39 protein-coding genes and 1 tRNA gene (2 of these 40 running past the window's edge) are annotated in these 57,671 nt (G+C 38.9%); 17 read left to right on the top strand and 23 right to left on the bottom strand.

Going from position 1 to position 57,671, the window contains the following annotated elements:
- On the bottom strand, positions 1-219 hold the start of the coding sequence (locus HDE68_RS16325) for a hypothetical protein (protein WP_183883295.1). 405 nt of this gene lie to the left of the window's left edge; only the first 219 of its 624 coding nucleotides appear in the window; it begins with the start codon at positions 217-219; its stop codon lies beyond the left edge, outside the window.
- Between the two features lie 95 nt (positions 220-314).
- Here HDE68_RS16325 and HDE68_RS16320 point away from each other — a divergent pair, with 95 nt between their 5' ends.
- The 6 genes from HDE68_RS16320 to HDE68_RS16295 are packed head-to-tail and all read left to right on the top strand — an operon-like array spanning position 315 to position 5,590.
- Positions 315-2,000 carry a DNA polymerase/3'-5' exonuclease PolX gene (locus HDE68_RS16320; RefSeq protein WP_183883293.1) on the top strand — a complete coding sequence of 562 codons (1,686 nt, stop codon included), beginning with the start codon at positions 315-317 and terminating at the stop codon, positions 1,998-2,000.
- Positions 2,001-2,040: 40 nt separating this feature from the next.
- On the top strand, positions 2,041-3,024 hold the full coding sequence (gene rfaE1 / locus HDE68_RS16315) for a D-glycero-beta-D-manno-heptose-7-phosphate kinase (protein ID WP_183883292.1): 984 nt from the start codon (positions 2,041-2,043) through the stop codon (positions 3,022-3,024).
- Positions 3,024-3,578: a D-sedoheptulose 7-phosphate isomerase gene (gmhA, locus tag HDE68_RS16310; RefSeq protein ID WP_183883291.1), complete on the top strand. Its 555-nt coding sequence runs from the start codon at positions 3,024-3,026 to the stop codon at positions 3,576-3,578. Before rfaE1 ends, gmhA begins: the two co-directional genes overlap by 1 nt.
- A gap of 10 nt (positions 3,579-3,588) precedes the next feature.
- Positions 3,589-4,074: a D-glycero-beta-D-manno-heptose 1-phosphate adenylyltransferase gene (rfaE2, locus tag HDE68_RS16305; protein ID WP_183883290.1), complete on the top strand. Its 486-nt coding sequence runs from the start codon at positions 3,589-3,591 to the stop codon at positions 4,072-4,074.
- 23 nt (positions 4,075-4,097) lie between these two features.
- On the top strand, positions 4,098-5,078 hold the full coding sequence (locus HDE68_RS16300) for a glycosyltransferase family 9 protein (protein WP_260171791.1): 981 nt from the start codon (positions 4,098-4,100) through the stop codon (positions 5,076-5,078).
- Positions 5,079-5,086: 8 nt separating this feature from the next.
- Positions 5,087-5,590: a SixA phosphatase family protein gene (locus HDE68_RS16295; RefSeq protein ID WP_183883289.1), complete on the top strand. Its 504-nt coding sequence runs from the start codon at positions 5,087-5,089 to the stop codon at positions 5,588-5,590.
- 18 nt (positions 5,591-5,608) lie between these two features.
- On the opposite strand, the gene HDE68_RS16290 is transcribed toward HDE68_RS16295, so the two are convergent.
- From HDE68_RS16290 to HDE68_RS16235, 12 genes are all read right to left on the bottom strand, one after another.
- A complete protein-coding gene (locus HDE68_RS16290; RefSeq protein WP_183883288.1) occupies positions 5,609-6,472 on the bottom strand; it encodes an AMP nucleosidase in 864 nt (287 codons plus the stop codon).
- A gap of 126 nt (positions 6,473-6,598) precedes the next feature.
- Positions 6,599-7,840 (bottom strand): ATP-dependent Clp protease ATP-binding subunit ClpX, encoded by a 1,242-nt coding sequence (gene clpX / locus HDE68_RS16285; protein WP_183883287.1) that lies wholly within the window; start codon positions 7,838-7,840, stop codon positions 6,599-6,601.
- A gap of 3 nt (positions 7,841-7,843) precedes the next feature.
- Entirely contained in the window at positions 7,844-8,533 is a 690-nt protein-coding gene (clpP, locus tag HDE68_RS16280; protein WP_183883286.1) for an ATP-dependent Clp endopeptidase proteolytic subunit ClpP, read from the bottom strand.
- Between the two features lie 226 nt (positions 8,534-8,759).
- Positions 8,760-10,115 carry a trigger factor gene (tig, locus tag HDE68_RS16275; protein WP_183883285.1) on the bottom strand — a complete coding sequence of 452 codons (1,356 nt, stop codon included), beginning with the start codon at positions 10,113-10,115 and terminating at the stop codon, positions 8,760-8,762.
- A 774-nt stretch (positions 10,116-10,889) separates the two neighbouring features.
- Positions 10,890-10,971: transfer RNA gene (locus HDE68_RS16270), tRNA-Leu, on the bottom strand.
- A gap of 112 nt (positions 10,972-11,083) precedes the next feature.
- The gene (locus HDE68_RS16265) at positions 11,084-11,881 is read right to left on the bottom strand and encodes an ABC transporter substrate-binding protein (protein ID WP_183883284.1); all 798 of its coding nucleotides are present in this window, start codon (positions 11,879-11,881) and stop codon (positions 11,084-11,086) included.
- Positions 11,882-11,899: 18 nt separating this feature from the next.
- Entirely contained in the window at positions 11,900-12,583 is a 684-nt protein-coding gene (locus HDE68_RS16260) for an ABC transporter ATP-binding protein (RefSeq protein WP_183883283.1), read from the bottom strand.
- Positions 12,584-12,623: 40 nt separating this feature from the next.
- On the bottom strand, positions 12,624-15,020 hold the full coding sequence (locus tag HDE68_RS16255) for an ABC transporter permease (protein WP_183883282.1): 2,397 nt from the start codon (positions 15,018-15,020) through the stop codon (positions 12,624-12,626).
- Between the two features lie 14 nt (positions 15,021-15,034).
- Positions 15,035-17,428 carry an ABC transporter permease gene (locus HDE68_RS16250; RefSeq protein WP_183883281.1) on the bottom strand — a complete coding sequence of 798 codons (2,394 nt, stop codon included), beginning with the start codon at positions 17,426-17,428 and terminating at the stop codon, positions 15,035-15,037.
- A gap of 11 nt (positions 17,429-17,439) precedes the next feature.
- Complete coding sequence (locus HDE68_RS16245; protein ID WP_183883280.1) at positions 17,440-19,812, bottom strand: ABC transporter permease; 2,373 nt, start codon at positions 19,810-19,812, stop codon at positions 17,440-17,442.
- A gap of 38 nt (positions 19,813-19,850) precedes the next feature.
- On the bottom strand, positions 19,851-20,549 hold the full coding sequence (locus HDE68_RS16240; protein ID WP_183883279.1) for an ABC transporter ATP-binding protein: 699 nt from the start codon (positions 20,547-20,549) through the stop codon (positions 19,851-19,853).
- 74 nt (positions 20,550-20,623) lie between these two features.
- On the bottom strand, positions 20,624-21,868 hold the full coding sequence (locus tag HDE68_RS16235) for an efflux RND transporter periplasmic adaptor subunit (RefSeq protein WP_183883278.1): 1,245 nt from the start codon (positions 21,866-21,868) through the stop codon (positions 20,624-20,626).
- 223 nt (positions 21,869-22,091) lie between these two features.
- Here HDE68_RS16235 and HDE68_RS16230 point away from each other — a divergent pair, with 223 nt between their 5' ends.
- From HDE68_RS16230 to HDE68_RS16220, 3 genes are read left to right on the top strand one after another with little or no spacing between them, the layout of a single operon-like run.
- Positions 22,092-23,462 (top strand): sigma-54-dependent transcriptional regulator, encoded by a 1,371-nt coding sequence (locus HDE68_RS16230; protein ID WP_183883277.1) that lies wholly within the window; start codon positions 22,092-22,094, stop codon positions 23,460-23,462.
- 45 nt (positions 23,463-23,507) lie between these two features.
- A complete protein-coding gene (locus HDE68_RS16225) occupies positions 23,508-24,821 on the top strand; it encodes a sensor histidine kinase (protein WP_260171790.1) in 1,314 nt (437 codons plus the stop codon).
- Positions 24,822-24,859: 38 nt separating this feature from the next.
- On the top strand, positions 24,860-25,912 hold the full coding sequence (locus HDE68_RS16220) for a ferredoxin--NADP reductase (RefSeq protein ID WP_183883275.1): 1,053 nt from the start codon (positions 24,860-24,862) through the stop codon (positions 25,910-25,912).
- Positions 25,913-26,277: 365 nt separating this feature from the next.
- On the opposite strand, the gene HDE68_RS16215 is transcribed toward HDE68_RS16220, so the two are convergent.
- Positions 26,278-27,552 carry a glucose-1-phosphate adenylyltransferase gene (locus HDE68_RS16215; protein ID WP_183883274.1) on the bottom strand — a complete coding sequence of 425 codons (1,275 nt, stop codon included), beginning with the start codon at positions 27,550-27,552 and terminating at the stop codon, positions 26,278-26,280.
- A 9-nt stretch (positions 27,553-27,561) separates the two neighbouring features.
- Positions 27,562-28,968 carry a glycogen synthase gene (locus HDE68_RS16210; protein WP_183883273.1) on the bottom strand — a complete coding sequence of 469 codons (1,407 nt, stop codon included), beginning with the start codon at positions 28,966-28,968 and terminating at the stop codon, positions 27,562-27,564.
- Between the two features lie 347 nt (positions 28,969-29,315).
- On the opposite strand from HDE68_RS16210, the gene HDE68_RS16205 reads away from it, so the two are divergent.
- Entirely contained in the window at positions 29,316-30,101 is a 786-nt protein-coding gene (locus HDE68_RS16205) for a hypothetical protein (RefSeq protein ID WP_183883272.1), read from the top strand.
- 94 nt (positions 30,102-30,195) lie between these two features.
- Here HDE68_RS16205 and HDE68_RS16200 read toward each other — a convergent pair whose 3' ends face one another.
- The 6 genes from HDE68_RS16200 to HDE68_RS16175 are packed head-to-tail and all read right to left on the bottom strand — an operon-like array spanning position 30,196 to position 40,076.
- Positions 30,196-32,799: a BamA/TamA family outer membrane protein gene (locus tag HDE68_RS16200; RefSeq protein WP_183883271.1), complete on the bottom strand. Its 2,604-nt coding sequence runs from the start codon at positions 32,797-32,799 to the stop codon at positions 30,196-30,198.
- 25 nt (positions 32,800-32,824) lie between these two features.
- Positions 32,825-35,182, bottom strand: coding sequence for a GAF domain-containing protein (locus HDE68_RS16195; RefSeq protein ID WP_183883270.1), 2,358 nt, complete (start codon positions 35,180-35,182; stop codon positions 32,825-32,827).
- A gap of 39 nt (positions 35,183-35,221) precedes the next feature.
- Positions 35,222-36,094 carry an SdiA-regulated domain-containing protein gene (locus HDE68_RS16190; RefSeq protein WP_260171789.1) on the bottom strand — a complete coding sequence of 291 codons (873 nt, stop codon included), beginning with the start codon at positions 36,092-36,094 and terminating at the stop codon, positions 35,222-35,224.
- Complete coding sequence (gene ppk1 / locus HDE68_RS16185; RefSeq protein WP_183883269.1) at positions 36,091-38,154, bottom strand: polyphosphate kinase 1; 2,064 nt, start codon at positions 38,152-38,154, stop codon at positions 36,091-36,093. The genes HDE68_RS16190 and ppk1 overlap by 4 nt, the downstream gene beginning before the upstream one ends.
- A 7-nt stretch (positions 38,155-38,161) precedes the next feature.
- A complete protein-coding gene (locus HDE68_RS16180; RefSeq protein WP_183883268.1) occupies positions 38,162-39,436 on the bottom strand; it encodes a Pycsar system effector family protein in 1,275 nt (424 codons plus the stop codon).
- A 25-nt stretch (positions 39,437-39,461) separates the two neighbouring features.
- Entirely contained in the window at positions 39,462-40,076 is a 615-nt protein-coding gene (locus HDE68_RS16175) for a TetR/AcrR family transcriptional regulator (protein ID WP_183883267.1), read from the bottom strand.
- Positions 40,077-40,475: 399 nt separating this feature from the next.
- Between HDE68_RS16175 and HDE68_RS16170 the strand changes: the two genes are divergently transcribed.
- Genes HDE68_RS16170 through HDE68_RS16160 form a run of 3 tightly spaced genes read left to right on the top strand, consistent with a single transcriptional unit; the run spans position 40,476 to position 51,892 of the window.
- Complete coding sequence (locus tag HDE68_RS16170) at positions 40,476-41,267, top strand: FkbM family methyltransferase (RefSeq protein ID WP_183883266.1); 792 nt, start codon at positions 40,476-40,478, stop codon at positions 41,265-41,267.
- Positions 41,260-47,829 carry a polyketide synthase gene (locus HDE68_RS16165; RefSeq protein ID WP_183883265.1) on the top strand — a complete coding sequence of 2,190 codons (6,570 nt, stop codon included), beginning with the start codon at positions 41,260-41,262 and terminating at the stop codon, positions 47,827-47,829. Before HDE68_RS16170 ends, HDE68_RS16165 begins: the two co-directional genes overlap by 8 nt.
- A gap of 1 nt (position 47,830) precedes the next feature.
- The gene (locus HDE68_RS16160) at positions 47,831-51,892 is read left to right on the top strand and encodes a non-ribosomal peptide synthetase (protein ID WP_183883264.1); all 4,062 of its coding nucleotides are present in this window, start codon (positions 47,831-47,833) and stop codon (positions 51,890-51,892) included.
- A gap of 3 nt (positions 51,893-51,895) precedes the next feature.
- Here the strand turns inward: HDE68_RS16160 and HDE68_RS16155 are convergent, their stop codons facing one another.
- Both HDE68_RS16155 and HDE68_RS16150 read right to left on the bottom strand, forming a co-directional pair.
- Positions 51,896-53,065, bottom strand: a complete 1,170-nt coding sequence (locus tag HDE68_RS16155) for a glycosyltransferase family 2 protein (protein ID WP_183883263.1) — start codon at positions 53,063-53,065, stop codon at positions 51,896-51,898.
- Positions 53,066-53,071: 6 nt separating this feature from the next.
- Positions 53,072-53,983: a glycosyltransferase family 2 protein gene (locus HDE68_RS16150; RefSeq protein WP_183883262.1), complete on the bottom strand. Its 912-nt coding sequence runs from the start codon at positions 53,981-53,983 to the stop codon at positions 53,072-53,074.
- Positions 53,984-54,087: 104 nt separating this feature from the next.
- On the opposite strand from HDE68_RS16150, the gene HDE68_RS16145 reads away from it, so the two are divergent.
- The 4 genes from HDE68_RS16145 to HDE68_RS16130 all read left to right on the top strand — a co-directional run.
- On the top strand, positions 54,088-55,623 hold the full coding sequence (locus HDE68_RS16145; protein ID WP_183883261.1) for a hypothetical protein: 1,536 nt from the start codon (positions 54,088-54,090) through the stop codon (positions 55,621-55,623).
- 179 nt (positions 55,624-55,802) lie between these two features.
- On the top strand, positions 55,803-56,663 hold the full coding sequence (locus HDE68_RS16140; protein WP_183883260.1) for a beta-1,6-N-acetylglucosaminyltransferase: 861 nt from the start codon (positions 55,803-55,805) through the stop codon (positions 56,661-56,663).
- Positions 56,647-57,018 (top strand): sugar 3,4-ketoisomerase, encoded by a 372-nt coding sequence (locus tag HDE68_RS16135; RefSeq protein ID WP_183883259.1) that lies wholly within the window; start codon positions 56,647-56,649, stop codon positions 57,016-57,018. The genes HDE68_RS16140 and HDE68_RS16135 overlap by 17 nt, the downstream gene beginning before the upstream one ends.
- Positions 56,996-57,671, top strand: partial view of a DegT/DnrJ/EryC1/StrS family aminotransferase gene (locus HDE68_RS16130; protein WP_221300768.1) — the 5' portion only. The gene runs 425 nt beyond the window's last position; 676 of the gene's 1,101 nt are visible here — the first part of the coding sequence; its start codon is at positions 56,996-56,998; its stop codon lies beyond the right edge, outside the window. Before HDE68_RS16135 ends, HDE68_RS16130 begins: the two co-directional genes overlap by 23 nt.

Genomic DNA, 57,671 nt, shown 5'->3' with positions numbered 1-57,671 from the left:
AAACACATTTTCCATATCCTGGCCCAGATAGATATTTCCAGCCCGTTTACCAGCAATAAGTAAATGGGCGCTATCCGCTTTTTCTTTCGTATTGATACTTGTCCCCGCCGGAGCTGATTCTTTTGTTGCCGGAACAACTTCTTTTTCCTGCTTAGCAGAAGAATTACAGGCAGTAGCTATACCGATAAACAGCAGCCACAAATAGTTTATCTTTTTCATCTTAAGCTTATCAAATTTATCTGTCATTGTATAATAACAGTACCATAAATACATTGTTCGGGAAAAACGCTTCTTTTTATTTATTTTTGCAACCGATGGAAAACAAAACCATAGCCCGTACGCTGCGGCTCCTATCTCAATTGATGGAGCTCCACAATGAGAACCCTTTCAAAATAAAGTCAATAGCAAATGCTGCTTTCAAAGTAGATAAGCTGCCTTATGCGATCAATACTAAAACCATGGCCGAAATCGAGCAGATCGATGGTCTTGGAAAAAGTACTGCTGCAAAAGTTTGGGAATTACTCCAGACCGGGACTATGACCGAACTGCAAAACATACTGGCAGAAACACCAGAAGGAATTGTTGAAATGCTGGGCATCAAAGGTATTGGTCCAAAAAAGATTGTCGTGATCTGGAAAGACCTGGGTATTGAAAATGTAGGGGAACTTTATTATGCCTGCAATGAAAACCGCCTGATAGAAGCCAAAGGTTTCGGTTTAAAAACACAGGAAGAAATCAAAAAGGTGATAGAGTTTAAAATGGCTGCACAAGGTAAATTCCTTTACGCGCAGGCAGAAACTCTGGCCGGCAGCCTGACAACTGAACTTGAATTGTGGCTAAACACCATTGAACCAGGCTCTTTGTTCAATATAGCAGGAGAATATCGCCGTTACCTGGAAATCATTGAAGAACTTGATTTTGTAATCGGAGCAGCAGAGCCTGCTGCTGTAATCGCCAGACTTTCTTCCATTAAAGACCTTACATTTGAGCCGCAGACAGATCACTTGTTTACTGCCTTAAGCACATTCGGTTTAAAAATACAATTACATATTTATCCAAAAGCAGACTTCTATCTGAACCTTTTTAAGTTAACAGGAAATGAGGCTCATGTACAGGAGGTATTAAAACTATCCGGAAACGGACCTTTTACCAGTGAGCAGGAGATTTATGCAAAAGCAGGACTGGAATTTGTAACACCCGAACTTAGAGAAGGACTGGATGAAATAGAACTGGCAAAAGCTAATCAGCTGCCAACCCTGATCACCTATAACGACCTTAAAGGCAGTCTTCACAATCACTCTACCTGGAGTGACGGTGTCCATACCTTAGAACAAATGGCTGTGCATTGTAAAGACGCCCTTAACCTGGAGTATCTTGGCATGTGTGACCACTCTAAATCAGCATTTTATGCGAATGGTTTAAACGAGCAGCGCATTTTCGCACAGCACAAAGAAATTGATGCTTTGAATGAAAAACTGGCACCATTTAAAATATTTAAAGGAATTGAAAGCGACATCCTGAATGACGGATCACTGGATTATAGCGACGATGTATTAAAGACTTTTGATTTTGTCGTTGCCTCAGTTCACAGCAACCTGAGAATGGATGAAGAAAAAGCTACAGCAAGATTAATTAAAGCTGTAGAAAATCCTTATACAACAATTTTAGGCCACCCTACCGGCCGTCTTTTACTTAGCCGTAAAGGTTATCCGATAGATTATGCCAAAGTAATTGATGCCTGTGCAGCAAACAATGTAGTGATTGAAATAAACGCTAATCCATTACGTTTAGATCTGGATTGGAGATGGCACCGTTATGCACTGGAAAAAGGGGTATTACTTTCAGTAAACCCTGATGCTCACCGTATGGAAGGCTTTAGAGATATGCATTATGGAGTTTATATAGGCAGAAAAGGTGGTTTACAAGCCAAACAATGTCTTAATGCATTCACTTTAGCTGAGATTGAGCATTTTTTTAACTCAGTAAAAACTGGTTTATAAGTATTCCTTTATACCTATCTTTGAAACCTAAAATATTAGCATGCTTGCAGAAAAATTATATAATGCACAACATCAGCGTCAAAAGCCTAAAATCCTTGTTATAGGTGACCTGATGCTTGATCATTATATCCTTGGCAATGCGTCCAGACTTTCACCAGAAGCCCCTGTTCCCATTGTAAATGTCAAAAAAGAAAATAAAATAATCGGGGGTGCAGCGAACGTTGCCAGTAATTTAATTGATCTGGGAGCTCAGGTATCATTAGCCGGAATTATTGGCAATGACAGTTTTGGAGAAGAAATCAAAACTATCCTGCAAACAAAAAGCATTGAAACACAGCTTATTTTAACCGATGAGTCACGTCCAACTACCGTAAAAACAAGGGTAATTGCATCCAATCATCAAATTGTACGTATTGATCACGAGCAGACCCATGACATTTCATCCGAACTGGAAAAAGATTTCCTGAACGCACTTTACAGTCATATTGAAGCAAGTGATATTATTATTCTTTCGGATTATAATAAAGGACTGCTCACTAAAAAGCTGTGTCTTGATATCATTGACTACTGTAATCAATTGCAAAAAAGAATAATCGTTGACCCTAAAGGCCTGGATTACACTAAATACAAGGGTTCGTTTATCATCAAACCTAACCGTAAAGAACTTGCAGAAGCAGCAAAAACTGAGAAGATAGATACACCCGAAGAGCTTGTAAAGGCTGCAGGAGTGATATTTGAGACCACTCATGCCGCCTATCTGATCGTTACCCTTTCGGAAGGGGGAATAGCAATTATCACACCCAACGATCATCAGATACTACCAGTGATGGCAACTGAAGTTTATGACGTTACCGGTGCCGGTGATACTGTAATTGCAACTTTAGCCTATTGTTTAACTTTAGGGCTTACTATAGAAGAAGCTTGCGGTATCGCTAATTATGCAGCCTCTATTGTGATTAAACATATTGGTAGTGCGACAACAACGGTTGATGAAATCATTACCGCAATAAAAACAAATAAATAATGGTATCAGAAGAGCTTAACCACCATAAAAACACCATAGACCAGGTCATTGCCCAACTGGTCCCTGCTATAGAAAACGGATGTAAACTGGTTACCGACACGGTTCTTGCCGGAGGCAAAGTACTGGTTGCCGGCAATGGTGGCAGTGCTGCCGATGCACAGCATATCGCCGCAGAACTGACCGGCAGATATGTAAAGGACCGTAAAGCTTTACCTGCAATCGCTTTAACTGTAGACACTTCTGCTTTAACAGCCATCAGTAATGATTATGGTTTTGAGAGAGTATTTGCCAGACAACTGGAAGCTTTTGCTACGCCTAAAGATCTTTTTATAGCCATATCAACTAGCGGTAACAGTCCAAATATTATCCGCGCACTTGAAACAGCGAAAGAACTGGGCTGTAAAACCCTTGGACTATCTGGCAGAGATGGTGGTCAGATGAATAATTTATGTGACCTGAATATTATTGTACCAGATGATGTAACTGCCCGTATCCAGGAAATGCATATCCTGATAGGCCATATCTTTTGTAAATCGGTAGATAATTTATTTTAATTACAGAAACATGAATCATTCATTAAGCCCCAAAATTGTTTCTTTACCTGAGTTAACTCCGCTTGTCGATTATTGGAAAAGCGAAGGCAAGAAAATTGTATTTACCAACGGCTGCTTTGATTTATTACATGCCGGACATATCACCTATCTGACCGAAGCTGCCAGCCTGGGAGATATTCTGATTATTGGTCTTAACTCCGATGATTCTGTAAGCAGGATAAAAGGCCCTTCAAGACCAGTTAATAATGAAACTACACGATCATTGGTATTAGGTGCGATGTCCTTTATTGATGCTGTTGTATTTTTCAATGAGGACACCCCTTTAGAACTCATTAAAAAAGTACTGCCAGATGTACTGGTTAAGGGTGGTGATTATCAGATTGAAAACATTGCAGGTGCAAAAGAAACTATTGAAAACGGTGGTACTGTACAAGTACTTACCTTTTTACCAGGATATTCTTCTACTGCTATTATTGATAAAATAAAAAATTCTTAATAGAATTCAAAACCATCAGGCTATTGAAAATACCTAAAAAAATACTGGTAATCAGATTCAGTTCAATGGGTGATATTATTTATACCACTCCGGTTATCCGTTGTTTAAAATTACAAATACCCGGTTGTGAGGTTCATTTCCTCACAAAAGAACAGTTTAAATATATTTACCAGCAAAACCCCTATTTAACTAAATTACATTTTCTCAAACCAACCCTATCGGAAACGATTAAGGATATTAAGGCAGAAAAATTTGATCTGATTATTGACCTGCACAATAACCTGCGGACAACACTTATCAAACTAGCTACCCTGATCCCATCTTCTACTTATAAAAAAGATACAATCAGCAAGTGGCTGGCCCTTAAATTCAGGTGGACCAGGCTTTTTTCTAAAGAGCATCTGGTAGACCGGTATCTGGAAACAGTGAAATTTCTTGGTGTTCAGAATGATAATAAACCGATTGATTATTATGTGGCTAAAGAATATCAGCTTGCAGACCTGCTTCCACCTTCTCACCAGAATAAGTTTATAGCTTTTGTAATCGGGGCAACACACTTTACCAAAAGATTGCCAAACCATCAGATCATAGAGATCTGTAAAGGAGTAAATTTACCAGTTGTACTATTGGGAGGTAATGATGTCAAAGCTAACGCAGAAGAGATTAAACTGGCTTTAGGAGATAAAGTATATTCGACCTGCGGTATAACTAATTTAGATCAGTCTGTATTTTTAGTTTCCCAGGCGCATAAAGTAATTGGTTTTGATACCGGCCTGACCCATATTGCTGAAGCTTTTGATAAACCAATAGCTTCTATCTGGGGCGGAACGACTCCCGAATTATTAGGTGTTTACCCTTATAAGATCAAAGATTCTTTGATTGCGGGTATAGATTTATCCTGCAGGCCCTGCTCAAAATTCGGGCTGGAAAAGTGTCCGCTTGGACATTTCGACTGCATGGAAAAACTTCCTGCCGGAATAATTGTTAATTTCTCAAACCAATAACAGAAAATATGGCTAAACAACTGGTATTAGTAAGACATGGTAAATCTGACTGGGCAGCCAGCGGAATGTCTGATTTCGAAAGACCTTTAAATCACAGAGGTAACAAAAATGCCCCTGAGATGGCTGAGCGTATGAGTAAAAGGAATCTTATTCCTGATTTATTGGTCAGCAGTCCTGCTAAAAGAGCTATTACGACAGCGAAACATTTTTCTGAAACCTGGAATATTCCAAAGGAGCATATCCTTAAAGAACCTTCAATTTATGAAGCAAATACGACAGCCTTACTGGAAGTTGTTACTCAATTAGATCAGAAATATAACAGAGTGGCACTTTTCGGGCACAATCCCGGATTGACAGATTTTGTCAATTATCTTGCTGATGCACATATCTATAATATGCCAACAGCAAGTGTAGTGTACATAGATTTCCCATTTGATGACTGGTCTCTGGTTAGTCACCATACAGGAAGTCTATGGTTATTTGATTATCCTAAAAACACAGATTCAGTTTAGAATCTTTGCGGAATCCGATTAGAATTTCAGGTGTTTAACAGTTAATCCGTTATTGATCAGTTGTTTCAATGAATCAATACCAATTTTAAGATGTGAGTCTACATAATTAGTAGTTACGCTGCTATCGCTTTCTGAAGTTTTAACACCTTCGGGGATCATTGGCTGATCAGAAACTAATAATAAAGCACCGGTAGGTATTTTGTTAGCAAAACCTGTAGTGAAAATTGTTGCAGTTTCCATATCTACAGCCATTGCCCTTAAGGTTTTAAGATATTTCTTAAAATACTTATCATGTTCCCAAACCCTGCGGTTAGTTGTATAACAGGTACCTGTCCAGTAATCGCGTGAATGGTCACGGATAGTGGTAGAGATTGCTTTCTGTAAAGCAAATGATGGCAATGCAGGAACTTCGGCCGGAAGATAGTCATTTGAAGTACCTTCTCCCCTGATTGCAGCAATAGGAAGAATTAAATCACCTAATTGGTTTTTCTTTTTCAATCCACCGCATTTCCCTAAGAATAATACTGCTTTAGGCATAATTGCAGTTAACAAATCCATCATGGTTGCCGCCATCGGGCTTCCCATACCGAAATTGATAATCGTAATTCCGTTTGCAGTAACACTTTGCATAGGCTTATCCAAACCCATAATCGGTGCATTATCGTTCCATTCTGAGAACATCTGTACATATTTACTGAAATTTGTCAGTAAAATATATTCACCAAATTCTTCGAGCGGACGTCCCGTATATCTTGGTAACCAATTTTTAACTATATCTCCTTTAGATTTCAATCCAGCTTTTACTGGTGAGTTTACTTCTTTGTTCTTTTTTGATTTTTCTACAATAGCCTCGTCTTTTTTTACTTCTTTTTCTTCGTTCATATCTATAATAATTATTGGCTGCACCATAGCAGCCAGAGCGGACATTATTTTCAGGACAAACCTCCTGATGCTGGTCAAATAACAAGTTAAAAAAAAATCCCCGTTAAAACGGGGATTTTAAATTCTTTAGGCGGCTTTTAACTTCTTAAAATCTGCCTTTTCAAATTTTTCCACCGCATATTCGAGCGAGATAACCAGCTCCTTAATATTTGGATCGGACGGGATGTCAAACATCGCATCCAGCATAATTGCTTCGCAAATAGATCTTAATCCCCTCGCGCCCAGCTTATACTCCATTGCCTTATCTACAATAAAGTCTAAAACTTCATCTTCGAATACCAGGTTTACCCCTTCAAATTCAAACAATTTGACATATTGACGGAATAAAGAATTTTTAGGTTCCGTTAATATATTACGTAATGCCTGTTTATCCAGAGGATTCAGGTGAGTTAATACCGGAACACGGCCAATCAGCTCAGGAATCAGACCAAAAGATTTTAAATCCTGAGGGGTGATATACTTGTACAGATTGTTCAGGTCAAGATCAGTCTCATCCTTTTTCACTTTATAACCTACTGCCTGTGTGCGTAATCTGTTGGCAATTTTACGTTCAATACCATCAAATGCACCACCGCAGATAAACAGGATGTTGTTTGTGTTTACAGGAATCATTTTCTGATCAGGATGTTTACGTCCTCCCTGAGGCGGAACATTTACGATTGTACCTTCCAGGATCTTTAATAAAGCCTGTTGTACACCTTCTCCTGATACATCTCTGGTAATAGATGGGTTATCACTTTTACGCGCAACCTTATCTACCTCATCGATATAAACAATTCCACGTTCTGCAGAAGCAACATCATAATCCGCAGCCTGAAGCAAACGGGTAAGGATACTTTCTACATCTTCACCTACATAACCTGCTTCTGTTAATACCGTAGCATCACAGATACAGAAAGGTACGTGAAGGATTTTAGCGATTGTTTTTGCCAGTAAGGTTTTACCTGTACCAGTTTCACCAACCAGCATAATGTTAGATTTCTCAATCTCCACTTCATCCACTGCATCTATCTTCTGTCCTAACCTTTTATAGTGGTTATATACGGCTACAGAAAGTACTTTCTTAGCGTCATCCTGCCCAATAACATATTGGTCAATATGCGCTTTAATCTCCATTGGCTTTAAGAGGGGACCGGCAGCATCCAGTGATTTAGCTTGTTTATTGCCAAATTCCTGTAGCACCAGCTGGTGAGCCTGTGTCACGCATTTATCACAAATGTATGCATCAAGCCCTTCAATAAGCATTAAAGTATCCTGCTTACTTGAACCGCAAAAAGAGCAACGGGATTCTTTAGTTTGTTTAGCCATTATCTATTTTTTATTCGAACCTAACACTTCATCAATCATTCCGAAACTCTTAGCTTCATCAGCTTTCATCCAGTAATCACGATCAGATGCTTTTTCAACCCATTCGTAAGTCTGTCCTGAATGGTCAGAAATGATATCATATAATTCTTTTTTCAATTTAAGCATCTCTCTTAAATTGATTTCCATGTCTGAAGCCACGCCTTGTGAACCTCCTGAAGGCTGGTGGATCATCACACGTGAGTGTGTTAATGCAGCACGTTTACCCTTCGCACCTGCAACCAATAAAACTGCACCCATTGATGCTGCCATACCTGTACAGATCGTAGCTACATCAGGAGTGATGTACTGCATAGTATCGTATATACCTAAACCGGCGTAAACAGATCCACCTGGTGAGTTGATATAAATCTGGATATCTCTATTGTTATCAGTTGACTGTAAAAACAGTAACTGCGCCTGAATGATATTTGCATTACCGTCATGGATAGCATCACCTAAAAAGATAATTCTGTCCATCATTAAGCGGGAGAACACATCCATCTGAGCAACGTTCAACTGACGTTCTTCAATGATGTATGGAGTCATGCTTTTTGGTGAATTATTTGTATGACCAATATAACGATCAACATTTAAGCCGTTTATACGGTGATGTTTAACTGCGTATTTTCTAAATTCGTCTTTATCTATATTCATCTGTATATATTTTATCGGGTTTCTATTTTATAATTAATCAGGATTGCTGATAAAGGATTTTCCCTTTATTAAATCCAATTATTCAAACTAAGTTGACAAATTATTTGGTAATTGTAAAATTAAGAGCCAGTTTAAATTTCAAATGGCCTTTGGATAGCTTATATATAAATAAGGCGGCTTTAATAAAGCCGCCTTATGATAAGATTAAAGAAATTTGGAGAACCTGTTATACAGTTTCAACTAATTCTTGAAATTTATTATAAGCTATATCTTTTTGGTCTAAAGTTGCAACCGATTGAATATATTCAAACACTTTGATTGCTTTTACTTCTTCGAAAATACGGTTTGCATTGTCTTTTTCCTGTAAGAAGGTAGCTGTGTATTGAGACAACTGATCTTCTGGCATTGGAGCTGGACTGTACATTCTGAATTGTGCATCTAAACGTTGTTTAGCCGTTTGGAATACATCTTCGTATTTAATTTCGATACTGTTGTCTTTAATGATTTTGTTTTCAATTAAAGTCCATTTCAGATTTTTAGCGAAATCATTATAACCTTCTGCCAGTTCTGCATCAGATAATTTTTCGTTAGTAGCTTTTAACCATTTACGTAAAAATTCATCAGGCAAATCCATCTTCACGTTTTCAGTTAACTGAGTGTACATATCATTTTGCAGTTTGCGATCCGCATCCTGTTTAAACATACCTTCAATTTCTTCTGTGATTTTTGCTGTGAAACCTGCTTCGTCAGTAACGACACCTTCACCAAATATTTTATCAAAGAACTCCTGGTTCAGATCCGACTCTTCTAAACGGTTGATATTTTTAACCGTTACCTTGAATTTAGATTGTAAATCTTTAGCTTCTTCTTCACCAATGTTCAACAATTTAGCAATAACTGCGGCATTGTCTCCAAATGTTTTCTGAATATCTAATTCAAGTACTGCATCTTTTTTAAGACCGATTAAAGATTTTAAAACTGCTTTGTCTTTAACCTGATCTAAACGGATAGAACCTGTATTGGTAATGCCACCTTCAAAAACTGAACCATCAGGAGAAAGTTGTGCTAATTCGGCATAAAGTACATCATCATCTGCCGAAACTTCCGGGTTTGTCATTTTGCCATAGCTGCGACGGATGTTTTTGATACGTGAAGCTAAAGTTTCTTCGTCCGCTTTTACATTGTACTGAATGAATTTATCTTTAGCTGTGATGTTAACTTCAACAGCAGGAGCTAAACCAATTTCGTAATCAAATTCGAAAGCGTCAGTACCGTCCCATTTAAAATCTTTAGCGTTATCTACAACCGGAACTGGCTGACCAAGGATTTCAACTTTATTATCTGTTAAAAATTTATTAAGGTTTTCGCTTAATAATGCGTTTATAGTTTCAACAAGGATACTTCTGCCATACATTTTCTTGATATGAGCTGCAGGAACCATTCCTTTACGGAAACCTGGAAGGTTTGATTTTTTAGCTTGTTCTTTGATAGTTTTATCGACCTTTTCAGTATAATCTTCAGGCGAAATTTTAATCTTTACAACTGCATTTAGGTTGTCAATTTTTTCCTGTGTAATATTCATCTTTCTAAATCAATGTGTTTAAATGTCTTTTTCACGAAACCCTGCCGGAAATAATACCAGAGGATTATTTGTGTAGGTATAGTCTCTTTGATACCCCCTCTTCAATAGAGGTGCCAAAAGTATTAATTTTCTTGAATAAGACCTAGTTAATTATCAAATTGTGTCCTGAATGTTATTTTAAGCCGCATATTTCAGGCAGAATCAGGGGTTAAAAATAAGAATAAGGCCTGACAGATTTGAAAAAAGAGGTATGTTACTGTAGGAGTTGCAGTCTGCAAAACCCAGCCAAAAGCACCGTTTTGTTTTATGCTGAAATTACCTGACTTGATCAGGGGTCTATATCGGCCGGGTACTGTCCGGGTACTGTCCGGGTACTCGTTAGGGTAAGAGCAGTGCTAAAGTAAGGTAAGAGCATGGCAAGTCCAAGTAAAAACAACTAGTTGAAATGACTTAGAGTTACTATACTTAAAGGCTGTTCTCAACGTGGTGTCACCCCGATCTCTATTCAGGCACAACCAAATCATAACCGGATGAAGATTAATGAAATTATAATTTTCCCTTTGACTACCCCATGGACAAAGCGGACAATTGCGGACAGCTGCGGACAATTGCGGACATTTTTTACTCACCAGGATAATCTTTAATGCTAATAGCTTACATTAGTAGAAAAGCATTTATTTATTATGGGAAGTTTAACGGGTAAATTTTCAAAGGGAATCGACCCCAGTGTAAAATAAAAAAGGTGACAGATAATTAAATCTATCACCTTCTTTGTGCGGATGAAGGGACTCGAACCCCCACGCCGTGAAGCGCCAGATCCTAAGTCTGGTGCGGCTACCAATTACGCCACATCCGCAGTTAGGAATTGTTTTTGTTTGGACTGCAAAGATAGAGATAGTTATCAATTATCAAAAACCTTTTGCATTTATTTCGCCACTAAATAGCTAACACATTCATTTTAAGCCAATTTATTTTAATTCTTTTTGTAACTGAAATAAATATTGAACTGCTTTTACCAATCTGCTGCCATACCAGGAGAACATTTCTCCGTCTACCAGCATAATTTTGGCCTCAGGAATTACATTTTTCAGCTCTTCTATATGTTTTTCCCTGAAAGGATAGGGTTCAGAAGACAATAATACCAGTTCAGGCTTTAATGCGGCAAGCTCTTCAATCTCCATTTCAGGATAACGATCTGCCTTAATCACGTTGGTAAGCCCGTTCTTCACCAGAATATCATTGATAAAAGTATTTCTGCCGGCAAGCATATAAGGCCCTTTCCAGATCAGGTACGCCACCTTTTTATCTATTCCCTGTTCTAAAGCCAAAGTTTGCAAATCTGTAAACCCGGCATTGATCAGGTAATTCAGATAAGCTGCTTCCGGCTGCCGGTCTACCAGTTCGGCAATCTGCGTAATTGTTTTCATGGCATCCTCCAGTGTAAAGATGTCACTCATCCATACCGGAAACTCCTTTTGCAGCTGTTCTATATCTTCTTTTGTATTTTCTTCCTTATTGCCAATAATCAAATCCGGTTTCAGGCTCCTGATCAGACCGAGGTTTAATTTCTTTGTTCCCCCAACCTTAGTTTTGGATTTGAACTGCTGCGCAGGATGAATACAAAATTTAGTAAGTCCAACAACTTCATCATTCAAACCCAATTCAAACAACAATTCAGTCTGTGAGGGAACAATCGAAATAATCCGCTTTGGCGGATAGTTAATGGTAATGGTCTGATCAAGCTGATCTGTAAACTGACGTAACATGCAGCAAATATACTTTTCTTAGACCACCACCTGCAGATCCTCGCTGATTACTCCATCAAGTAAATGTAAAATACGGCTGCCATATCCTGCATTTACTTCAGAATGTGTAACCTGGATAATCGTGATATTCTCCTCTTCGTTCAGTTTTCTGAAAAGATCCATGATTTGCAGCGCCTGTGCAGACTGTAAATTCCCGGTAGGCTCATCAGCCAGGATAAGCAGGGGTTGTGCAGCCAGCGCTCTTGCAATGCCTACCAATTGCTGCTGACCACCTGATAGCTGACCAGGGAACAAATCTTTTTTAGCAACCATATTGAAACGGTCAAGCATTTCGGCTACACGGCTTTTACGTTCGGCCGCCCCTACTTTCTTATACAATAAAGGCGCTTCGATATTTTCAGCAACAGTCATTTCATCAATCAAATGATAAGCCTGAAAAACAAAACCGATATGATTTCTGTAAAGTTCTATTCTTTTGCGTTCATTCAGCGATACCACATTCTCACCCATAAATTCATAAGTACCATAAGTAGGTTCTTCCAGCATGCCTAAAATATTCAGCAGTGTAGATTTACCGGCACCGGAAGGTCCCATGATAGAAACAAATTCACCTTGTCTGATCGTTGTGCTTACATGTCTGAGGATATAACTTTTCATCCCCTTATTTGCATAGTATTTTTCTATATTCTGTAATTGTATCATGTTTTGATAAATATAAGATTTAATCAATTAATATGTCGTTTTATGCATCTTTCAACGCATCAACCGGATTCGTTTTTGCTGCCCTTAAGGAGCGGAAACTGACTGTAATCAGCGTAATTCCTAAAGAAATGAACATCGCAATAGCAAATGGCCAGATACTAAGTTCTATGCGGTAAGCATAGCGGGACAGCCACTTTCCAATCAATATATAGGCAACAGGCCAGGCAATCAGGTTTGCTATGAAAACCATAACCATAAAAGAAGAATTAAGCATATTCACCAGTTCGAGCGTACTGGCACCCAAAACTTTGCGGATAGCCATTTCTTTAGTTCTCTGCGTAGCTACAAAAGAAATCAGGCCAAACAAACCTATAAATGAGATGAAGATAATTACTGCTGCAAACACCTTAAATAAGGTTCCCATTACACGTTCGCTTTCATAATATTTATGAATACTATCCTCCATAAAAACAGAACGGTATACATGTTCAGAATAAACAGAATTCCATAAGGTTTCTATATTTCCCATTGATCCGGCAATACTTTTAGTATCCATTTTCACCGCAATAATATTAGATTTATTTTTCTCTTTAAGGATCAGGATAGGTGGAATAGCATCTTTGAGACTTGAATTATTAAAGTCTCTGACCACTCCGGCAATCGGTACCGCCTTAGGGTCGCCACCCAAATGAATTCTTTTTCCAATGATATCCTGAGGATGCTGAAAATTCAATTTTTTCATTAAAGTCTCATTAATCACATATTCCTGCAGACTATCATTTTTAGAGAACTCTTTACCTGCAATCAATTTTAAATCAAAGGTTTTAAAATAATCCTGATCCGCAGATTTAGTACATACCTGGAAATCTGCATCCTTTGTACTTTCAAAAGAAAAATTACTAAAACTAATATTCTCAGAAGAGGGAGCATCACTACAAAAACTAGCATTCATTACCCCCGGTTCACTCAGTATTCTGGATTTTAATATCCCATATTTCAATTGACTCAGACTATCACCCGGAATATTCACCAAAGCAATTGCCGATGGATTAAAGCCCAAAGGCTTCTCTCTGATATATTTCATCTGCCTCAGGATCACAAGCGTGCCGGTAATCAGAATAATAGTAATTGCAAACTGTATGACCACCAAAACCTTACGTAAAACCCCTCCTCCATTATTGCCAATGCTCACCTTGTTTTTGATTGCCAGTATCGGATCAAATCCAGACATGACTACTGCCGGATAAAACCCTGCAACAAAACCAACAAACAAAATAAGGCCTGCCATAAAAACAAAAATCACAGGATGAGCAATCAGGCTAAAAGAAATCTTTTCTCTAAACAGTGCGGTCATACCGGGTAATGCAGCCTCTGTTAAGATACAGGCAATCATCAGCGCAAATACCGTAATCGTAAATGTTTCGGTCAGAAACTGGATCATGAGTTGTTTACGTCTGCTACCCATTACTTTGCGCACACCTATCTCCTTTGAACGGCTTACTGCCTGGGCAGTAGCCAGGTTGACAAAGTTAATACAAGCTGTAATCAGTAAAAATGCACCAATCACCGTTAAACCTGTAAGCTCATTTTTACTGGTAATTTTTCCGGCAAAATTACCGTAACGTTCATCCTGATGTATTTCATTTAAAGGCTGAAAAAAATGATCTTCTTTTCCCACTCCTTTTTCTGTATAATATTTTTTCAGGAGGGCATTCTTTGGTCCTTCAAGGTCTGCTACATTCCCTCCTTTTTTCAATAAAATATAACATTGAGAACCATCGGAAACCGCATGCCACTTCTTCAGGCTCCCGCTCTCATAACCGGCATAAGCTATTGCAATTTTTATTGGGTTACTACTGCTTTGAACAAGATCATCAAATACTCCTGTTACTTTGAGTGTTGTTTTATTTCTGTACTCCAGAGATTGCCCGACAGCCTTATGCCAGTCACCAAAAAATTTCACTGCCATTTCTTTTGAAAGGGCTACAGTATTGGGTTCTGTGAGTGATTTTTGCGGGTCTCCCTGCAACCAGTTATAGTCAAAAATCTTAAAGAAAGAAGGTTCAACAAAATAGGCTTCTTCGGAGGTTTTAAGCCTCACCTTACCAGATTCATCTTTTACTTTAAAAATCCCGCCTTCCCTTTGTATCGCAGCAACTTCTTCCAGCATCCCAAAATCATTACGGATTGCAGGTGCAAGAGGTTTCGGAACACCACTTTGAAATTCCTCTCCATCAGCATATTTCCAATAAGAAACTACTCTGTAGATTCTGTCTTTATTGACAAACTGCTGATCAAAACTCAGCTGATATCTGATAAAGATAAAAATGAGAATACAACTGGCCATTCCAATAGATAAACCTGCGATATTAATAAAGGTATAGCCTTTATTTTTCCAAAGATTTCTGAGGGCGATTTTGAGATTAAGTCTAAACATCTTTGCGTTTTTAATTATTCGTATTTCAAGGCATTTATAGGATTAGTTTTCGCAGCCTGATAAGACCGGAGACTTACTGTAACCAGGGTAATAACCAGCGAAATCAACATCGAAGCAGCAAAAGGCCAGATATTTAATGGTATACGATATGCATATCCGGACAGCCACTTTTCAATAAAAATATAAGCTACAGGCCAGGCAATCAGGTTTGCCAGCAGAATCATCCTGATAAATGAAGTATTCAGCATAGTGACCAGTTCCAGAACATTTGCACCAAGAACTTTCCTGATAGCCATTTCCTTTGTTCTTTGTGTGGCGACAAAAGAAATGAGGCCAAATAAACCGATAAAAGAAATGAAGATGATGGTCATTGCAAACACCTTGAATAAGGTACCCATCAATTGTTCGCCTGTATAATAATTGCTGATCCTTTCATCCATAAAATCAGCAGAATACACCTGTTCAAAATAATAATCATTCCAGATTTTCTCTATATTTTTCATAACAGCAGGGATTTGCTGCGCATTCATTTTCACGGCTATAATCTCAAAACGATCATTACGTGTCATCATAATCATAGGGGAAATTGCCCCCCTCAGATTCAGGTTATTAAAATCCCTGACCACACCAACCACCGGCCCCCTGATCCCACCAAATAAGATTTTCTTCCCAATTGCATCCTGGACATTGGTCATATCTAATTTCTTTAACAGCGTTTCATTCACCACATATTCTCTGGCAGTATCACTTTTGCTTTTAGCCAGATACCTGCCTGCCAGGAGTTTTAAGCCAAAAGTTTTAAGATAATCATCATCTACTACTTTAGTATTAGCCTGAAAAGCTGCATCAATTGTGCTATCAAAAGCAAAAGCATTATTTGTGTTATCATCAGAGCTGGGTGCATCACTACAAAAACTAACAGCCGTTACACCAGGTTCTGCCTTAATCCTGGCCTTTAAAATTTCATATTTTTGTCTGCTTAAGCTATCCGAAGGAATATTAATCAGCGCAATTGCCGATGATGTGAACCCAAGAGATTTTTCTCTCATAAATTTCATTTGCATCACGATAACCAGCGTACCTGTCACCAATACAATAGTTATTGCAAATTGGATAATTACCAATACCTTACGGATAGTATTACCACCAGAACCTATATTTATCTTATTTTTAATAGCTAGTGCCGGACTAAATCCCGACATAATCATTGCGGGATAAAATCCGGATAAAACCCCGACAAGCAAGACCATACAAAAGATAAAAACAAAAATGACAGGATGTCCCAGCAGGTTAAAGGTGATCTCTTCCTTAAATAAAGCAGACATACCGGGCAAAACTATCTCTGTAAAAACACAGGCGAGCAGCAAGGCAATCAAAGTAAGAACCAGTGTTTCAGTCAGAAACTGAATCATCAGTTGCTTTTTGCCGCTTCCCATTACTTTGCGTACACCAACTTCTTTAGACCTGCCTACAGCTTGTGCCGTAGCCAGATTTATAAAGTTGATGCACGCTGTAAGTAGCAGCAACACACCTATCACTGTAAGGCCAAGCAGTTCATTTTTACTGGTTTTCTTACCAGAAAAACTACCGAAACGCTCATCTGTATGTATATCTTTTAATGGCTGAAAAAGATGATCTGGTTTGCCAATAGTTTTTTCTACATAGTATTTTTTCAGGAATGCTTTTTTAGGCCCTTCCAGATCAGACACTTTGACTCCTTCTTTAAGTAAAATATAACATTCAGAACTGGAGGCAACAGAGCCCCATCTTTTTTCATTTCTATGTTTAAAGCCCGCATAAGAAATTGCAATAGCTATCACATTGCTATTATTCTGTGGAACATCGGCAAATACCCCTGTAACCAAAAGATCTTTATCATTCTGATAATTGATAGTTTTACCGACTGCCTGATGCCAGTCACCAAAAAATTTAGCTGCTGTTGTCTTTGAAAGTGCAACTGTATTCGGTGCTGTTAAAGCTTTTTCAGGATTTCCTACCAGCCATTTATAATCAAATATTTTAAAGAAACCTGGTTCAGCATAAAATGCCTTTTCCAGAGTTTTAAGCTTGACATTCCCTTTGGAATCTTTTACTTTGATCATCCCAAAACTACCTTCCAGTGCTGCTACCTGTTCCAGCATTCCAAAGTCATTGCGCATAGCAGGGGCTAAAGGCAAAGGCACACCACGATCAAATTCCTCTCCACCTGCATAGTATGCATGACTGACAACTCTGTATATTCTATCTTTATTTTGATATTGCTGATCAAAACTCAATTGATAACTTATAAATAAATAGATCAGGATACAGCCGGTCATACCAATAGATAATCCGGCTATATTGATCAGAGTATACCCTTTATTTTTCCAGAGATTCCTGAATGCGATTTTGAGGTTAAGTCTAAACATATCCAACATATTTATTCGTATTTTAAGGCTTGTACAGGATTCGTCTTAGCAGCTTTATAAGCCTGGAAACTTACTGTAACCAGTGCAATACCTAAAGTTCCCATTGCAGCCAGTACAATGACCAGCCAGTTGATTGTCGTATGAAATTCGAAGCTCTTCAACCAGCCAGACATGATATAATCCGCCACAGGCACACCAATAATTATTGCGGCCATTACCATTTTCAAAAAACTTAAAGAAAGCAGCTTCATCAGGCTGGTTACAGACGCGCCAAGCACTTTTCGAACGCCTATTTCCTTTGTTCTTTGTTCTGCGCTGTATGCTGTCAGGCCAAATAGGCCAAGACAAGAGATGAAAATTGCCAGCCCACCAAACAAATTGGATAAAACACCCAGTATGCTTTGTGTATTTAATTTATCAGCATATAAACGATCTGTAAAATTGATATCAACAGGATATGCAGGGTTTATTTCTTTAATGATCCTGGTGATCGAAGCCAGGTTTGCAGCCGTGGTATTGGCAGGATTTAAGTGCATAATAACTCTTCCGCCCCAGCCTTTATTAAAAGCAACAACCATTGGCCGCTCACTTTGAACTGGTGAACCCCAGATAAAATCATCAAAGACACCTACAATAGTTCGTTTCTCTCCATGATAAAGTATCGTTTGCCCAATTGGCTCAGTTAAATTCATTCTTTTTACTGCCGAACGGTTCACCATAACCGCAGCACTATCAGAAGCAAAATGAGGAGAGAATTCCCTTCCTTCCAATAAGCTGACACCAGTAGTTTTAATAAAATCGTAGGTAGTAGCAATCTGATTGAAAGTAATTAGTTTATCAGCTGCAGCAGAGCCCTGCCATTCCATCCCTATAAAACTTGAACCATCCCTGGTTATAGAACTTGAGGTTTGTGCAAGAGCTGTTACAGCCCCCGATTGCAGCAGTCTTGTTTTTAACAGGTCAAATTTTTCATATAAATTACCGTCCTGTTCTATTTCTACCAGCTCATTGACCTTATAGCCAACCGGCCTGTCTTTAATAAATCGTATCTGCTGATAAATAACGGTAGTGGCAATAATCAGAATAACCGCAAAACTAAATTGTCCGATAACAAGTATTTGTCGCAGGCTGATGAATTGCCCATTGTTTTTACTTCCCTTTTTCTTCAGGATTTGTATAGGGTTAAATGAAGAAAGATAGAATGCAGGATAACTTCCCGCAATCAGTCCCGTTAAAATTACCACAGCAACTAAACCTGCCCATACATAAAAATTTGAATAGCTGATTGCCAGTGTAATTCCAAGTAAGTTATTAAACAAGGGCAATGTCAATTCAATAAGGACAATTGCCATTACTGCACTGCAAAAAGTCAGGACCAGTGATTCCATTAGAAACTGACTGATCAGACTTCCGCGGGTTGCCCCTATTGTTTTTTTAATTCCAACCTCTTTTGCCCTGCGTTCTGATTTTGCAGTAGCCATATTCATAAAATTAACACAGGCAATGAGCAGGATACCTATAGCCAGCCCCATAAATAAACGGACCTGTTCAATTTTCCCACCGCTGCTTTTTCCATTAATAAATGTGCTGTTGAGATGCAATTTATTCAGCGGATAAACAAAAATAAAAGACCTTGAATGCGGGTGATTTTTCTCCATCATCCCTTTAATGGCACTATTAAATTGTGCGATATCAGTTGAAGGGTCGAGTTTGATTACCGTTTCCCAATTGTAATTAGTCCACGATGGTGATTTCACCCAATCAAATTGAGTTTCATAAAGGGACCAGGGCATCAGAAAATCAAAATAGACAGAAGTATTACCTGGAAGATCTTTAATCACTCCTGTGATCTTTAGACTAAGCTTATTATCAAAACGGACTGTCTTATTTAAGACATCGGTTGTACCAAATAATGTCTGAGCAGTAGATGCTGTAACAATCACATTGTTAGGCGCATCGAGTGCTGTTTTACGGTCACCTGAAAGAAAAGTATATTCAAAAATATTAAGGATATCTGCATCTGCAAAACGGCCTCTCTTCTTAAAGCTTTTAGTACCGTTAGCAATCAGTTTAGGTCCTCCCCATTCATAACGGCTCATAGCCTGAACTGCCGGATAATCTTCTTTTAATTTAGGACCGGCCATATTCCCGGTATTCTCGCCAGTACCTTCAATTCTTTTATTGATATCCAGATAATTGGTCAGCACTTTATAAATATGCGAAGCATCTTTCCCCTGGTTATCATAACTCCACTCATAAGAAACATAAAGCAACAATAATAAACAGGAAGCCAGTCCGATAGCCAGTCCGCTGATATTAATAAATGAAGAGGTTTTATTTCTCCAAAGGTTCCGTAAGGCTATTTTCAGGTTGAGTTTAAACATTGCAGGGGTCCTATTTAAGGATGGGCGGTTTTAATTACTTAAATCAGTTCTTCAGTACGTGCTTTATTCACTTTTTCAGAAATCACATGACCATCTTTCAGGTTAATAATCCGGTTAGAGAAACTTGCATCATGCGAAGAGTGGGTAACCATCACAATTGTAGTTCCCTGTTCATTCAATTCGCAGAGTAATTCCATCACCTCGTTACCATGAGAACTATCCAGGTTACCCGTAGGCTCATCGGCAAGGATCAATTTCGGTTTAGTCACCAATGCCCTTGCCACAGCCACGCGCTGCTGCTGACCACCAGACAACTGCTGAGGAAAGTGGCCGCTCCGGTTTACAATATTCATCCTTTCGATGATTTCATTAACCAGGCGTTTACGTTCAGGCGCAGCAACCTTATTATAAATCAGCGGTAACTCTATATTTTCAAATACAGTCAGCTCATCGATCAGGTTGAAATTCTGGAATACAAAACCCATATGCTTTTTACGGAAGTTTGAACGTTCCTTATCATTCATGGTCAGCAGCTCTGTTTCCATAAATTTATAACTGCCGCTTTCAGGTTTATCCAAAAGCCCCATTACATTTAATAAAGTTGATTTTCCACAGCCTGAAGGCCCCATGATAGACACAAACTCTCCTGCTTTAACATGCATGTTAATTCCGTTAAGTGCCGTCGTTTCTACTTCTTCAGTTTTGTATACTTTTTCCAGGTTCTCAATTTTTATCATGGTATTCTGATTTATATTTTTTTATAATTATATGTCTTTGATCAATTAACTCTTTTATATAAATACGCTCTTGCTTATTTACTTACTTCTACAACATCATATTGATTAAACTGATCATAAGATGAGGTGATTACTTCTTCATTTTTCTGTAACCCTTCCATGATCTCATAATACAGGTAATTTTTACGTCCGATTTTCACATTTCTTTTTTGTGCTTTTCCGTCTTTCAGCACAAATACCCATGATCCGCCGGTACTTTGAAAAAATTGTCCCTGAGCTAATAAAAGAGATTTACTATTGTCCGAAAGTGTAAGTTTTACTTGTAAAGATAATCCTCTTCTTAACTCATCAGGTGATTTCCCTTCAAAAACTAATTCTACCTGAAACTGTCCTGCAGTTACCTCCGGGATTACCTTTTTGACTGTAAGCCGGTAAGTTTTACCATTAAACTCACAATTAGCCGTTTGTCCTTCCTTTACCCGGTTGATATAATATTCATCCACACCGGCTTGTAATTTATAACCTTGCATAACATCAATTTTCCCCAGCATCTCGTTTACAGTATAAGATTTACCTATCACAGGGTCATAAGAAGATAACCTACCGGAAACCGGAGCCTTAATCGTCATATTTTCAATATTCTTTCTGATCGTCTCTAAACTTTCATTCATTCGGGTTACAGAAATATCAATCTGATGTAATTGCATAGTCCTGCTTTGATTCTCCTGTTTAACAGCCTGTCTTAAGATTTCTCTTCTCCCTTTATTATATTCATAATCCTGGCTTGAAGTATTGAATTCTTCTCTTGTAATTACTTTATTCAGAAATAAAGCGCTATCAATTTTATATTTCCTGCCTGCAGTTCTCAATGCATTTTCGATCACCATCATGTCCTGAGCCATTACACGCTGATTTTGCTCTAAATCCAGGCGTACTTTGCGTAATTGATTAATCTGTTCGATAATACTTGTTTCGCTGGACGTATAACCAGATAGTGCATTTGGGTTTGCTATTCTCAGCAGCGGTGTTCCTTTAACTACATTTGCACCATTCTCTGTAAAAATTTCAGCAACCGTTCCCCCTTCAGGAGAACTCACGATTACAGAAGTTAATGGCACAACACTTGCATTCAATAATACGACATCTTCAAAATCACCATATTGAACCTTACTGATCGTGAGTTTATCGGCGTCAGCTTTATAAACTTTACTCAATGATAGTTTATATCCATAAGCAACGAGTCCGGCCAGCATCAGGCCTCCGGTAAGCATTAAAATCTTTTTTGTACTGAATCTCTTTTTTGCAATGATCTTATCCATGATAACAATGTAATGTCTGTCTGCCCATTAGCCAAGGGTATGCCAAAGCAAAAAAACATATTTAAAATACTAAAAACCAACAACTTAAACCAAACACACATAAAAACACCGTTCATTATCGGACAGTCGTTGTACAGCAACGGACAATTCCATTATTTTTGTTCACCGGCTATCTAAATCAGGAAATAACCACCTATAGATAGTTATCTAAAATCTTTATAAAATGACAGAAGCAAACGTTTTAGTAATAGACGACGATGATGATATTCTTTTAAGTGCAAAGCTCTTCTTAAAACAGCATTTCAATCAGATTGTCACTTGTAAATCGCCTAAAGAGATTAATGTATTATTGAGTCATAATGATATAGATATTATCCTGCTGGATATGAATTATCAAAAAGGCGCAAGCAATGGTCGTGAAGGACTATACTGGTTAGAACATATTTTATCTATTGATAAAGATTATGTAGTCATTCTGATGACTGCCTATGGAAATGTCGAGCTGGCAGTTCAGGCTATAAAAAAGGGGGCTACTGATTTCATCCTTAAACCCTGGGAGAATGAAAAGCTCTATGCGACCCTTTCGGCAGCTTCTAAACTCAGACAATCCACAAAGAAAGTTAAAAAACTAGAAAAAATAAACACCTCCATACAAACCGATCAGGCCAGGAAATTTGAGCATATCATTGGTACTTCCGAACCGATCAAACGCTTGCAGAATACACTGATCAAAGTTGCCCCAACAGATGCCAACGTATTAATTCTGGGGGAGAACGGTACAGGAAAGCAGGTATTTGCTTATGAGCTGCATAAACACTCCTTAAGGAAAAATCATATTTTCATGCATGTCGATCTGGGTTCTTTAAATGAGAACCTATTTGAAAGTGAGCTTTTCGGTTATGCTAAAGGTGCATTCACGGATGCCCGCGATGACCGTCCGGGAAGATTTGAACTTGCGGACAACGGAACTATATTCCTGGATGAAATTGGAAATCTCTCTCTGCCTTTACAGGGTAAACTGCTTACCGTACTACAAAACCGTACAGTCACACGTTTAGGAGAAAGCAAAGACCGGAAAGTAAACGTAAGATTGATCACTGCAACCAATATGCCTCTCAATGAGATGGTCGCTAAAGGTACTTTCCGTCAGGATTTACTTTTCAGGATCAACACTGTAGAACTGGAGCTTCCGCCTTTGCATCAGCGTGCAGAAGACATCTTACAGCTTGCCAATCATTTTTTACATACTTTTAGTACAAAGTACCATAAAAACATCACTCATATCACAGAAAAAGCAGGGAACACATTGCTCGCCTATCACTGGCCGGGCAACGTACGTGAGTTGCAGCATGTGATTGAAAGGGCAATTATCATGGCAGACGGCAATGAAATTACCGAACAGGATTTACAGTTAAGTCCGCAGAGATTTGGTGGTGGGGCGCCGCCTCCAGCAACCCTGGATCTGGAAGAAATGGAAAAAATGATGGTGCAAAAGGCTATAGAAAGCCATAAGGGAAATATTTCAAGGGCAGCAGCCGAACTTGGTCTGACCCGTGCAGCCTTATACCGCAGAATAGAAAAATTTGGACTATAACCTATGTTTTATCAACGTTTCACCTTTCGGCTTCTGATCAACATCATGATAATCAACGCACTATCTTTCTTACTTGGTTACCTGATCCTTAAAACACAGTTGTGGTTCACTATAGCCGGTGTTTCCTGTATCCTGATCATCAGTATTTTTTCATTATACAATTATATTAATCAGATCAGGGCTGATATTAAACGTTTCATTCTTGCGGTCAAGACCCGTGACCACACCTTAAATTTCAGAAATAAAAGTACCAAAGGAAGTTTTCCGGACTTATATGAATCATTTGATGAAATCATCAGGACCCATAAAGATATCCAGCTGGAACAAGATGCCATGTTTCAGCTCATCAGGACCATTCTTCAGCAAGTTCCGGTGGGTGTAATAGTCCTTAAAGATAATACCAACCCTGATCAGGCTGAAATCTCTTTTTTCAACGAAGCTGCTGCTGCCCTGTTAAAAGTCCCATCCTACAAATACTGGCATCGTCTGAAAGAGCATTTGCCTATTTTCACCACAGAAATTGAGTCCATACAAAAAGGAGGAAAAAGATTTCTGGAGCTTAAAATCCAGGAAAAGCTTATTCAGCTATCGACCGAAGTCATCCCTATAAATTTATACAACACCAATTACCGGATTATTTCCTTTCAGAACATCAAAGATGAAATTGAGCAGAAAGAAATAGAAGCATGGAACAGGCTTATAGGTGTAATTTCCCATGAGATACTAAATTCCATTACCCCGATCAGTTCCCTTTCCGATACCGTGAATAGTATGGTATCCAATAAAGACGCTTTAAACAAAGAAGAGCTGGAAGACCTTAAACCTGCTATTCAGGCTATCAAAAGGCGCTCGCTTGGTCTATTGGATTTTGTGAAAGATTACCGTCTGATTGCTGAGCTGCCTACCCCCGAACTTGAGTCCCATAGCATAGGTGATATTCTGCAGCATATTCAGGTCCTGATGCAACCCTTTGCTGCTGCAAAAAACGTCAAACTTTCTATCGGGCAAACCTCTTCAAAGATCACCGTCAGCGTAGACTTAAAACTAGTAGAACAAGCGATGATCAACCTGATCACCAACAGTATCCATGCTCTGGAAGAAGTAGATCAGCCAGAAATAGAAATCGATTACCGTTTAGAGCAGAACAAACTGTTCATTGATGTGAGTGATAACGGTAAAGGTATAGAGCCAGAGCTTGCAGAAAAAATATTTGTCCCATTTTTCACCACCCGTAAAAACGGTTCCGGAATAGGCTTAACCATTACCCGCAATATCATGAAAATGCATTATGGAAGCCTGGAGGTGAGTTCTGTACCACATCAGAAAACCATCTTCTCCCTTGTCTTTAACTATGTATAGAAACCCTGTTATGAAATAAATCAATAGATTTGTATTCTATGACCACCTTGCAATTACGTATTACTGAAATTTCGCAGCGCCCTGGAAACAATGTCTTCATTCAATTTGAACCTGTAAACGGAATAATCCCCGTATACGAGTCCGGACAATTCCTGACTGTTCTGTTTCAGGTCAATGGCAAAGAAATCAGGCGTTCCTATTCCATTTGCAGTTCCCCTGCAATAAACGAGCCTTTGAGCATAGCTGTAAAACTGGTAGAAAACGGAGAAATTTCAAAATACCTGCACCACAAAACTGCTGTTGGTGATATTCTGACAGTTCTGCCCCCTACAGGAATCTTCACTTATAGTCCTGTAAAAAACATCAACCGTACAGTCTTCCTGTTTGCAGCCGGCGTAGGTGTCACACCTGTATATTCCATCCTGAAAACAGCCCTATTAGAAGAAGAAAACTCAAAAATAGTTCTGATTTACAGTAATCGTTCCGCCACAACTACCCTCTTCTACGAAGAATTAAATGAATGGCAGAAAAAATACCCTGAGCGCTTCAGGCTGATCTATCTGTTCAGTGATTCAAAAAACCTGCAATTTGCCCGTCTGAACAGCTTCTCCTTCTATGATCTTTACAACACAAACATCAGGTACGACCAATCGGATGCCTTATGCTACACCTGCGGGCCAATTGATTACATGGTCATGTGCCGTATTTCCCTGCTGGGATTGGGTTTCCGTCTTGATCAGATAAAAAAAGAAACTTATTTCATCCCCGAAGATGAAGCAGACGACGATGACATGACGGAGAAGGTCATTAAAGATAAAAGCACTTATACTGTAATCCTGGAATTCAATAAAAACGTCTACCAGTTAGAAGTTCCCTGGTATAAAAGGATTCTTGAGGTCGCACTAGCGCATAACATCAACGTTCCCTATAGCTGCGGAGCCGGCATATGCAGTTCTTGTGTCGCATCCTGCACCGAAGGCAGCGTCAGAATGGATTATAACGAAGTCTTAACCGACGAAGAAATAGCAAAAGGAAGGGTACTCATTTGTACTGGTCATCCTACACAAAACAATACAAAAATTGTTATATAAGTTTCTTCTAAGAGGTTATCCAAATAGCTATCCTGATCAGCAATCCAAATGGCTACCCTAGGAGGTTATCCAAATAGCCATCCTGATCAGCAATCCAAATGATCATCCTAAGAGGTTATTCAAAAAGCTATCCTAATAAGCAATCAAATAGCTATCCTTATATGCTCTCAAAAAGTTTCTCCCTAGTAACCAACAACCAACCCTTTATAAAAAAAATCGCATTGTCACGTTTACCGGCCAGTCTGAGTGTCATGGAAATCGGATCAATAAAAAAATGCTTAGCTGTTTCACGGACATTGTTCATCCCTTCAGATGAACGCGGTCCGTGAAACAGCTAAGCATTTTTTTATTGATTAGGGAGCGCTTTACCCGATGACTGTCCCGTCAACGATTACGGCATCTTTTTTTATAACTACAATACCATCTTTAACCGCATAAAACTCATAATCCCCATCTTCCAGATGTTCTCCGCCATTAATTGTAACATCGTTTCCGATCTTGCAATTCTTATCAACTATCGCATTATAGATCTTACACCTATCTCCTATTCCAATTAGCGGTCTTCCTGCAGCATTCTCTTCAGCAATCTCTGAAAGCGTCTGATATCTGTCACTGCCCATGATATAAGCATTTTCAACAGAAGTACCGTTTCCAATTCTCGATCTGATACCAATTACTGAATGTTTAATCAAATCAGCATTTAGAATACAGCCTTCGGCGATCACTGCTTTCACTAGCGAAGTACTCAGGATTTTAGTTGGCGGTAGCATTCTTGGTCTGGTAAAAATACTCTGATTGCTATCAAACAAATTAAACTTAGGAATATCATCAGTCAGTCCTAAATTGGCTTCAAAGAAAGAGCAGATATTACCAATATCGGTCCAATAACCTTCATATTGAAAGCTTAACACCCTTTGATTCTGCAATACCCTTGGAATAATTTCCTTTCCAAAATCCTTTTCATCGGGGTTCTCTGCAAATATTCTAACCAGCAGATCGCGGTTAAAAACGTAGATTCCCATTGAAGCCAGGTAATTTCTACCTTCTGCCTGCATTTCAGGGCCAGTATCAGAAGCCCAGTCAACCAGCTGCTCTGTACTTGGTTTCTCAATAAAAGAAGTAATTATATTTTCTTCATTTGCTTTCAATATTCCAAAACCAGTTGCATCTTTTGCTGTACTTGGAATAGTAGCCAGTGTTACTTCTGCCCCGCTCTGTTCATGTGCATTCAGCATTTCATTGAAATCCATCTGGTAAAGCTGATCACCAGATAAGATCAGCACATATTCAAAATCATGCTGCAACAAATGATGCATAGTCTGACGCACAGCATCTGCTGTTCCCTGGAACCATGTAGGATTATCAGGAGTTTGTTCGGCTGCAAGAATATCTACAAAAGCATCACTGAAATGACTGAAATGGTAAGTATTCTTAATATGTTTATTTAACGATGCAGAATTAAACTGTGTAAGTACAAACATGCGGTGAATACCGGAGTTCAGACAATTAGAAATAGGAATGTCTACCAAACGATATTTACCTGCAATCGGAACTGCTGGCTTAGAACGGGTCTGTGTAAGAGGTGATAATCTGGAGCCCTGGCCACCGCCAAGGATAACTCCTAGTACTTTTTCAGTCATATAGTTAAATTACATTTGGTACAGATCAATATATTGTTGGGCGGCCTTATCCCAGGAATGGTCCAACTGCATTGTATACTTAAGGATTTCTTTTACTTGTTTCTTATTCTGGTAGAGCTCATAAGCCCTTCCTATTGCTTGTCCGACATCGGCTACACTGGTCTGATCATGGCAAATACCAAAACCGCCATCACCAATATCTACTACAGTATCTTTTAATCCGCCAATCCTTCTTACTATTGGAATAGTCCCGTAACGTAAAGCATACATCTGGTTCAGCCCGCAAGGTTCTACTCTTGATGGCATTAATAGAAAATCTGCTCCGGCATAAATCTGATGAGACAGTTTTTCATTATAACCAATATAGGCATTATAATTTCCAGTAAACCAGTTTTTCAGTTCAATCAGCTCTCCTTCAACCTGAGGGTCTCCAGAGCCTAAGACAAGAATATTAATATTCCCGTGGCTGTGTGCTAATGAATTATGAAAAATCTCAGGTAATAAATCCGCTCCCTTCTCTCCTACCAACCTGCCAATAAAAGTGAACAGCGGCTTTGTCGGATCTAAATTAAAAACATCACAGAGAGCAGCTTTGTTTGCTTTTTTACCACTTTCAACTGTCCTTGTATTGTAACTTTTCTCCAGCATCGGATCTTTCTGAGGGTCCCATACTTCATTATCTATACCGTTTAATATTCCGGCAGACTTCCCTCTTTCACTTGCCAGCAGGCTTTCCAGTCCGTTGGCACTATAGCTGATCTCTTCCAGATAACTTGGAGAAACCGTAGTTACCTTCCATGCGCACTTAATTGCAGATGCTAAGGGATTAATGTCCTCTTTCCATTCCAGCAAACCAGATTTCCACAGATCAAAAGCTGGCAGATAATGTAACTTATCCCACCCGAATTGTCCCTGGTACTGTGCATTATGAATTGTAAGTACGGTAGGGATATTTCTAAGACTTTTATATTTTTCACAATTCCCGGTCATAAAAGGGACCAGACCAGTATGGTGATCGTGACAATGAATAACGTCGGGGCGATGTTCCCACTGGCTTATCCAGTCTAATGTGGCAATCTGATAGGCCAGAAAGCGTTCGGTATCATCTTCATAACCGTATACTTTATCGCGGTCTGTCAGACCAGCGATGTAGACCAGGTACAGGTCAAAGCCTAGTTTATTAGTTTTCTCTCTGAATATGCGTACAGGAAAATTACGGCTTCCAAGATTGCCCCAGGCATCATAGACTACTTCAAATTCATTTTGAAGCATAAATGAGTTGTTGTAGGCAGGCATCACTACTTTTGAAAAGTGGCCAAGTTTGGTTTGGTATTTTGGTAATGCGCCTACTACATCTCCTAATCCGCCCACTTTAGCTATCGGATAACATTCTGCACTGAGATGAATTATTTCCATAAATTATTTGACGTATCGGGATAAAGGAATGTTTTTAATTGCTGCTGTTAAAATATGAGTTATAACCCAAATAAACGCAATTGGTTTTCATTAAATCATAATATTTTTTTGGGATTACAATCAGGAATCTTCCTGGAGTAACTATGAATAAGCAGGGCGGCATCACATAACCAACGTAATCACAGCCTGCTATTTCAGGTCATCATGATCAATAAGAATAAAAGGCTTCAAATTACTGAATAAAGACACTAAAAATCACTTTAATGATATTTATTTAATTAAATAAACAATTAACAGAATAATGGGATTAGTTTTAGGTTTTAATTAAATCTAAAATTTTTGATGATATGAACGTTTATAAGAATTTGTTTTTAATGCTGGTTATTGTTTTTGCCGGTTGTAAAAAAGGGGGCGAATCTACGGAAGATCCAGGAGGCATTGTTCCGCCGGTTGTTGAAACAGACAAGAAAATACTAATTCCGGTTCAGCTTGGGACAGGGAATTCAAAGACAGTCATGAGTTATACTGAGGGGGCCGCTTTTTCGAAAATCGAGTATGGAGATGGGACAAGTATTGGCTTTACGTATAATAATACAGGAAAGCCCCTGGGTCTGGAAAGATTTAAGAATGGGGAACTGGTTTCTCTGACAGATTATGAACTGGATGAAAATGGCCGGGTAATTATAGGCCGGATGGCCATCAGGAAAGGAAATAATTATGTGCTGAATGGACATTATGAACTGAAGTACAATGAACTGAACCAGGTAGCAACAATTAGTTTTATGGACATTAATGAGCAATTACTTGGCAAAGTAGAAAGACGGTATGATCAGACCGGCAACCTGATCGGGGAACGAAGTACCAAAGTCGATTTAACTTATAGCTATGACCTTAAAAATGGGTTGTTTAAGCATGTTAATTATGCATGGCTACTCACAATTGAGGAGAATAAAAACCTTTTTTTATCAGGGATTAATAATGTGAAAGAAATTACCGATGCTTTAAACAGTGGAAATACACAGAGTTTTAGCCATGTATATAATAAAGACGGGTACCCGGAGACAGTTAATACAGTGATTGGCGGGACAAAAACTGCTGTAAAAGTTAGTTATAAAGAGATTGGGGTAAATTAAGCTGAAGACTTTCTGTACTGTTGTGTGTTTTTGTTTCAGGCTGCCGGTAATAAAGCCGGCAGCCATTTTGATCCTGTAAAACTGATTTCTCAGTTTAGAAATTAAAACCAATGGAGATATAAGGCATTGTACTTTCTTTTGAAAACCCTACTGCCGCCTGTATCAGGATCAGGTCTGCAGGAACAATATAGAGTCCGCCGCCGTAACCATGATGCCACTGATTAGAAGATTGGCCTGGCATCCAGACACGGCCTACATCGTTAAAGCCTAAAAGGCCAACTGATCCCGGAACGATATAAGAAGTAAAGTCAAATAGTTTAAGACGAAGGTCAAGGTTATAATAGAGCATAGATTTCCCTGTGAAACGGTTAGTATGGAAACCGCGCAGGTTATGTACCCCACCTAATTGCATTTGCTGGAAAAATTCGGGATTCCCTAAGGTTGTCCCGCCGCCTAAACGGTTCGCTATAACAAAACCGCTATGCCCCGGGTTAATATAATAACGAAATTCCGATTGTATTTTTCCATAACGTTCATGATCAGTATTCAGCTGCTGGTTAGCAGTGATCCTGGTATTCCAGTACATCCCTTTTTTTGGAATAGCAATGTTATCCCTGGAGTCATATTTCACCTCAGTAACCAATCCTGCATAAACACGATCATTAAAAACCGATTCTTCCGGGTTAGTCTGATTGAAGTCATTCAGGAACCTATGTTCATTGCCCTGACGGCTGCTTGTATAAAACTCTGTAGCCAATCCACCACCAATTGTCCATTTATCGATTTTTTTATAGAGCTGAAAATCTGCTGTCAGGTAATCGTAACGGTTTCTGTAATAAGACATCCCCTTTGGGTCATCTTTGATAAATAAAGTTTCATTCCCAAGGCCAAAGAAGTTACTCAGGTTATTTGGGCCCAGGAAGTTTGCATTAATCTTGAAATCTGTATTTCCTATAGCTTTTTTAAAATCTCCGGCATAGCTTAAAATAAAAGATTGTCTGCCTGTCGAATAATCTACCCAGAATTCCTGGTGAGATGCATATGGGGATTTTCTAAAACCCTGTTTCTCCAGAATTAGCCCTGCTCCTGCCTGAATGCCCTGGTCAATATTATAATTGACATGGAATAAAGGGCCGAACTGATCAAATACAAAACTCTTCTTATTATACTGGTTCACAGCTGTATCTGTTGACAAAAGAAGTTTTGCCAAAGATGGAGATGGAATTTCATTCTCCTGGTCTGAGCGGTCGTAAACATAAGTATTAGATTTATTTTTCAGATCTTTACTAATCTCAAAACGGTCCTTACCATCACCGCCAATCATACGGACCGTGATTGGAGACTTAGTCTCTCCGGTCACTTCAAAAACATCATCCCCACCCATACCGTATAACCGGATTTCGCGGGTCAGCTTGTGGTCAAAAGTACGGTGATATAACTTCCGGCCTGTTTCCCCATTCTTTTTAATATTATTGACAGTCAGCTCAATATTTCCATTTTTCTTGTGCCTGACTTCAAAATATTCTCTTTTATCAGAAGCAGGAATTTCAACAGTAATTGCAAGAAAACGATAATATGCCAGCGCACTTTTCTCCAGATTATCTTTGCGGGCAATCATTATTTTAAGGGTTTCCTCCCCGCCTTCTGCAAAAATATTGGCTGGCATCAGCAGCATTGCCTTTCTCAATATGGCAGATGTTAGCTTCTCCTGTACATAGCTGATTTCTTCTTTCCAGTCTTTTTCACTCAGGCCACTCAGAAAATATCTGTCGAAATAACGCTGGTTAAAATTCCACTGGTCAACCGCCCTGATTTCCGGATCATATGGTTGCAGGTTAGCTTTCAGCCACTGATGAGAAAGTATCCAGGGGAATACACCAGAGGTTTTATAAAAAACCTTATCCCGGTCACGCGGAACAGGGATATACACTTTTTCATCTTTCTTTTTATCTTCTATTTTCAGCCATCTCCAGTTGTCTTCATGCCTGTCCCAATCACCCACAATAAAATCAAGGAGCCTTGCCCTTAATACTAATTTCTGTTCGATATGGGTGTCATTGTCTTCTTCGGCTTTTCGCTGCGCTTTGATCGTATTATCACTTTTTTCATAACCGGCTGGCATGCGTTCTTCTAAAAGATAAGCTGCATTGGCAAAATCTTTTCTATACTCACCCAGACCGGGATCATCACCAATATAAACGATCTCAGGATTAGCATGGGGAATATCAAGCGCATCTGCTAAAGGGGGAACAATCAATGCCGAAAAAGGATGCCCGGTAGAAATCTGATCCTGTACAATATCTTTAGCAATAGTTGCCCTCAGGTTCTTTGGAAGACCTCTTTCGGGATATTTCTGTATCGTTCTCAGCGCCCATTCACGTCCCGAAGCATCTTCTAAACGTAAAGACCTGGTCTGCATTCCTCCACCCAGTTGTATAACTTTCATCCCCCCATGTTCTTTCTGCAGGTCAACAATCCGCATACGTACAGGGGTAGCCCATAACTTGCGGTAGTTTTCACCTAAAAAGAAACGGTGTGTTTTAGAAACAGAATCATAGGCAGGGGAAATCGCTACGGTAATAGAATCCTTTGTACGCTGCTGCTGTGCATTTGTCAGGAACGGCAAAAAAAAAGACAGGGTAATTAATAATACTGCCGGATTCGCTTCTATCTTATATTTTCTGGGTATGATGTGCATTAATTTAATCTGTTTTTAGCTTAATCTATTTGATGACTACTTCTACACGCAATGCTTTAAGTCCTTCAACCCCTTGTAATTCTTCTACTTCAAGGTATTCGATCTGATCTGTCAGCAACTGCTCTTGCTGTAATTTACGGATATAAGCTATATATTCATCTGCTTCTGAACCATTGAAGTAGACAATTGCAATTTTTCCTGGTTGTGTCAAACGTTCCGTACTGTCTTTGACATGGGCTTTATCAATTCTTTTCTTCACCATCTGATACCGGATGTTATAACTTCCTTCGACATCAAATCTTTGCTCATCAATACGGAAACTAATGTCAATAATCTTTTCATAAACAAAGATTAACTGCGTAGTCTCCATAGGGATAGCCAGTGATGGTTTCAGTTTAGCGGTTATCCTGGTTATCTCAGCGATTGCTTTCAGCTGCCTCAATCTGAAATCGGCCAGTAAGTCTGCTCTGAAATCTATATCTGGAGCTATTGAATGGCCCAGATAAATATCAAATTCTACCCCGTCAGTTCTGAATTTCTCAAAATAACAAGGATACTCCAGTTGCAATTCGGCATTGAATTTATCCAGATGTCCGTTCACTGCACGGTTAATGGCCTGCATGCTGGCTTCATAATTATCCCTGTTCTCAAAAATCTTCCCTCCTGGACGTGTCAGTTCAAAATATTCACCGATTATCTTTTCTGACTCAGGGTAAATTTCTTTGAGTACATTCAGATAAGGAGGAAGCTGATGTTGTAAGTAATCATCAGTTTTCATAATCTCCCGGTCAGATATCTCATCAAAACCTTTATGGTCCCATGCGGATTCCTGTCTCGGAAAATCATCTTCCAGCACTTCAGGTATAATCGATTTCAGATTTCCCAGGGTGATTTCCAAAATCTCAAAATGGGCAAACAGATCTTTCCTGATCATCAGGTTACGTTCAATACTGGAATTTCTGATATCTATCGCTCCATAAAAAGGATGTACATCCTTAAAATAAATCGGTTCTATAGGCAGATTTTTTTCCCAGCCGCCCGAAACCATATAGTTGTAAGCTGCCTGATTAAAACGCCAGGATACAGAAGGCTGCAGGGACGTAAACTTATCTGTGACGATTGCAGTAATTTCATTGTTAAAATCAATAATAACATTCTGATAAAGCTGGGCCAGCAAAGGAAAGGCACTTTCAATTTTAGAAAGGGTATTGCCATTAAAAGCAGACCTGTCCCTGGTATAAAGCTCTAAACAGCCGATCAGTTTCGCATTGTAATACAGTGGAAAAATAGCATAAGATTTTATACCTGCATCTGCAATCAGCTTTAGCATCGGATAGGTAGAATATTCTTCCAGATTAATTTCCGGAAAAATCAACCTGCGTGGATTAGCAACAAACGTTTTAACTAATTCAGCATATTCTGCTTCTGCTACCCCGTTGAGTTTGGCCTGCTGGATGATGACACTTTGGAAACCTTCATGGAAATAAGGCAGGGTCTTGTCGTTCAGTTTTAAATAAGGCAATAATCCAAATTCTATCTGGTCACTTCCCACCAAAGATTTCAGTGCAGTAGAAATTGCAGAAGTACTCCATCCTACCTGACACTGATTATGCGAAATAATAGCATTCTTAATAGATTCCAACGCATAATCGGCCGTAATATCCACTAAACTGACAATAGCAATACCTTCGACACGAAACATCTCAGAAGGTAATAAAGTAGTCAGCGTTTCCAGATTACTGCTTTCATCCTGCATGTACTCTTTTACATTTTGAAGGGTAAGTTCAGGTAAAGCTCTATTACTTGTAATCTCAACAAACCGGGTATCTATATTTAACCGGTAATATCTAAGCAGCTGTGTCTGATGATCAACAATAGATTTTATAATATGCTGATTGGTTGCCAGGCTAAAATTGTAAAACTTCTGCATCACCAGGTTGTACAGGGTTGTCAGCATTGTATTTTGCAATTCCTTTTGAGAAGGAAGTGCCAGATCAGTATTCAGACTCTCTTTTTTATCATCCAGTAAAACCTTATAAAAAGCATTTGTTCCATAGTAAAAACAAGGGCATACAGGTTTACTCAATGCCCAGAGCTGCTCTTTTTCATCATTAATGATGGGTGACAACGCCGTATATATCAGTTCAAACAGGTGATTGTACCTGTTCACACTGGCTGCAGGAATAGGCTCCATTAATTCTGGAAAAGCAGAAAACTGCTCCAGCAAATAGTTATAGAAATTTATTTTGGCCGTTTTTTCTACTTTGATCTTTTCAGTAAGAAATGTAATAAATGGTTTTAATGAAAGCCGGATATCAGCCTTCATCCCATTTTCTTCATTCCCACACACGTACTTGTTCAAGTCGATAGTTATTGCCTGCATTTTTAATTTTCAATTAGAAGCGTTAAATTCTTTGTTTTTTTAAGGTTTAAACTTAAACTTCAGGATATTCCCCGAATTCAGTTCATCCCCTTCATTAGAGATGTAAAGGTTCATCTCTTTATCAAAAGCCAACCCCTCGGGTTGTACAAAAGTAGCGGTGTTTAATCTGTGTACACTTTTAACTTTCCAGTCCGGGCTGGCTACAACCAGCAATTTATTGACTGACGAAAGAATATACCAGTCTCCGGAATGCGGATCTTTAGTTAAGGCTGATGCTTTTAAGCCTGTTTTAAGGATCTGACCTTTATCGATCAGCGCCCTTAGATCCATAGAAAAAGTACCTGAGGCAATTAGTTCTTTTTTAGCCGGGTTATAGGTAAAAATAGAACCCGACATCGTTTTATCCTTTTTATCCTGTTTACAATTTTTACAAGGGAGGTAAAGCTGATTGGTTTGCTGGTCAGCATAAATGCTTTCATATTCTCCATCTGGCAAAATATCATCCCATACTTTGATCTGATCCGCTTTAGCTTTTGTGGCTTCACTAAAAGGGAATGTATACAGCGTGCCATCACTTCTGAGAATGATCACTGTTTCGTTCAAAATTGCCAGATCTTCATAATCACCCTTTTTACCAAAAACAGTATGCTGTTGTTTTTTAATTCCCCATGCCTGTTTGAAAAGACGGCCGTCTTCATCCTGTATAGAATAAACGGTATCACTTTTACCCTTATAAAAGGCAATACCCGAAATCTCCTGCAGACTTTCGGGCATGATAAATTTCTCAGGATGGCTCAAATCATATCCTTTAGGGCTTGTATAAGATTGTCTGGCTGGTTTACAAGCATAAAACCCAATAAGGATAAGGACTGGGATAAGAAAATTAAGCTTTTTCAAGAGTGCTTTTTTCATGTTGTATTAGATTCGGTGGCCTGAGTAGTAATTCCTTTTAGAAAACCATAAATAGCTTCCTGAGAACGTATATTAACCTCTCCGGCACAATAATTATTTTGTAATTCTTCATTCAGTTCAACTGCCTGAACGGTATCCTCTAATTGTAAATTTAAGATTTCTATCAGTCTTATTTTCAATTCCTGGTCATAGATTGGAAAACATACCTCTATCCTCCCGTAAATATTTCTATTCATCCAGTCGGCCGATCCCATAAAAACATCGTTGGAGCCATTGTTATGGAAAAGGAAGATTCTTCCATGTTCCAGATATCTGTCTACAATACGTTTGATCTTAATGTTTTCACTTTGCCCTTTAACCCCGGGAATCAGACAGCATACGCTTCTTACAATCAGCTGAACCTGAACTCCGGCATTCGAAGCTTCATATAATTTAGTAATCAGAACACGTTCTTCCAGATTATTCATCTTGATGATAATACCAGCTGGTAAACCCTTTCTGGCATTAGTGATTTCCCGGTCGGTCAATTCAATAAACTTCTGCTGAAGATTGAATTGTGCAACCAGTAAATGTTCAAAATTAATTGCATCTTCCAGCAGTGGTTTTTTCTTTTTCTTTCTTAAGAAACCAAAAAGCTGTTCTAACTCTGCTAACATCACCTGATTGGCAGTGAGCAGGATATGGTCCGTATAAAATCTTGCTGTAGATTCATTCAGGTTCCCCGTTGCCAGTAAACCCAGGTATTGCACCTGGTCTCTGATTTTCCTCTTTACCAGTGCAACCTTTGCATGGACCTTTAGCTCTTTATTGCTATAGATAATTTTCACTCCCGAAGCTTTCATTCTGGAAGCCCATTTAATATTATTGGCTTCATCGAATCTGGCTTTCAGCTCGACCATGACCGAGACTTTTTTACCATTTTTCGCTGCGGTCATTAAAGCATTGACAATCCTGGAATTATCTGCTACCCGGTAAAGGGTCACATAAATTTCTTCTACGAAACTATCATTTGCAGCTTCATTAAAGAACCTTAATACAGGATCATAGTTTTGATAGGGAACATGAATCATCAGATCCTTTTTCTGGATCTGTTCAAAAAGGGTCTCGTCTTTCTTTAACAGTAAATTTGGTAAAGCAGGCCATTTAGGATAGTTTAACTCTGGCTCCTGGAGCGGGAAATTACTCAAATCCTTCATGTTGTGATAGTATCCACCTTCCACAACAGCAGAGTTTTCTAAATTAAGCGCATAAATGATCTTGTAAAGATACCTGAGCGGTATACCTGGCTGACATAAAAACCGTGTAGCAATTCCCAGGTCACGTTTCTTTAATTCCTTTTCCAGTGCAATTGTAATGTCTTCATCCAGGTCATCAATTTCCTCCTTTATATTCAGCTCTGCATTTCTGGTGATCTTGATATTAAATACACCAATTATTTTTTCAGCCGGAAAAAGATAGTGCAGGTTGTCCCGGATAATATCATCCAGAAACACTACATATTGCTGATCATCTTTACTTACCGCATATAACCTCGGCAAATCATCCGAAGGAATTGTGATCAGTTCTAAACGTTCTGTTCCGGCCGCATCCGATAAGATAACAGCCTGGTACAATTTGTTATTTTCAGCAAAAAAACCGTTTTCATCTTTAGCTACTGAAAACAACCTGATATAAGCCAGAACCTCATTAAAGAAAATCCGGGCCGTCTGATCAGTGATCAATTCAGGAATAGTTTCATTATACAGCCAGTGAATATTTTTGGCTTTCAATGCGGGTAAGATCTGATTAGCCAGTAAATGCCCAAACCGCTGCTGCTGCTGATTGATTAAAAACTGTGCTTTATAATAGTTATTATTTAATCCTGTATTGTCGTCAAAATTATCGATAGCCATCAGTACCGGCATTCTTACCCGATAAAATTCATCCAGATTAGAAGAATAAATAGACAAGAACCTGATTCGCTCCAGTAAAGGGACATGTTCATTCTCTGCCTCCATCAGCACACGCTCATTGAAACTCAACCAGCTCAGGTCACGATTAAAAAAGGAATATTCTTTCATCTGGTCTTTATAAGGCTACTATCGCACTGGCAATAACAAATGCAAGAACAGAAGCAATAATACCGAACATAAATACATTATACGCAATTCTTAGCAAGCGGTATTTACGGCCTAAAACAACTCCCTGAGAATATAAATCACGGATCAGGCTGCCATACAGAAACTCTCTGTCTTCCATCATTTTCTGCATTCCTTCGACATAATCAGGCAGGGCCATCCGGTAAAAATTACCGAAGAACAACAAGTTCACCTTCTTTTCTTCTATGTCCTGATGTGTAAAAGTTCCGGGAGGTACAGTTGGTCTGGTAGCCAGAATTGAAAACACCATGGTCACTACACAGATAACCAGCAGGATTAAAGTAGGGATAATCAAATGCGGGTTATCCTCTAGTTTACGCAGCAGAATACTTAAGATCACGGACAAAATAATAGAGTTGGTGGAAATCATGATGTGTGCCTTATTATCGGCCATATCACTTAATCGCTGGTGGTTACCTGAAGAAATCCTGAACATGGTTTCTATCCCCTTATCAGGACGGTCATTTTTTTTCTTTTCTTCTTTTTTATCTTTCTTTTTATCAGCCACTATTTCAATTTTACGTTCTGCATTTACCAGTTCATGCTGATGTGTGTCACTTTTCAGGACAACATCCTTAACTTTCTCCTCTTTTGCTTTTTCATGTTCATCTTTAATCTGCTTCTCCTTCAACCCATTCAGGTTCAGTTCTTTTTTCGCAGCGAGTAAGTCAATACAGTAATCAGTATGATAGTGATGCGCTTCAAAAAGCATGATTGTTTTTAAACGCCACTCATGCCTATCAATATCTATTCCCTTAAAAGCAATTGCTTCCCTGCGCATCAGTTTATTTCTTTCTTTAAAATCATCGCTGCCCAGGTGAAAAAGATCTGCATCACATACAATTTCCTCTAACAGGCCAACCGGATGCTGAGGCATTTGAGTAGCCAGGATACAATTCATCACCAGGCTGGTGATCTCAGGTTCTGTACCTTTGGATTCCAGAAATTCTTTTGCCTGTGCTGCCCCCCGCTCTTCATGTTTCTCGCAACTGGTTAAATAACCAATATCATGGAACCATGCAGCCGCATTAACAATAAAAAAATCATGATCTGATAATTGGTAATGATTAGCTATTTTCACTGTAGCTTTAACGACCTGTTCAGTATGCTGCAGGTTATGGTAGATTAACCTCTCGTCTTTTTTAGTGTGAAACAAGTTCGAGACATGCGCTCTGACCTGATCTAGTATATCCAGGTAATTCATCTTATAAATATGGCGGTTTAAATTCTTAATTCCCAATACCTTCGATCAGCATGTCTATCAGCTCATCAAAATATTCATGGGATTGTACTTCAGAAGGGTTAATGGATAGTGGGAAATGGAGGCCCCGGAAAGCTACAATCAAAACAAAAGACATTTTGTGAATACTTTCTGCTGAAAGTTCTCTGAATTCACCACTTTGTGTCCCTCCAAGAAGGATTTCACTAATCATGCCGAGCTGCATCTGCTCATATTTCAGTCTAAGAGGCAGCAACATCCTTCTTGATTCAATCATATCTTCAAAAATCACTTTATAAAGACTTCTGAATTCAAGCACAGCAGTACTCTGAAAATTTAAAAATGCTTTCAGTTTATCCTCTGCAGAAAACACCCTGTTTACTGTTTCCCGCAAATTTTTAATGATTGATTTCATTTCATCCTTAACTACAGCAGCGAAGATTTCATTTTTTCCGGGAAAATAATAGTAGAGCGTACTTTTCCCCTTTCCGGCAGCTGCCGAGATATCTTCTATAGTGGTTTTCTTTAATCCGAATTTCCCAAACAAAGATTTGGCGGCAATTAAGATTTCACTTATTACAATTTCATCTTTATCCATATGATCAAAACAAATCCTGAATTCCAAAAGTATTGAATTTAACTGGGGAAAATAATACCCTAATCAATAAAATGAATCGTTTTCGGGCTTAGCAAATCTTTGTACCCGATGGTAACAAAATAATGACAACATCTTTTAAACTGAGACAGCCAACCTGTTATCATTTACATTTAATTATGACAGACAGAAGGGGTACGATCTTTGTTTATTATTCTTATAATAGCAGAAATAAACGGATTCTTAAATTTATATATATACAATAACAGATCATCTAAAAACCAACCCGACAAATCATGTAAATAACAGTCTCATTAAAGCAACTTAACAGGATAGATATAATTTAACAAAATATCATTTATTTTTCTTAAATTATATAGGCACTAATTAAGAAGCAAAAATTAACGCAAACTCAATATTACGCTCCCAATGGCAATTCAATTTATTAAAAGGATGCTGGGCATCCATCATCAATCAAACGTTAAACCTTTGAAGAATCTCAGTTATTTCGGTTCCGAGAGACATGGTTACATGGTCCCTGATAATTTTTTAGCCTCAAATTCCATTTGTTATTGTGTGGGTGCTGGCGAAGACATATCTTTTGATACCGAACTTAAAATAGCTTTTGATTCCAGGGTTTATATTTTTGATCCCTCACCATATGGGATTAATCATTTCAATGAGGTTAAAGATTATGTGAATCATGGAACCCCTTTAACACTGGACAAAACACTTGCGCCCTATGTCTATCATATCAGCAGCAAACAGTTTTCTGAAATTAAGTTTGTTCCTGTGGGTCTTTGGGATGAGAAAAAAACTTTAAAATTCTACGACCCGGAAAAAGAAAATTATTCTTCCCATTCTGCCATCTTATTTACCGATTCAAAAAAGTTTATTGAAGCCCCTGTTAACCGTTTAAGCAACCTGATGAAAGAGCTGGATCATCAGCATATTGACTTACTCAAAATAGAGATAGAAGGAGCTGAATATAAAGTAATTGACACTATTATTGAAGACAAGTTAAATGTTAAAGCTATCTTGGTAGAATTTGACGAAGTTTACAATACGACAGACAAATCATTTCATTTCAGAATTAAAAAAAGCTGCGACAGATTAAGAAAAGCAGGTTATGTACTGGCACATTCCACTGTTGCATTGAAACGCCTGTTCATCAGGAAAGACGTTTATGATCAGTTAAAAAAAATAGAAATTAATGCATAATATTACTAAACAGGATTTTATTGATCAGGAATCAGTCCCTTTGGTTTATACGCTTTTTGAAAATGCGGCCAAAAACTTTCCACAGCTTATCGCCCTTTCCTGGGGAAATGAGCAGATCACGTATGAAATGCTCCTGCAAAGGGTGGCAGGATTATGTCAAAAAATCACTGAATTAACCCCGGCCGAAGATCTGATCGGTTTAAGTACAACCAGATCTGCCGGTATGATTGTTGCCATGCTGGCTATACTCAAATCGGGGAAAGCTTATCTTCCTTTAGATCCTGCTTATCCGCAGCAGAGATTAGCACAGATCGTTGCTGATTCTGGTATCAAAACCTGTATCTGTCCGGATACTGATCAGGATATCTTCCAGGGCACAGGGTTAAATATAGTATCGGATAACCTGACCAAAGCGAATAAAGCTGACAGTCTGTCTATCCATCAAAATCCCAATGCTTACGTTTTATATACATCCGGTTCTACGGGTACTCCAAAAGGAGTGTATATGACACAGGTTGCAATGGTCAATCTTATTTTATGGCAGCAAAAAAATTCTGCTGCAGGGCCGGGCAGTAAAACTTTACAGTTCGCACCTATTACTTTTGATGTCTCCTTTCAGGAGATATTCTGCACACTGACTACGGGTGCTACTTTAGTCCTGATCAATGATGATTTGAGACTGGACCCGATCAACCTGCTTAATTTCATTAACGAAACCAATACAGACCGGATTTTCCTGCCTTTTGTAGCCCTTCAGTTTTTAGCAGAAGCTGCTGCCGGTAACAAGCAATTTCCAAAAAGTTTAAAAGAAGTAATGACTGCCGGTGAACAGTTAAAAATCACGCCGCAGATCAAAGATTTTTTTGAAGGATTAGACAATTGCGTTCTCTATAACCAGTATGGCCCTACAGAATGCCATGTAGTTACCGAACTTAAATTAGCCGGTGAACCTGGAAACTGGCCGCTGTTACCAAATATTGGTCAGCCAATTTCCAATACAGTCATCTATATTCTGGATCAGGATAGAAATCCGCTTCCTGCAGGCGAAACCGGAGAATTAGCGATTTCAGGGATTAGCCTGGCAGCCGGTTATCTGAACAGACCTGAATTAACGGCAGAGAAATTTGTCAATATTACAATCAACAACAACCTGACAAGAGTCTATCTTACAGGGGACCTCGCTTCTTTTGAAAAAGGTGGTAACATAGAATTTTTGGGAAGAAAAGACGATCAGGTTAAAATCAGGGGATACAGGATTGAATTAGGCGAAATAGAAGTACAGCTTAATCATATTGATGGAGTTAAACAGGCCGTAGTGATTGCCAAACCCGATTTAAGTGGACAGAGCAGATTACTCGCTTATCTTATTGCTGATCATAAAAATATAAATACTGCGCAGCTCAGAAAAAAGCTTGAAGCACATTTGCCAGACTATATGATTCCTTCTGCGTTTATCTGGATGGAAGATTTCCCTAAAACTACCAGTGGTAAAGTTGATAAAAAGGCATTACCTGTACCTGAACGTAAAAGACCAGAAATAGCAACTATTTACAGCCCGGCTAAGACCAGTACAGAAAAAAGAATCGCTGCAATCTGGGCACAGGTACTGGAACTGGATGTTGTCGGGATCAATGATAATTTCTTTGAATTAGGAGGTAACTCCCTGCTGGCTTTAAAAACAGTTTCTTTATTAAGAACTGAACATCATATCGAACTGCCGGTCACCAAACTTTATCAGTTTCCGCAAATCAGCAAAATTATTAATTATATAAATGCCGGATCGGCTTCGCCTGAAAGAAGACGAAAAAATAATCGGGCGGCAGACCGGACAGAACCTATTGCAATTATTGGTATGTCTGGTAAATTTCCTGGTGCCAATACCATCGAAGAGTTGTGGGAAGTATTGCGCAACGGCAGAGAAACAACTACATTTTTCAAGGATCAGGAGCTGGATTCTTCCATTACTGATGAATTGAAAAATGACCCGCAATATGTTAAAGCGAGGGGAATTATTAAAGATGCTGATTTATTTGATCCTGCATTTTTTGGTATTAACCCTAAACTGGCCGGGCTCATGGACCCGCAGCAGCGCGTATTCCTGGAAATCAGCAGGGATTTATTAGAAAAATCAGGACACCTGCCGGCAGTTTATGACGGACTTATAGGTGTATTTGCAGGTTCTGGAAATAACAGTTACTTCCATCATAATGTTACGGGCAACACAGACCTGATCAATCAGGTTGGAAGTTTCCAGGTAATGACCGTCAATGAGAAGGATTATATTTCTTCAAGAACTGCTTATGAGCTGGATTTAAAAGGTCCGGCTGTCAGTGTTTTTTCCGCATGTTCTACATCATTGCTTGCTGTCTCACAGGCTGTAGAAAGTTTAAGAAAAAACCAATGTGATGTAGCTATTGCCGGTGGTGCAAGTATCACCTCTCCTATTTATAGTGGTCATATTTACCAGGAAGGGGCCATGTTAAGTAAAGACGGGCATTGCCGTTCTTTTGATGAAAAGGCAACCGGAACTGTGTTTAGTGATGGAGCGGGTGTTGTACTTTTAAAGACATTATCAGCTGCTTTACAGGACGGAGATACAATTTACGGTCTCATTAAAGGTGTAGGTGTAAATAATGACGGAGGCGAAAAAGGAAGTTTCACAGCCCCCAGCACCAGCGGACAAGCTGCTGCAATTGCGATGGCTATAGAAGATGCGGCTATAAATCCTTCCACTATATCGTATGTGGAAGCACATGGAACAGCAACCCCTTTGGGCGACCCTATTGAAATTGAAGGTTTAACGCAGGCTTTTGGTGAGCAAACTGAGAAACAGTTTTGTGCAATCGGTTCTATCAAAAGCAATATGGGACATATGACTGCCGCTGCTGGTGTAGCCGGCCTGATTAAGACTACCCTTGCTTTATATTATAAAGAACTCCCTCCTTCTATAAATTTCGAAAAACCTAATCCGAATATATCTTTTGATCAGTCACCTTTTTATGTCAACGATCAGTTAAAACCATGGGATACAAAAGATATCAGAAGAGCTGGGGTCAGTTCTTTTGGTGTGGGAGGTACAAATGTCCATGTGATTGTAGAAGAACATGATCATTTAGAAAATCTTAATCAGGACAAAGGCAGGTTGAAAAACCTGTTTAGCTGGTCTGCTAAATCCGAAGAGAGCTTACAGGCTTATGCGCTGGCGCTAAAAACACATTTACAAACACATCCGGAGCTTAATCTGGCTGATGTTGCTTATACGCTGCAAACCACAAGGGCTGATTTTTCACACCGCAATTTTCTGGTTGCCGGTACAAGAGAAGAACTTTTAGATGCGCTTAACGATACCATAGTACCTTCAGCAAAACTGAAAAAACTGCCTGGCGAAACTGTATTTCTTTTTCCTGGTCAGGGTGCCCAGTATCTTAGAATGGGTGCAGAATTATATGCAAATGAGCCGGTATTTAAAGATGCCGTAGATGCCTGTGCATTGATTTTAAATACTTGTCTGGATCAGGATATCAGAACAGTTATTTATGCTGAAGCCGATGACCTGCAGGCCGGTCTGCTGTTAAATAACACAAAATATACGCAGCCAGCTTTGTTCGTCACTTCTTATGCGCTTGCACAATTATGGATAAGCTGGGGTATCCAGCCTTCGATTCTTTGCGGACATAGCATAGGAGAATACGTTGCAGCACATTTAGCAGGTATTTTTACCCTTGAAGACGGACTTAAACTGATTGCTGCCCGCGGTTCAATGGTTAGTGAACTACCTGCAGGAAGTATGTTAAGTGTACGTTCTGCTGCTTCGGAAATTGAGAAAATTCTTCCGGAAACCTTATCTATGGCTGCCATCAACAGTCCTAAACTTTGTGTAGTAGCCGGAAAAGATGAAGACATCAATACTTTCCAATTACAACTGGATGAAAGACTGATTTTACATAAAAAGTTACAGACCAGCCATGCATTTCACTCTTCCATGATGGACCCGGTCCTGAAAGATTTCAGTGAAATTGTTAGCGGGCTTAAATTAAACAGGCCTCAGAAACCAGTTGTTTCTACAGTTACGGGACAGTTTCTGACAGATGCAGAAGCGCAAGACCCTGCTTACTGGACAGAACATATGAGAAAAACTGTTAATTTTTCTGCGGCAATGGATACTATACTTTCTCTGGATAATCCTGTATTAATTGAAACAGGTCCTGGAAATACAGGTACAACGCTCGCCTGGCAGCATGAAGCTAAAACATCTTTTACAGCTATCGCCAGTCTGGATAAAAAAGAAATAACGGGTTCATATGATGTAATTCTCAGTGCGCTGGGCAAAGCATGGTTAGCCGGACTAAGACCGGACTGGAAATCATTCTATGACAGTCAGCAAAGACGAAGAATTGATTTACCCGCTTATAGTTATCATAAAAAGAGATACTGGGTTGAGCCTAAAAATACTGCCGGGCAAAAAAAACATATAAATATTGATATACCAAATACAAACACCACCACTGCAATGAGGAAAGATACACTGATTGAAAAAATAAAACATTTGTTAGAAAATGCATCCGGAATTGAAATGGATGGCGTTACTCCGGATATGAGTTTTATTGAGATCGGTCTGGACTCCTTATTAATGACTCAGGTAGCACTTACGTTTAAAAAGGAGTTCTCACTTCCCATTAGTTTCCGACAATTAAATGAAGAATATGCGACTATAAATGCGCTTGCTTCTTATATAGATAAAAGCCTGCCACAAGAAGCCGCACCTGCCCCACCGGTTTCACAACCAGTTTATACAAGCCCTCAGTTTGCTACAGGATCTATTGCTCCCGCTGATACAGCTTTAGGCTTAATCGCACAGCAATTACAACTGTTAACTAAACAGGTAGAATTAATGAGTGGCTCTGCTCCTTCAAATCTTCGTGACACAGGTTTAGCTGCTCCGGTAGTGATTAAATCAGGTATAACAAATACAGGGCTTTCTGCAGAAGAACTGACTGAAATTAAAAAACCTTTTGGGGCTACTGCACGTATTGAAAAAAATGCGACTGAATTACAACCTGAACAACAGGAATTTTTACAGCAATTAACACAGCGTTATAATCAAAAAACAGCTGCCAGTAAAGCGTCTAATCAGAAACACCGGTCTTATATGGCAGATCCCCGTGTCGTTTCCGGATTCAAGCCTTATACTAAAGAGATCGTTTATTCTATTGTCACCCATAAATCCAGTGGCAGTCATTTATGGGATATTGATGGAAACGAATATATAGATGCACTCAATGGTTTTGGGTCAAATTTACTGGGCTTTCAGCATCCTGTATTGAAAAATGCGATCCTTGAACAGATAGAAAAAGGATATGAAATAGGCCCGCAGCATGAACTGGCTGGTGAGGTTAGTCAATTAATTTGCGAATTCACCGGTTTTGACCGTGCTGCTTTATGCAACACAGGTTCTGAGGCTGTACTGGGCGCGATGAGAATCGCAAGAACAGTCACAGGGCGTTCATTGATTGTGGCTTTTTCAGGCTCTTATCATGGCATCAATGATGAGGTAATTATCAGAGGGACCAAAAAACTAAAAAGCTTTCCTGCTGCCCCCGGGATCATGCCCGAAGCTGTACAAAACATGCTGGTGCTGGATTATGGAACAGAAGAAAGTTTAAACATCATCAGAGAAAGGGCAAATGAAATAGCTGCAGTCCTGGTAGAACCGGTACAAAGCAGAAGACCTGAATTTCAACCCATAGCGTTTCTTAAACAAGTGAGAGAAATCACACTAAAATCTGAAACTGTATTGATCTTTGATGAAGTGATTACTGGTTTCCGTGCCCATCAGGGTGGCGCTCAGGCTTTATTTGGCATCAAAGCAGATCTGGCAACCTATGGAAAAGTAATTGGCGGAGGTATGCCTATCGGAGCTATCGCCGGAAAAAAACAATATATGGATGCGCTGGACGGTGGTTTCTGGCAATATGGAGACACTTCTTTTCCAGAAGCCGGGGTAACCTATTTTGCAGGAACTTTTGTCAGACATCCCTTAGCGCTTGCAGCTGGTAAAGCCAGTCTGGAGTATATGAAAACCAAAGGTCATGATTTTCAGGCTAATTTAAATAAGAATACGGCTTACCTGGCTGGCTTATTAAATGATACTATTAAAGAACTGGGTCTTCCACTATTTGCAGCTCATTTTGGTTCTTTATGGAAAATTAAATTCAAGGAAGAATATCCATATAGTGAATTGCTGTTTACGCTGATGAGATACAAAGGGATTCATATCTGGGATGGTTTCCCTTGTTTCCTTACCGAGGCGCATACACTGGATGAAATCAAACAGATTGCTGACAAGTTTAAAGAAAGTGTACTGGAATTATTAAAAGTCAAACTCATTCCTTTAAACGCCCCTCCTGTTGAGGCTGAACCTGGCCACTCCGCAACAATTCCGGTACTTCAACCGCCGGTCCCGGGTGCCAGATTAGGCAGAGATCAATCAGGAAATCCCGCCTGGTTCATTACAGATCCGGAAAATCCAGAAAAATATCTTCAGGTTGAGTCAAATAGTTAAAATGGTAGATCGTACAAAAAATATAATATATAAGCAGGTTGATTTTGATCCTTTTTCGGGAGGAGAAATTATTCGTACCGCACCGTCTACGGCGCCTCAGATAGAAATCTGGACTTCCTGTATGCTGGGTGGGAATGATGCGAGCAGAGCATACAACGAATCGGTTTCACTTCGTCTTAAAGGCCAGCTCGATCCTGCTGTATTAAAAGATACTATAAAAAAATTAGCGGAACGTCACGAAGCTTTAAGGTCCGCTTTCAGCAGAGATGGCTCTGCTATACTGGTTTTCGATCAGGTAGTGGCAGAGCTGGAGTACGCAGATTTATCAGCATTGAGTACTGCTGGGCAGGAGGAAGAAATTAAAAGATATGTTCATGAAGATGCACTTTTCTTATTTGATCTTTTAAACGGCCCCTTGTTTAAAAGTGGTTTACAGAAACTTTCTGAACAGGAATATCACTTTACTTTTACCGGGCACCATATTATCTGTGATGGCTGGTCATTGGGAATAATTTTACAGGATATCAGTAAGATTTATTCTGCACTGGTCAAAAACAGGACCCCTGATCTGGAAGCAGCAACCTCACTTACAGATTTTGCTTATGAGCAAATTGATTTTTCAAAAAGTACAGCGCGTAAAACAAATGAGCAGTTCTGGTTAAATGAATATGGGCATAATATACCTGTTCTGGATCTGCCAACAGATCATGAACGTCCGCAGCTCAGAACATTTAAAAGTAACAGGCTTGACTTCAAAGTCTCACAGGAACTAATTCATTCGCTAAAAGAAACTGGTAAAGCAGAAGGAAGCAGCCTGGTCATTACATTTCTTGCTGCCTTTGAAGTTTTCCTTCACTTTCTGACCGGACAAAAAAATATAGTCGTAGGACTACCTGCTTCAGGACAAGCTGTTACCGGTCACTATAACCTGGTGGGTCACTGCGTCAACTTCCTTCCGCTGAGAAGTTACCCGCATAAAAACTATAGTTTTAAAGAATACCTGAAAATCAGAAAATCAGCTATGCTGGATGCTTTTGATCATCAGCAAATTACCTGGGGCAGCCTTTTGAACAATCTTAAAATAGCCAGGGACCCTTCCAGAATACCTCTTGCCCCTGTTGTTTTCAATGTTGATATGGGTTTAGATGACGGGGTCAAATTTGAAAATCTGGATTATAACCTGATCAGCAATCCCCGGGCATTTGAAAGCTTCGAGCTGTTCATCAATGCAAGTGGTTCAGAAAATTCCTTTGTGCTGGAATGGTCTTATAATACGCAGTTATTTGAACAGGATACTATTCAGCAAATGATGACTGGTTTTGAGACAATCTTAAAATTCATCACAAACAATCCTGATCAAAAATTAAAGGAACTGCTGCAACAGGATCAGGCAAATGTCCTTTCCGCAACTGTTTTCAAAAGAAGTATAGTCCTTGCTGAAATCACAGCAACTGATTTCAGTGAACAAATTGCTGCCCTGAAAGACATCACAATTCAGGGTTTGTTTGAAAAAGCAGCAACAACTTTTAAAGATCAGCTGGCAATTACTTTTCAGGACGAATTTATCAGTTACAGTAATCTTGATATCAGAGCTGATAACCTGAGCCGGGCTATATTAAACCGTGCCCCTGATGAACAGATTATCGGGATCAGTACGACCCGCGGAATAAACATGATTGTAGCAATTCTTGCCATTCTTAAAGCAGGAAAAGCATATCTGCCGCTTGACCCTAACTATCCTGAGGTGAGGTTGAGTCAGATTATCAATGATTCAAATCTTCATTTTTGTATTGCAGGAGCAGTTGAAAACAAATTCTTTCAGCAGCTCGGTCTGCAAACTATAGACTTTGACCTGACTTATAGTTTACCGGTACAACCTATACGTTTTCAAAACCCTAACGGTTATGTATTGTACACTTCCGGATCGACAGGAAAACCAAAAGGGGTCTATATGACGCAGCTTGCCCTGGTTAACCTAATTAAGTGGCAAATGGATAATTCCATTGCCGGTTCAGGCAGCAAGACACTTCAATTTGCGCCATTAACCTTTGATGTGTCTTTCCAGGAAATATTCTGCACACTTTGTACTGGCGGACAATTAATTCTGATTGATGATGTTTTGAGATTAAATCCTGATAATCTATTGGATAAAATCGGACTGAGACAAATCAACAGGATTTATTTGCCTTTCGTTGCTTTACAATTCCTTGCTGAAACAGCCGCAAGTATGGGGAAATTCCCAAAGGCTTTAAAAGAGGTGATGACTGCCGGAGAGCAATTGAAAATTACTCCGCAGATTGAACAATTTTTCAGCGCTGTTCCGGGTTGTATTCTTTACAATCAGTATGGCCCTACAGAATGTCATGTAGTTACCCAATTAAAACTAAGCGGAGACCCTGCAAAATGGCCCGCCTTACCAAATATAGGAACGCCTGTTTATAACACATCAGTTTATATTGTTGATGAAAACCAGGAAGTTTTAAATCATGGGGAAACCGGAGAATTATGTATTTCAGGAGCCAGTCTGGCTGCTGGCTACTTAAACAAACCTGAGCTGACCGATGAAAAGTTTGTGATGCTCAGCCTGCCTGATGGCAATGAGGTCAGAACTTATCATACAGGTGATCTGGCAAGAATTCTTCCGGATGGGAATATCGAATTCCTGGGCCGTAATGATGATCAGGTTAAAATAAGGGGCTATAGAATTGAACTTGGAGAAGTTGAAGCTGTGCTTAACCGCATTCCGGGTATTGCACAGGTTGTGGTCACAGCAAAAGCAGATCATAACGGACAAAAAAGATTAGTCGCTTATCTGGCTTCTGCTACAGGCAAACAGGATACTGCCTATGTAAGAAGTGAAATCCAAAACAGATTGCCAGCTTTTATGATTCCGTCCGTATTTGTCTGGGTCATAGAATTTCCCAGAACAAGCAGTGGTAAAATAGATAAAAAACTTTTGCCTGCCCCTGAGCATCTGCATGCTGGTGATCAGAGTAAATATACTGCCCCTCAAACCGAAACGGAGAGTACGATAGTCAAACTATGGGAAGAATTACTCAATGTCAAAGAAATTGGTATTGATGACAATTTCTTTGAACTGGGCGGTCATTCACTCATTGCTATCCAGTTCATGATACAAATAGAAAAAGCCAATGGGCATGGTTTACCACTGGCTACTTTATTTGAATATCCGACCATCCGGACTTTAGCTAAATTACTTGATGGACAGAACCGTCCCACAACCTATACTTCTTTGGTTCCGATAAAGCCGGACGGATCTAAAACCCCGATCTATATTGTTCATGGAGGTGGATACAATGTGCTTAATTTCAGCGGGATAGGACTTCATGTTGATGAAGAACAACCTGTATTTGGCATTCAGGCCCAGGGACTTGATGGTATAGAAGAACCAATGGATAATATGACGGATATTGCCCGTTATTATATAGAAAGTATTCTGGCACAAAACCCTGAGGGTCCGTATGCACTGGCAGGTTATTCTTTTGGCGGTTATGTCGTGATCGAAATGGCCAGACAACTTAGAGAATTAGGCCACGAGATTAAAATGCTGGGTATTTTTGATACCAACGCCAAAAATCTGGACTTCCATGGCTCAACAGCCCAGGTCTTTCTGGAAAGATTAAAAAAGCAGTTGCCTAAATTCTGGTGGATATCAAGATCTTTACTGAGAAACCCTGTTCCTACCCTTAAATATCAGGCAGAAGTATTTAAACATAAATTCCTGTATTTATTTGGTCAGAAAACTGAGCAGAACGAAGAAAAAGGAGGGATTTATGAAATCATGAGAAGAATTGATGAGAAATATGATATCGCTTACAAGAATTATAAACTAACTCCTTTCGATGAAAAAATACATCTGTTCAGAGCCAGGGATAATGTTTATTTTGTAGAGGACTATAAGTATCTGGGCTGGCAAAAATATGCGATGAAGGGCGTAGAAGTCCATGATGTGAAAGGTGATCATAAAACAATGCTGCTTGCACCTTATGACAAAGAGTTTGCGCGAAAACTACAGGAAGTACTTGACAATAACGTTTCCTGATGATCAGACTTTTCTCTTTGATTTTTCCCAGGCCGCGCTTTGATTCTTCTTATAATATCTGATGATTCCGGCAATAACTGCATAATTCATAATACAGAAGTAGTATGGAATAAACAGCGCTTTAATGCGAACGTTCCTACGTTCAAAGTATAGACCTATCAGGCTCAGCAGATAAAATAAACACTGTAAAACAAATAATCCCTGATAAAAAGCAATTGGCCTGGTGAATGCAATCATTCCGTTCAGTACAAAAACCAGGATTAAAAGAAATGGTGTAATTGTCCAGCGCAGTACCCTGTGGCTAATATATTGAAAAGTGAAAATAGGCTGGTGGAATGGATTTGCAGCCTTTTTAAGGCGCAGGATTGACTGTATCCCCCCTGCTGCAATTCTGATTTTCCTTTTCAGCTCTTCTTTAACATCTGCTGATGCCGTTTCCATTGCATAAGCATCAGGTTCATAGGCAATGATATAACCTTTCTCAGCAATCCGCATAGCGATCATGTGGTCATCAATAATAGTATCGCTTTCAACAGGCTGGTACAATGCAGTCCGGATACTGAATAGCTCTCCGGCTGCACCTACATTAGAGTGCAGCTCATAATCCCATTTTTTTAACTTTGATTCATATTTCCAATAGAAACCCTCTCCTGCCGAACTTGCATCGGCAGATTTTTCCACCAGGATACGTTTTTCACCAGCAACAGCACCAACCAACGGGTTCTGATAATGTTTAACCAACTGGTTAATTGCATCTTCATTCAGAAAAGTATTGGCATCTGTAAATACGGTAATTTCGCCCTTAATATATGGGATAGCCCTTTTAATAGCCGCCATTTTACCAGCTCTTAAATCCTCATGCAAAAGCAGGATATCCTTATATCCTTTAACTTTTTCTGCAGTTTGATCTGAAGAACCGTCGGTAATAAAAATAAGCTGAAGATTCGCTTTTGGATACCTCAAAAGAAGCGTATTATGTATTTTCTCTTCAATAATATCTTCTTCATTATAGGCAGCAACCAATATACTCACCGTAGGTAAGGCAGCATCTGCCCTAAAAACAAAAGGCTTTTTGAATATCCCTTTTATTTTGACCAGGATATAAAGCACAAAGCCATAACCAACAAACGTATATACAATCAGGAAAATGCTGATCCAAAAAATTATAATCATCTCTATTTAAATTTTAAAACCCAGCTCTTTACTGTTTTTTGAATGTGTGAGGTTCCAGTTAATTCCACTAAAAACCCATTTAACTAAATCTTTTCTTCCTTTTTTAAGATAAAGGATGATCTGCTTAGGGCAGGCAATACCTATATAATAAAAACTAAAAATCAATGTATTGAACCAGTTTGTATTTCTGCGGATGTATAACATCCGGTTTCTCGTCATAAAATAGGTTTTGATCATGCTTTCTTTACCTACACTCATCGATTCTTTATGAAAAATCTGAGTATGGCCGGTAAACCAGATCTTTTTACCTGCTCTTTTAAATTTCTCACACCAGTCCAGTTCTTCGTAATAAAGAAAAAACTGCTCCTCCATTAAACCAACAGACAACAGGTCTTCCCTGCGGCACATCATTGCTGCTCCATGACAGAATCCTGTTTCTCTGCTGATTTTATCATACTGACCTTTATTGGTATCCATACTGCCAATTCCCCGGTTCCTGCAGGTGATATAATTCATCTCAGTAAAACCTGCATACTGAATAATTTCCGGCTGATCATAATAAAGGATCAATGGAGAGATCAATCCGATTTCTTTATCATTTTCCAATTCCGTGCTCAGTACATCAATCAGGTTCGGGGTAATTTCTGTGTCGTTATTTAACAAAAGAAGAAAATCCCCTTTTGCTGCATGAATCCCAAGATTATTGCCTCCTGCGAAACCAAGATTCTTTTCAGACCGGATATAAATCAGGCCCGGATAAGTATTTTCAAATTCCTGCTGATAATCTTCATTACTGCCATTATCAACTAAGATAATTTCCACCTCATCCGGTTTAGTATTTCCCCTGACTGATTCCAGGAAGGCAATGGTGACCAGCGGCTGATTAAAATTAACAGTTATAATAGAAGTAAGTCTCATCTGATGTAAAAGTAATGTTTTGCCTGATTTATTTTAACTATTCCTCAATTCCGTTGATTATTCATATTTTTAACAAATTCTAAAAATATAACAGCCTATAAAACATGTTAGCGATCAACATATTTACCAAAGTCCTGAAATACATCGGAATACTTACGGGAATGACTATTCCGTATTGCAATCATGCTGTAAAAACAACGGATACGGTAAACCCGTCTGCTATAGTAGTGCCAAAAATCGATCCTGGCAATACCGCAAGATATGTAACGCTCGAAATGGATATGAATAAAGGACTGCACCCTTCTTTTTATTTTACTGATTTACCTTTTGATAAAAATAAGGGATTAATGTTAATGAAAGATGATGCCTTATTAAGTGATTATACTGTTGTCTTTAAAATTTTAAGCGGGGGTATAGTCAATGGGAAAAGGTATCCGGGATTCTATTATACAGACGGGACGGGTAAAAACATCAATTATAAATATTCATTTGCCATTAACGCCAATGAAGGTCATACAACTGATACCAATAATGCGGCAAGCTGGGCACAGATTAATGAGATCTTAGCTAAAGGACATGCTTATATGAACCACTCTATGTTTCATGGTGGCACTGACCTGTTCAAAGCAATTAAAGATTCAGAAAAAAACATGTGGGCACACACACATTACCGCATGACTGAAATTGTACCACCGGGGAATGATGAGGGATATGTGGAAAATGGTCTACAATTGGGGTATCATATGATGTCCTCAGAATTTGGTGAGCCAGTGCCCGATGGAAATAACAGTCCTGGAAAACAAAATGTCAGCTGGGGGAGTTATATCCCTATGCTCACACAGAATTTCAACAGGGTCTTAATTTCCAGAACAAACCTGGGCGATCAATGGAATGCGGCCGAACTGAAAACATCAAAAGCATATATAGATTATATATTTAATCACCCTGAAAAGGATAAAAAACTAATTGGGGCAGCATTTAGTCATGGCCCATTTGGCGATAAAAAAGAAGGAGCAGATAATTTTTTCGGGTTCCTGATGTACATTAAACATCATCCGGCTAATCACGACAGTGCCTGGATTACCTCATCCAAAGAATTGATGGATTATGAAAATACAAAAGCAAAAGTTGTGATTAGCTCTGAGCATTACGATCCGCAGACAGGTAAATATAAAATTGTCCTCGATATGAACCGTGTGGATTCGAACGTTATCTACCGCAATCTAAGTTTAAAAGTAAAAGGTGGAACTATAGGGAATGTCAAAGCAGACGGAGTGAACGAGGTTACATTTAATCCTTCAACAGGTTTAATCAATCTTTATAAAACAGACCGCTCAAAGGTGATCAATCCGTTCAAAGATCCGCTTCCTCCACAAATTGTAAGCATTACTACAAAAGGTAATGTTATTTTTTTTAATTATGATAAACCAGTTGTACAAACAAAGAAACAAGGTTATGAGATTCCTGGAAATAAAATTTTAGAATTAAAAGGCGCTGGAAAAGAATGGCAGCTTGTGCTGCAAAACCCTGTCGGATCAGCACAGACATTTTTTTACCGCATTCAATTGGGTGATGCAAAACAAACGAACAACCCTCTATTACGTGTTTGCTCTTACATAGGCCAGCCCATAAAGCATTAATCCAAAGAGCGCTTTTCCGATCCTTAAAGACCCGGCATTGTTATAAAATCAGCAACGTTTGTTTTTCCATTGATCACCTCATAAAATTACAAATTATCAAATATAGTTCCTGTTTATTTCCTAACATATTCATTACTGGCACTATATTTTCAGTATAGTAAAAAAAACAAAATATTATTATGCGCATTGCCCATCTGATTCTTACCTACACCAATCCGAGACAGACTGAAAGGATGATCAGAAAAATGTATCATGAGAATTTTGATTTTTATATTCATGTAGACAAAAAGTTTGATATCAATCCGCATCTTTTTTTAGGTACGCTGCCAAATGTCTTTTTTATTAACAACAGAGTTGATGTGAAGTGGGCAGGCTTTAGCACAGTACAAGCTACCTTTGAAAGTATTAAAGAGATTGTTGCAACAGGCATAGAATATCAGTTCATCAACTTCCTGAGTGGTCAGGATTACCCGATCAAACCTGCCGGGTATATTTATAACTTCTTTAAAAACAACATAGGAAAAGAGTTTTTAAGTTATAGAGATATAAAAAATGACTGGAAAGAAGGCCTGATCAGAATGGAAAACTACTTCCTCTCCAGTTACAATTTTCCTGGAAAGTATACATTGGAAAAACTCATCAACAAGATCCTTCCCAAAAGAGAATTACCCTATGGCCTGCATCCCTATGGTAAATCTATGTTTTGGATGCTGAGTCCTGAAACAGCACTATACGTAGTCAATACAGTAGAGAAAGACAGAAAACTAAAAGATTTCTTTGCTTTATGCTGGGCGAGCGATGAATTCGTATTTCAAACGATATTATTGAATTCCTCCTATAAAAATAAAATCATTAATAATAATTACAGATATATAGACTGGTCAGCTGGAGGAGCAAATCCAAAACTACTCGACGAGACTGATATTGAAGCAATTACAAAATCAGAAATGCTTTTTGCAAGGAAATTTAGTATGGTTGAAAGCCCTAAGATTCTGGATCTGATTGACAAAAACATACTAACACATGGCATATATAATTAACATACAAACCTTTAAAGATAGCAGAGGGATTTTAACCGTTCTTGATCAGGTCATACCGTTTGAAATTAAACGCTTGTTTTACATCTACTCTGTTGATAATACAGAAAGGGGCGGGCACAGACATCATGAGACGTATCAGGCCGCTATATGTATTAAGGGAAGTTGTAAAATCACAAACAATAATCATAAAACTGTTGATGTCTTCGATTTGGACAGCCCTGAAAAATGTTTAATTTTATTGCCGGAAGACTGGCACGTCATGCATGATTTTTCTTCTGATGCCATTCTGCTGGTATTGGCTTCCACTGCATTTGACCCAAAAGATTATATTTATGAGCCTTATGATACCGTATGAAAATCTAAAAACGCTCAACAAGCCTTTTGAAGAAAAACTAAAAAACAAGTTCTCTGATTTTCTGGATAAGGGATGGTATATTCTTGGTGAGGAAGTAGCTGCATTTGAACAGGAATTTTCTGATTATCACGGGGAAAAATATACAGTAGGCGTAGCTAACGGGCTTGATGCACTGATTCTTTCGCTTAAATGCTGCGATTTTAAAAAAGGTACAGAAGTAATTGTCCCTTCAAATACTTATATCGCAACCATATTAGCTATTATTCATTGCGATCTGGTTCCTGTACTGGTAGAACCGGACAGCAGAACTTACAATATAGACCCCTTAAAAATTAAGCAGGCCATTACTAAAAATACCGTAGCCATTATGGTTGTTCATTTATATGGTCAGTGTTGTGAAATGTCCCCTATCCTTGAAATCGCCAATCAAAACGGGCTTAAGGTAATTGAAGATTGTGCACAGGCACATGGTGCCAGATATCAAAACAAACTGGCAGGTACATTTGGTGATTTCGGTGCATTCAGCTTTTATCCTACAAAAAATCTGGGAGCTTTGGGTGATGCAGGTGCTGTCATCTGTAAATCTGAAACAGACTATCTCAAAATCAAACAACTAAGAAATTACGGTTCAGAAAAAAAATATCATAATGGCG

This window comes from Pedobacter cryoconitis (assembly GCF_014200605.1).
Taxonomy (GTDB): domain Bacteria; phylum Bacteroidota; class Bacteroidia; order Sphingobacteriales; family Sphingobacteriaceae; genus Pedobacter; species Pedobacter cryoconitis_B.
This window is presented reverse-complemented; position numbering and strand designations above follow the sequence as displayed.

Coding starts and splice junctions, on each gene's coding strand:
- HDE68_RS16320 (WP_183883293.1), top strand. CDS start 315: ATGGAAAACAAAACCATAGCCCGTACGCTGCGGCTCCTATCTCAATTG.
- rfaE1 (WP_183883292.1), top strand. CDS start 2,041: ATGCTTGCAGAAAAATTATATAATGCACAACATCAGCGTCAAAAGCCT.
- gmhA (WP_183883291.1), top strand. CDS start 3,024: ATGGTATCAGAAGAGCTTAACCACCATAAAAACACCATAGACCAGGTC.
- rfaE2 (WP_183883290.1), top strand. CDS start 3,589: ATGAATCATTCATTAAGCCCCAAAATTGTTTCTTTACCTGAGTTAACT.
- HDE68_RS16295 (WP_183883289.1), top strand. CDS start 5,087: ATGGCTAAACAACTGGTATTAGTAAGACATGGTAAATCTGACTGGGCA.
- HDE68_RS16290 (WP_183883288.1), bottom strand. CDS start 6,472: ATGAACGAAGAAAAAGAAGTAAAAAAAGACGAGGCTATTGTAGAAAAA.
- clpX (WP_183883287.1), bottom strand. CDS start 7,840: ATGGCTAAACAAACTAAAGAATCCCGTTGCTCTTTTTGCGGTTCAAGT.
- clpP (WP_183883286.1), bottom strand. CDS start 8,533: ATGAATATAGATAAAGACGAATTTAGAAAATACGCAGTTAAACATCAC.
- tig (WP_183883285.1), bottom strand. CDS start 10,115: ATGAATATTACACAGGAAAAAATTGACAACCTAAATGCAGTTGTAAAG.
- HDE68_RS16265 (WP_183883284.1), bottom strand. CDS start 11,881: ATGTTACGTCAGTTTACAGATCAGCTTGATCAGACCATTACCATTAAC.
- HDE68_RS16260 (WP_183883283.1), bottom strand. CDS start 12,583: ATGATACAATTACAGAATATAGAAAAATACTATGCAAATAAGGGGATG.
- HDE68_RS16255 (WP_183883282.1), bottom strand. CDS start 15,020: ATGTTTAGACTTAATCTCAAAATCGCCCTCAGAAATCTTTGGAAAAAT.
- HDE68_RS16250 (WP_183883281.1), bottom strand. CDS start 17,428: ATGTTTAGACTTAACCTCAAAATCGCATTCAGGAATCTCTGGAAAAAT.
- HDE68_RS16245 (WP_183883280.1), bottom strand. CDS start 19,812: ATGTTTAAACTCAACCTGAAAATAGCCTTACGGAACCTTTGGAGAAAT.
- HDE68_RS16240 (WP_183883279.1), bottom strand. CDS start 20,549: ATGATAAAAATTGAGAACCTGGAAAAAGTATACAAAACTGAAGAAGTA.
- HDE68_RS16235 (WP_183883278.1), bottom strand. CDS start 21,868: ATGGATAAGATCATTGCAAAAAAGAGATTCAGTACAAAAAAGATTTTA.
- HDE68_RS16230 (WP_183883277.1), top strand. CDS start 22,092: ATGACAGAAGCAAACGTTTTAGTAATAGACGACGATGATGATATTCTT.
- HDE68_RS16225 (WP_260171790.1), top strand. CDS start 23,508: ATGATAATCAACGCACTATCTTTCTTACTTGGTTACCTGATCCTTAAA.
- HDE68_RS16220 (WP_183883275.1), top strand. CDS start 24,860: ATGACCACCTTGCAATTACGTATTACTGAAATTTCGCAGCGCCCTGGA.
- HDE68_RS16215 (WP_183883274.1), bottom strand. CDS start 27,552: ATGACTGAAAAAGTACTAGGAGTTATCCTTGGCGGTGGCCAGGGCTCC.
- HDE68_RS16210 (WP_183883273.1), bottom strand. CDS start 28,968: ATGGAAATAATTCATCTCAGTGCAGAATGTTATCCGATAGCTAAAGTG.
- HDE68_RS16205 (WP_183883272.1), top strand. CDS start 29,316: ATGAACGTTTATAAGAATTTGTTTTTAATGCTGGTTATTGTTTTTGCC.
- HDE68_RS16200 (WP_183883271.1), bottom strand. CDS start 32,799: ATGCACATCATACCCAGAAAATATAAGATAGAAGCGAATCCGGCAGTA.
- HDE68_RS16195 (WP_183883270.1), bottom strand. CDS start 35,182: ATGCAGGCAATAACTATCGACTTGAACAAGTACGTGTGTGGGAATGAA.
- HDE68_RS16190 (WP_260171789.1), bottom strand. CDS start 36,094: ATGAAAAAAGCACTCTTGAAAAAGCTTAATTTTCTTATCCCAGTCCTT.
- ppk1 (WP_183883269.1), bottom strand. CDS start 38,154: ATGAAAGAATATTCCTTTTTTAATCGTGACCTGAGCTGGTTGAGTTTC.
- HDE68_RS16180 (WP_183883268.1), bottom strand. CDS start 39,436: ATGAATTACCTGGATATACTAGATCAGGTCAGAGCGCATGTCTCGAAC.
- HDE68_RS16170 (WP_183883266.1), top strand. CDS start 40,476: ATGGCAATTCAATTTATTAAAAGGATGCTGGGCATCCATCATCAATCA.
- HDE68_RS16165 (WP_183883265.1), top strand. CDS start 41,260: ATGCATAATATTACTAAACAGGATTTTATTGATCAGGAATCAGTCCCT.
- HDE68_RS16160 (WP_183883264.1), top strand. CDS start 47,831: ATGGTAGATCGTACAAAAAATATAATATATAAGCAGGTTGATTTTGAT.
- HDE68_RS16155 (WP_183883263.1), bottom strand. CDS start 53,065: ATGATTATAATTTTTTGGATCAGCATTTTCCTGATTGTATATACGTTT.
- HDE68_RS16150 (WP_183883262.1), bottom strand. CDS start 53,983: ATGAGACTTACTTCTATTATAACTGTTAATTTTAATCAGCCGCTGGTC.
- HDE68_RS16145 (WP_183883261.1), top strand. CDS start 54,088: ATGTTAGCGATCAACATATTTACCAAAGTCCTGAAATACATCGGAATA.
- HDE68_RS16140 (WP_183883260.1), top strand. CDS start 55,803: ATGCGCATTGCCCATCTGATTCTTACCTACACCAATCCGAGACAGACT.
- HDE68_RS16135 (WP_183883259.1), top strand. CDS start 56,647: ATGGCATATATAATTAACATACAAACCTTTAAAGATAGCAGAGGGATT.